Source organism: Paenibacillus sp. 2TAF8 (genome assembly GCF_052114825.1).
Lineage (GTDB): Bacteria > Bacillota > Bacilli > Paenibacillales > Paenibacillaceae > Paenibacillus.
The window spans coordinates 57,672-115,342 of record NZ_JBFRFN010000008.1 but is presented as its reverse complement, the minus strand read 5'-3'; the positions used below and the strand labels follow the sequence as shown (position 1 = coordinate 115,342).

Genomic DNA, 57,671 nt, shown 5'->3' with positions numbered 1-57,671 from the left:
TGTTTTGCGCTCTATTGCACTCTAATGTTTAATTTGTTCTCGATCTCAGATTGTTCTTTTAGGCGCAATCATGATATAGTCGAGCCGTATAATATAACCTTAGTATGCAGGAGGTACATATAACGATGACACAACAGAATACAGCGTTTGAAGAACAATTTGGCGGCATTCCTGCGGTATGGCTGCGCTTTGGTTCATTTGAAGCAGCGGTGATTCCAAGCGTTGGCGCGAACCTGGTGGCATTTCGGGATACGGAAAAAGGATACAGCTACCTGCGCGAGCCGGATCAGGATCAGATGGATGAATTTATGGCGGCTCCAGCCGTATATGGTATTCCGGTTCTATCCCCGCCAAACCGGTATGAGGATGGTCGTTTCCCTTGGAATGGCAAAGTCTATCAACTGCCGATTAATGAACCTGCGACAGGCAACCATTTGCACGGATTTTTGCATGATGTGGCTTGGACGGTGGAAGGTTATGGATCCAATGATCAGGAGAGTTATGTCACGCTCAGCCAAAGTATTGGAGAAGGGCATGCTTTTTACAAATATTTGCCGTTTACATTCAGTGTAACGCTTCGTTACTCCTTGAGCAGTCATGGTCTGCAACAACAGCTGATCGTGAACAATACGGGCACAGAATATATGCCGAACCTGTTTGCTTTCCATACGGCGATCAAAGTTCCTTTTGCACCGGACAGTCAGTCTTCGGATTATACAGCGAAAGTGACCATTGGTCAGCGGCGTGAATTAAACGAACGTTCCCTGCCAACGGGAGAATTTCAACCGCTTACACCGGAAGAAGAGCAGCTCAAACAGGGTGGAGTCAGTCCGTTTTTTGCAGCTATGGATAACCACTATACCGCGGAGCCGCAAAATGGCCGTAACTATATGGAATTAACGGATCACCGCACAGGAGACAAGTTGGTATACGATGTGGGTACATCCTATAAACATTGGATGATCTGGAATAATAATGCCTGCAATGAATTTTTCTGTCCGGAACCACAGATGAATCTGGTCAATGCCCCGAATGTAGAAGGGATTTCTGCGGAAGAGATGGGACTTGTCGGCCTGCAGCCAGGTGAATTGTTTGAACAGACGAGCCGTTTATATCCGATTTCTGCTCATAAATAGACGGTGACCGATTGAACCCAGTCATAGTCAGTTTGTTTTGCACTACGCTTACAATTTTGTCGAAAAGGTGAAAACCTGCTCGTAAATCATGTATAATATGACGAGATACACAAGCTTTGTAGAGACCCAGACCAACATTTTGGAGGAGGACAAGCAAGTGGAATACCGCATTGAGAGAGATACGTTAGGCGAAATGAAAGTACCAGCTGACAGGCTGTGGGGCGCTCAGACACAGCGCAGTAAGGAGAATTTCCCGATTGGACGCGAGCATATGCCCATGGAATTGGTGCGTGCTCTCGCCATTTTGAAGAAAAGTGCTGCAGCCAGTAACCATAAATTAGGAAAATTATCAGCGGCAAAGGCAGATGCGATTGCTTATGCGGCAGACGAGATCATAGCAGGACGTATCGACGATCACTTCCCATTAGTTGTATGGCAAACGGGCAGTGGTACACAATCCAACATGAACGTGAACGAAGTCATTGCCAATCTGGGTAACCAGTTGCTGGAGCAAAAGGGCAAGGAAGAGCGCCTGCATCCGAATGATGACGTAAATATGTCACAAAGCTCCAACGATACGTTCCCAACGGCATTGCACGTCGCAGGTGTTCTTGCTGTGGAAGATCAGTTGTTGCCAGCGATTGCCGTGTTGAAAGCGACTTTTGCGGAAAAAGTGGAAGCGTTTAAAGATATCATCAAAATTGGACGTACTCACCTTCAAGACGCAACACCAATTACGCTTGGGCAAGAGATTAGTGGCTGGGAGGCCATGCTTGGTAAGAGTGAACGCATGATCCGCGAGAGCGTAGAGTATATGAAGGAGCTTGCGATTGGTGGTACGGCTGTAGGAACGGGAATCAACGCACACCCTGACTTTGGTGATCTTACTGCCAAGGAGATCGGTAAACATACAGGCAAAGATTTCGTATCTGCGCCGAACAAATTCCACGCCCTGACCAGCCATGACGAAGTTGTATATGCTCACGGTGCAGTAAAAGCGCTTGCAGCAGATATGATGAAAATTGCCAATGACGTACGCTGGCTCGCAAGCGGTCCACGCAGCGGTCTCGGTGAGATTCGCATCCCTGAGAACGAGCCGGGCAGCTCGATTATGCCAGGTAAAGTGAACCCTACACAGAGCGAAGCGATCACGATGGTTGTGACACAAGTGATGGGTAACGATGCGGCGATTGGGTTCGCGGCGAGCCAAGGTAATTTTGAACTGAACGTATTCAAACCTGTCATCATCTATAACTTCCTGCAGTCTGTACAGTTGCTTGCTGACTCCATCGTAGCATTTAATGACAAATGTGCTGTGGGTATTGAGCCGAACCTGGATCAGATCAAACACAATCTGGATAACTCGCTTATGCTGGTCACTGCACTCAATCCTCATATTGGATATGAGAATGCAGCTAAAATTGCAAAGCTTGCACACAAAGAAGGTTTGTCCCTGAAGGAAGCTGCGTTACAAACCGGACTTCTTACAGAGGAACAATTCGATCAATATGTAGACCCGGCTAAAATGATTGCACCAAAGGCCTAAACCGATTTTAGACTCTTTTGTGTGTTCATAATAATATCTATGAATAAAGTCCCGGAAAAGCGGCCTGCAAAGCAGGTCGTTTTTCTTATGTAATCGCATATTTTGCTTGTCAGATGATATCTATACATATAAAATACTAATGCAACAGATTTCATGCAATGATTCAGCATTCGTCTATATTTGGAGGGTTCCACGTTGTCTAAAACGAGAAGATTTACGATACGCTCCAAAATTGTATTGGGCTATCTTGTGGTTGTGCTCTTATTTGGTGTAGTACTACTAATCCTTTCGGCCCAAATCGATGTGTTGCAAAAGGAAAATGATTTTATTAGTCATCATGATCTGGATGTACATAATCTGACCAACGCGATTGAGAAAAACGTACTGGATATGGAAACAGGACAGCGAGGGTTCATGCTTACTGGAAAGGAAAGTTACCTAGAGCCTTATGATCAAGGTCTTTCCGAATGGAATACAAATTACGATCAGTTATACGCACTGATCAGTGATAATCCGGCACAACAGCAAAGCTTGCAAAATATTAAATCCCATATTAACCGTTGGATTGAAATTGCCGGTGAACGTTCCGTTCAGCTCAAGAAAGAAGGGGATCAGGATAAGGTTCTCGCTTTTTTTCAGTCCGATCCGGGGAAAACGGAAATAGATCTGCTTCGCTCCCAGCTGGCTACCTTCCGCAACACCGAAATTTTGCTAACAGAAGCAAGGGTGACGGACTTGGCTAACCGTAGCTCTACTTTGCTGACAATCATGTATACCCTGTGGAGTCTGATTGCAGCGTTGTCTATTGCCGCAGCTTTTATTGTTTCTGGCAACATCGTGAGAACACTTCAAGAGGTGAAGCAAACGATCAGCGAAATTTCTAAAGGAGGCAACTTGAAGCAACGTATACGTGTACGAACAAGAGATGAAGTGGCTGATCTTGCACATGAAGCCAATCAACTACTGGATGAAGTACAGGAGCAAAACCGGGTGAAGGACCAACTTAAAAGCGTTGCTACTCTTTTTCAAAACCCTAACACTTTAGAAGGTTTGTCACGCTTGTTCCTGAGTGAGCTTGCGACAATGCTAGAGATTCCGTATAGCGTGTTGTATCATTGGAAAGACAATCGGTTATTTCGCTCGGCAGCCTATGCAGGAGATGGGGAGAAGGAAAGCTCGCTTGGGAAAATATCACTTGCACCTGGTGAAGGGTTAGTTGGTCAAAGTGCGATTGAGCAGCGGGTGCTACGGATGAATGATTTACCGCAGAATTACATTCGAATTTCGTCCGGTCTGGGCCATGCTTCAGCGAGTTCGCTTACCGTTGTACCCATCCTGTTTGAAGGAAAGACCGTTGCGGTCGTAGAACTCGCTTCAATGAAGCCATTAACCGACAAGGCCATGGAATTGATCAAGGAATTAACAGTCATTTTCGCTGTTTCGCTTCACTCCACTGTCACTCGGATGGAACTCCAGCATCTTTACGATGAGTCACAGGTACTGAACGAAGAGTTACAAGCACAATCCGAGAAACTACAGCTTCAAACGGAAGAGATGCAATCTCAGACAGAAGAATTGCAGATGCAGACGGAAGAGTTAACCATGTTGAATGAACGATTGGAGAATCAGAAGGGAACGGCGGAGAATGCAGCCCAGGAACTTGCAGAAGCTGCTCATCAGTTGCGAATCAGTTCGGGATACAAATCCGAGTTTCTGGCTAATATGTCGCACGAGCTGCGTACACCTCTGAACAGCATGTTGATTCTCTCCGAGATATTGGCGGAAAACAAACATCATCATTTGAGCAGTGAAGAGCAGAACTATGCAGCTGTCATTCACAGATCGGGTAAAGATTTGCTTAATCTGATTAACGATATTCTTGATCTGTCGAAGGTTGAGGCTGGACAGATGGAAGTGGAATTTGATGATGTCTATCTCGATACGTTACCCGAAGTAATGAATCAGTATTTCTTGAAAACGGCCGAACAGAAAAAAATAGATTTCCGTATTCAGCTGCAAAGTCCACTTCCGGCTACGATCGAAACAGACGAGATGCGGATGCATCAGATTCTTAGAAATCTGCTCTCTAATGCGTTCAAGTTCACCAGCGAAGGCGAAGTGGCGCTGACCATTTCTCAGCTGCGCCTGATTGACCCGGAACACGCCGATCAGGAAACCGAAGTTATTGCTTTTTCCGTTAGTGATACGGGAATTGGAATTGCGGAGGATAAACTGCTCCAGATCTTCGAGGCATTCAAACAGGCTGATGGGGCAACGGCACGTAAATATGGAGGTACGGGACTAGGGCTATCCATCTCTCAATCCCTGGCTTCATTGCTTGGTGGTTCAATCTCGGCAACGAGCCGGTTGGGCCAAGGCAGTGTGTTCACGCTGTTTCTTCCTGTGAGTAGAAAAGACAAAATCATGCAGGAGGGACAAAGCTCCAGACTTTTCATAAATGAAGTAGCAGGAACTGTGTTGCAGGAAGGCGATCACCCTTCATCGCCTCAGTCACAGATGGATATGAAAAATATGGAGATCTTACTTACACCGCTGGAGGAATCTTTATTTAACGGCCGTCACATTCTGGTGGTGGATGATGATATCCGTAACGTTTACGCGCTCGCGAATGCTTTGGAACAGTATGGCATGCATGTGATCTCTGCCCAAAATGGAACGGAATGTCTGGACTTGCTGGAGCATGGAGATCTTAAACCGGATATCATTCTGATGGATATTATGATGCCGGAACTGGATGGTTACGAAACAACTCGTCATGTTCGGGAGCGTCTCGGTCTGACRGAAATCCCCATCATAGCACTCACAGCCAAAGCGATGAAAGAAGATCGAGAGAAATGTATCGCGGCTGGAGCTAACGACTATCTCAGCAAACCGCTGAATATTAAAGATGTATTATCCCGTATGAAATTATGGATGAATCACGTACAGCTGGAGATTTGATATGATCAGCTTGTTCATCTTTATATTTAAAGATAGGATGCATGTGTAAAACTTGTCGAACCTATGCCCGTGGCAGCATGATGATGCTGTTATCGGGGGCATAGGTTTATTTTTTTCTCATGTAAGCTTCTTCTCGAGAAATGATGTTATAATACTTAACAAGTAATTGGATTATTCTACTATTTTAATTTAAATTTTGGGCGTTTGAGGAGAAGAAAGCCGTTATAAACTATTTTTATTACATGAAAAGTCAATGATATGGGAGGTCATGTCCATGCAACTTACCGTTAAAGAAGCTTTGCAGGTATACCCGTTGTCTGAAGCCAAACTGATTGCAGGCCGGGATGGTACGTCACGGATGATGAAGTCTGTCAACGTCATGGACGCTCCTGATATCACAGATTGGATTAAATCTGGAGATATGCTGTTTACGACCGCTTTTATGATAAAAGATAGTGAGACAGATGCGCTTCGATTAATGCAACGTTTGAATGAACGTGGATGTGCAGGACTTGGCATCAAGCTGGGACGATTCTGGGAATCGATTCCCGAAGGTATAGTAGAGGAAGCGGATCGACTTCGGCTACCACTTTTGGAGCTTCCGTTCCAATTCACTTTCTCAGACCAGATGAACGCCTTGTTCAAAGTGGAACATGAACGTAGTCATCGGTTACTTCATGAAGTCGTGCAAAAACAAAAAAAGCTGATGCAGTTTGCATTACAACAGCAGCAACATCACAATGTATTTGCAGAAATGTCCACAACCCTCAACTATTCGATTGCCGTTATTGGTTCGCGCGGACATGTACTTTATGCAAACGATGATGTAATGTCGGACCATGGAGTTATGCAAGGGTGGCCCTGGAAATCAGTCATGCAACGGGTGAAGTGGAACCAAGGGAGCTGTTACCGTGTTCCGATCAAACAAAAGGACGAGGAGTACGGCTTCTTGCTGGTATATACGGATTCAGCTTTGTCTCTGCGAGCAGAGGAAGAACTGTTTCAGCAGGCTGCAGATGTACTCGCCTTTTACATGGATATGACTTACCGTGAGCATATCAACCCAACAGTTCAGGATGAAATGCGAACACTGCTTACCCAGTACATGGATCAGAAATTGACGATGCAAGAGCTCTTGACTTATAGCGAAAATAAAGGAGTGCACCTGTTACAAGGAACTTATCAGTGTGTGCTAACTACGCTGGAGCCCAATGTCTTCGCTGAGGGTAAACTACTCAAACAGATTCATCGTGAATTGCAGTACAATCCGCTAATGCAATTTGCTACTTCCCAGCATTTTCAGATGAATGAGGGTATCCTATCCATTTACAGTTGTCCGACGGGGCGGGATTATGGGGAGGAGTTATCCGCATTTCTCATCCATCGATTTGACGATGTGTTTGCAGCCCAAGAAGCCAAGGGAGCACCTGGGCCTCGTTTCTGGATTAGTAAAATGAAACATGAGCCGATATCACTGCGTGAAGCATATCATGAGTGCCTGGATACTCGTCAGCTGGCTCACAGGTTCGGCATGAAGGATCGAGCATTGCAATTTGAGATGTTGGAATTCGCTTATGTATTTCAGCATGTGCCGGAACAAATTATGGAGAATTACTGCAATAAAGTGCTCGAACCTTTACTTGCCAGAGATGGTGACCCTAATCAGGTACTTATGAGTACCCTGGAGTCTTTTATTGAAAATGACGGATTAATTAATGAAGCAGCCAAACAGCTTTATGTGCATCGTAATACGGTAACCTACCGTATGGAAAAGATCAGCAGTCTGCTACAAATGGACTTCAAGAAGTCAAATGATCTGCTCAAATTAAAGCTGGTCTTCACATTTCGTAAATTCGTGAGGGATGATAAAGATAGAACATCTGTTAGACATCGAATGTAATAACTTTTCCTCATGATGCTCTTAATGTGAGTGATACGCTGGATGATAAATTATACAGCTTTATGTTAAGTAAACAAACCGTACTTCCCTATCGGAAGTACGGTTTGTTTACGTCAGGGACAATTAGTTGAGAAAGATTCCGTGCACGAATAACAATTCACTCGCTATGTGTTATGTTATGTAACAAAATCACGTGAATATTATTGTCACAATAGAGGTTGATGAATAAAATAAGGAACAATAATCAATCAGAGACCGGAGGTTTTAACATGGATGATCTTATACATCACGTTAACAGCTGGTCTGATACACAGTTTGTGCAGACATTTGGCACTTTGTTCGAAGAATCAGCTTGGGTTGCAGAGCGTTCTGCTGTGTTAAGACCTTTTAGTTCATTGGAAGAGATGATGCAGGTTATGACACAACAAGTTCTTGCTTCGAAGTATGAAGAGAAGCTGCAGCTGCTGCGCAAGCACCCGGACTTGGGCGCACGAATCAGCATGAGCAGTAATTCGGTTCAGGAGCAGGCTGGAGCCGGTCTGGATTCTCTCTCGCCCGAACAATACAAGGATCTCAAACAGTTAAACGGAGAATATATAACTCAATTTGGCTTTCCATTCATCTTGGCGGTTAAGGGTCATACAGCCGAATCCATTCTGGAATCCATACGACATCGACGTGGGAGAAGTCCTCAGGAGGAATTCGAGACGGCATTAAATGAAGTGTTCAAGATAGCCGCCATACGATTGCGACAATGGTATGCGCTGGCAAGGGACGGATCTTAAGAATGATGACGAGAGAAGGTAGAAGGTGATGGTGTCTGATGCAACTGAATGCCGGCCGAATTACTACGCATGTTCTGGATACATCCATAGGTGTACCTGCCGCAGGAGTACGAATTGAACTATATACAGTAAAAAGGTTAGGAAACGACGAGGAACGTATAAGCAAGGTGAAGGAATCACTAACAAATCCGGATGGACGTCTGGACGCACCGTTGCTTCCGGAAGGGGAGCTTGAAGAAGGCGAATATGAACTGCGATTCCATGTGGATCAATATTTTGCACAAGCTCAAGCGGAGACGACACATGTTTTGTGGACGGTAGTACCTATTCGTTTTGCCGTAAAAGATACCGGGAGTCATTATCATATCCCTTTATTGATTGCACCAGGGGGATACAGCACATACCGGGGGAGCTGAATACAAGACAGAACGGGATAGGGGAGATTGAGATGGGAACGATTCTTCTCAAAGGCGCACAGCTCGTCACAATGAATGCAGAAGAGGATGTATTTACGGGAGACTTGCTCATTGAAGATAACAAGATCAAAGAAATTGCATTGCACGTCGATGAAACGTTAGCAGATCAAGTCATTGATGCGCGAGGAAAAGTGTTGCTGCCCGGCTTTATTCAGACTCATATTCATCTGTGCCAGACATTGTTTCGCGGACGTGCGGACGACATGGAACTGATGGATTGGCTGCGTAAACGCATCTGGCCGCTGGAGGCGGCACATGATGAAGAATCCGTATATTATTCCGCGATGCTCGGATTAGGTGAATTGATCTCCAGCGGTACAACGACGATTCTGGATATGGAGACCGTGCATCATACGGAATCCGCTTTTCAAGCGATGGCACAGAGTGGCATGCGGGTGATTTCAGGCAAAGTGATGATGGATCATGGGGATGAGGTTCCTGAACCTCTGCGCGAAAATACGGCGGATTCACTGCAACAAAGTGTTGATTTGCTGGAAAAATGGAACGGTTTTGGCGGGGGGCGCATTCAATATGCTTTCTGTCCACGGTTTGTTGTCTCCTGTACGGAGCAATTGCTGGTGGAAGTGCGTGACCTCTCCAATAAATATCATGTCAAGGTGCATACCCATGCTTCCGAGAATCGTGGAGAGATTGAACTGGTAGAACACGAACGGGGCATGCGCAACATCGTCTATCTTGATCACATCGGCCTGGCTACCCCCAGACTGGTTCTTGCACATTGTGTGTGGTTGAGTGAAGAGGAAAAGGAGATTATTCGTAAACGTGGTGTCAAAGTAACTCATTGTCCCGGTTCCAATATGAAACTTTCCTCCGGGATAGCGGACATCCCCGACCTGTTGAACCGACAGATCGCAGTGGGAATCGGGGCAGATGGCGCGCCTTGTAATAATAATCTGGATATGTTCCAGGAAATGCGTATGACCGCTCTGATTCAGAAGGTGCCACATGGGCCTACGGTGATGGATGCCAGAACCGTGCTACATATGGCAACGATGGGAGGTGCGGAAGTGCTGGGCATGTCGAGAGAAATCGGCAGTCTTGAAGTTGGCAAAAAGGCAGATATGATCCTGCTGGATCTCGATGATTTCCACACTTACCCATCCTATGAGACCGATATTTACTCCCGTGTGGTTTATTCCGCAACCCGAAGCTGTGTGGATACGGTTATTATCGATGGCAGCATTGTATTGAGTAATCGCAAGATCCAGACCATTGACCGTAGTATCGTACTGAGAGAGTCAGATAAAAGCATTGCTCGCCTAATGAAACGAATGTAAAGGAATGCAGTAGTACACCGACTATACTGACCATTAATTTATCAATTATGGAGACGTCAAAGGTTGAAGGTCGAAAGGTGGGGCTCAGATGGATATGCATGATCTGTGTGCTATTGCGGTTCGGGGATGTCGGAGCGTGCTTGCTACCGCGATCAAAGTGGAGGGTCATGCTTACCGTAAACAAGGCGTCTCCATGCTGATCACTGAGGATGGCAGGATGTACGGCAGTATCAGCCCGGGCTGTCTGGAGAGTGATTTGCAAGCTCGGGTAAGCCGGGTGCTGGAGACGCAGCAACTGGATCTGGCCACCTACGATATGCGGCCTGAAGATGACTTCTCTTGGGGAGAAACGATCGGTTGTGGTGGCCTGGTTATAGTGTTGCTGGAGCCTGTCTGCGGGGAGTTACAGTACATTATGCAACAGATGAAGCAGTGTTTTGATGCGGGTTCAGCAATTACCCTTATCCGATCATTTGATGAAGGTTACAGTGAGGTTACGTATGAATGGTTTGGAATAGAGGCAGGGCAAGAGCACTTTTCGATACTGAAGGAACAACCTGATTTTTTGGAAAATGAGTTGTCAAATCTTCAGTTTCCCAAGGTTGAGGCGAATCCGTGGGATCTCCCCCCACATATCACATCGCTTTACATGCCCAAACCACGTTTGATTATCGTTGGCGCCGGTAATGATGCCTTGCCTGTTGCCAGATTGTCTAAGTCTGCTGGATTCCATGTGGTCATCACTGACTGGCGAGATACCTTCTGTACACCTGAACGATTTCCTGAAACAGAGCTGGTACAGGGGTTTCCCCAGGAGGTTTTTCCAAACCTAAACATTAAGGAGCAGGATTATCTTATCCTGATGAGCCATCAATTCCCGCGGGAACGCGAAATGTTAGAACTGCTCGTGGGCAGCAAATACGCGTATCTCGGCATTATGGGTTCACGTACCCGAACGTCTCGTTTACTCGACGGTTTGCCGCCACTAGATCATGTGCATAGTCCGGTTGGTTTGTCCATCGATGCAGACGGGCCGGAGGAGATCGCGATCAGCATTGTTGCTGAACTGATTGCATGCAGACGGCAAATGAATACGACTGGGAATTCCACATTGATGGTCGAAAAAGGGAGCGGAGTTTATGCAAACGACCGGTATCGTTCTGGCGGCGGGGAAGAGCAGAAGGCTAGGACGAGATAAACTCTCTGTCATCATGCCGGATGGAAGAGCGCTGGCTGCTTGGACACTGGAAGCCGCCCTGAACTCATGTTTGGATCAGGTTGTCTGTGTAGTCAGGCCAGAGGACGGCCTTGAATGGTTGCCCTTAGAGAGACTTCAGGCATCTGCTTACACGTATAATCCCGAATCCCGATTACGTATTGCATTATGCAGAGATTATGCTGGCGGAATGGCGAACTCTCTTCATTGCGGTATATTAACAGCCATGGAGTATAGGCCGAAAGGCATTCTGATCCTGATGGCAGATCAGCCTCTTATAACAACAGATGAGATCAATCGTATCCCTGCGGTATTGGGTCTTAACCCAATGTGTGATTATGCTGCGGGCACGGACGATGAGGGAGGTAAACCGCCGGTTGCTTTTCGCTCCCATATGTTCGGTCCGTTATTGTCCCTGCATGGAGACGAAGGAGCACGTAAATTGCTTCGTAACCCTAAATATCAAGGTGTACATGTACCTTTACCCCAAGAGAGCTTCTGGGATGCTGACACAGAGCCGCAATTGCAACGGATTTTGGATTATGCAGAAGAGCGGATGTGGAGGGAAGCCTGATATTAACGCCATGAGTCGGTTTGGGAGACAACCCAGAACCCTCGAGGAAAAGAGAAAGAATAAAGGAGGGGGAGCCATGGTTAAGCCGGGGTACGGCTCTGGTGCACAGCCCTCTGTGTGGCAACCAGATAGTCTGCAAGAACTGCAAATCATTCGAGAACAGCTTGAAGGAACTTGGTGTTACGCGGCAGGAGGAACGTTGTTACGAACCCAGTGGGAATCAGAAGTGAAAGTTCCACCTGAACATCTGGTTAGTTTGTCCCGTATTCCCGAGATGAGCGGAATATCTGTTCATGAAGATGAGATTGTGATCGGAGCCATGACCCGTTTAAAGGAATGTGTAACAGATCCTTTGCTTCAGCGGCTTCCTATTTTGCACGAGTCAGTGTTGACTATTGCCGCTCCTTCTGTACGAAACCTGGCGACCATCGGTGGAAATGTCGCATCAGCTGTCGGGGATTCATTACCGGCTCTGCTAGTCTATGATGCGGAGCTACACTGGCTGACCTGCAATGGCATGGAGACTCAAAATGTGAGGTCATGGCTACTAGATGGACGGGATAGAAGGCTGAATGCAGAAGATGTATTGGTCTCCATTCATATTCCGTGCAGACATGCAAAAGGAGACCTGACGTCTTGTGATTCTGAACAAGGCATTTACGAGTCCGATCAACCAATCACGGAACGAAGCCAGCAAATATTCTTTTACCGTAAATTAGGCCGCAGAGAGGCGTTTACTGCCTCGCTTGTTACCGTAGCTTTACTCGGGGAGATTAGCCCGGATGATGGGCAATGGACCCGGATAGCCATTGCTGCGGGTGGTGGCTCCGGTATAGCGGTGAGACTGACTGAGACGGAGCAATGGATTCGAACAGCTAAAGCAGATGCTGCTCAAGCTGCCGGGCTTGCCGCCCATGTTGCTGGCGAATTTGCTTCCTATACGGATGCTTTTGCAACCGAAACTTACAGGAGACAGGCAGCGGGAAATTTACTTGGAGCCGGTCTATGGCAGGCTTTTCAATCCATGGTTATCTAGGATGCCGAGACAAGAGCAGTATCTATGTCGTTATCATCAAGGCATCTAGGGAATCAACGATTCGAGGTTCGGAAAAAGGAGCAATGGAAGGTGGGGAGACATCATGCTGATTAACCGGGAACAGAGCGGAAAACGCTGGCACCTGCGGCCGGATGGCCCTCCAAAGGTAACGGGGCAACTGCAGTATCTGACCGATATGGCCTTGCCTGACATGATCTACGGAAAAGTGTTGCGAAGTGCTTACCCCCATGCGCGGCTACTGTCCGTTGATACATCGGAAGCGGAGGCGATGGAGGGTGTATATGCGGTGTTAACGGCTAAGGATGTCCCTGGGCTTAACCGATTCGGGATTGCGACACCCGATCAACCCGTGTTCTGTGAGGATGTTGTTCGCTATGTTGGTGATGCGATTGCTGCTGTTGCGGCCGTTTCACCCGAACGTGCCTTACTTGCCTTGGGAGCTATCCGGGTGCAGTATGATGAGCTTGAACCGTTGGATAGCACGGATGCTGCACTGGCTCCGGGGGCACCGGAGCTTCATCCGCATGGACCAGGTAATGTGTTGCATCGTACGGAGATCAAACGTGGAGATGCAGAGCAAGCTTTTGAGACATGTGATTATATTGTAACGGAGACCTATTATACCCCGAGACAAATGCATGCATATATGGAGACAGAAGGTGGCCTGTTTGTGCCGGATGAGGAGGGGCGTCTTCATGTCTATGCGGCAACGCAGCATGGGTATAAGGATCGTATGCAACTCGCACGTATTATTGGTTGTCCGGAAGAACATATTCGAGTAGTCTCTTCACCCATTGGTGGGTCGTTTGGCGGGAAGGATGAACTGAACGTACAACCTTACGGTGCGCTGCTTGCGTTGAAATGCGGCCGTCCTGTCAAGATGCACAACTCGCGTAAAGAGTCGGTACGGGCAGGATTAAAACGCCATCCGATGAAGATCGAGATGAAGACTGGCATCAGCCGTGAGGGCATTTTGCAGGCGCATTGGGTTCGTATTACGGCAGATACCGGTGCTTATGCTACTCTTGGGGCACCCGTATTAAACTTCTGTACTGAGCATTGTATGGGGCCGTATTTGATTCCGCATGTGGATGTAGAAGGGGTATCTGTATATACGAATAATGGATTATCAGGCGAGTTTCGCGGTTTTGGAGGGAATCAGGCGATCTTTGCGATGGAGGGTCAGATGGATCGTCTGGCACAGCTGGTGGATATGGACCCTTGGGAGTTACGCAGGCGTAATTTGCGGCAGAAATATGATCCAGGCCCTTTGAACCAGCGCATCCTGCCCACGGATGGACTATCTCAAGTATGGGAGGCGCTGGACCGCTCCGAATTATGGCAAAAGCATCTTCATCCCAAAGCTGACCCAGAACGTCCTCCGTGGATTAAACACGGAGTCGGTGCGGCCATCGCAATGCATGGCGCCGGGCTTGGATACGGCATTCCAGACCCTGCAGGCGGACGCTTGTCTCTGAATGCTGAGGGTAAGATTGAAGTGGCTTTTAGTTACGAGGAATTTGGGCAAGGTCTTGTAGCCACACTGGAGATTATGCTCTGTGATCTGTTCCAGTGCCAACCATCGGATCTGAGCATTGTTATTGGGGATACAGATCGCGTGCCTCATAGCGGCTCCAGTACGGCATCCCGTTCCACCACGATGGCTTGGATGGCCTTGCAGCGCCTGCAGCATGGTTTCCGTTCCAAGCTGCTTGATGTTGCTTCAGAAATTACAGGTATCTCGGCCGCGAAGCTGGTGACAGGGCCAGGGGGAGTATGGATAAAGACAGAGGAATCTGTATCAGCCTCTTCCTGCCCAGTCGTTTCCTATGGTGAGCTTGTGAAGCAGGGAGAAGCGCAGGAGTGGATTTTTGATACCAGCTTTCATTATCCCACCACGCCGGACGATGTTATGGGGGGGCATTACCTCTATACGTATGCCGCGGTGGTTGCAGAGGTAGAGGTCAATACACTGACCGGCGAAACCAAACTGCTGGATACACGGCATATTGTGGCTGCAGGGCCGGTAATCAATCCGATGGGGTATGTAGGTCAAATTGAGGGCGGCAGTGTAATGGCGCTTGGATTTACGTTAACCGAGGATGCCGTCATGCAGCATAGTCGTTATGTTACGACCAATTTGGACACCTATTTGATTCCAACGATTAAGGATATCCATTCGCAGCTGGAGGTGGAGGCGATTGAAGATTTACCTGAAGGAGATGCATTCGGGCCGAGAGGCATTGGCGAGATTGGTTCCGTTGCGCTTGCACCAGCTATTACAGCGGCGATTCATCAGGCAACAGGTGTATGGGTTAACCAGCTTCCCGTGCAGCGTGAGCAGCTTAGCACGGCATTGAATTTTCTTTTGCCAGAAGGAGTGAAGCCATCATGATCAACCAACCCCTCAAACAGGAATGGAGCGCTGTGGTGAATGGACAGTCAACACAACTCATCGTTTCCCCTGGAACCCGACTTGTCGATATTCTGCGGAATCAATTACAGCTAACCGGAACCAAGGTGTCCTGTGAGGTTGGACGCTGCGGTGCATGTATGATCCTTATGAATGGAGAGCCGGTCAATGCCTGTCTCGTTATGGCTTATCAATGTGAGGGCAGTGAGATCACGACAATTGAAGGACTTCATGGTGAGAAAAAGGGAGAGCTTCACCCGATTCAACAAGCCTTCGTGGAAGAAGGAGGATTCCAGTGTGGATACTGCACCCCGGGTATGATCATTTCCACCAAGGCTTTACTGAACGAGTGTGCAAATCCTTCGCAGGAACAGATTGAATCGGGGTTATGCGGCAATCTCTGTCGTTGTACAGGATACGGCGGGATTATACGTGCGGTAAACAGGGCAAGTGAGCGTTGCGGAGCTAAAGTTATGAATGAAATCCCGGTGAAAGAACAAGTTAGCAACGCAGCAGTCAACATTTTTAAAACAGATATGGCGGAAACCTGAATATCCGAAGCAGAAACAAAACTTAGTTTTTTCACTAAATAGTGGTAATATTAAAAATAATAGAGAATTCTCTGCGAGTGGAGATAAAGCTCTGCCCGTAGAAAGTTCTTATTTTTTTGTGGGGTGATTATACGGGATGTACCAAGCAACTATAACATTTGAAATGATTAAGGCAAAAAAAGCAAGTAACGTGAGGGTTATGGTTATTTACCCGAACAATACGATCGAATATCATGACGTTTCTTCATCTGATGCAAATTACCGTTTGAATATAACGAAAAACGTAGAAGAGCTCGCTTTGGACAAAAGCAATGACACTTCACCGGAATTCATGATTACTTGGATGTCAGGAAATAAGAAAAAAATTCAGTATGTTTATTCAAGTGTCAGATGAATAAAGAGGTTAGATACATAAGGATGCATAAAGTGTGAAAAAAACAAATTAATTCAAAAAAATTAAGCGTTTTCGGAATGTTGGTTTGTGAATTTTTCTTGTGACAGAGTGATTATATTCTCTTGATAAACATAGATAAACTTGTTCAAAATAACCATATATTTACAACTTTATCTATTCATGATATGTTTAAGTGTGAAAGCGCCATCAAGATTGGAATTATGCACATTTCGCTCTCACATTTTATATGGAAAGGGAGATGGAAATGAAGTTCGGAATGAAGATGGGAACGAAGAATGGATGGAGGATTAGTGTTCAAAAGATACTCGCCGTGATGTTAGCATGTGTGATGTTGATTGGCGTGCTGACCGTTCCTGCACCTGCGCAAGCGAATGCGAATGCCCCGCTGTTGACCATTGAGGGCGAAGATGCAGAGCTAACCTCAGACTTGCAAGTGGTTAACCAAATTTACGGACAACCTAAACCCGGCTATTCGGGCAGCGGGTTTGTTTGGATGCAGGGCTCAGGTACGATCACCTTAAACGTGACGGTTCCCGAGACAGGAATGTACAGCATTTCCACCCGCTATATGCAGGAGCTTAGCATGGATGGCAGGCTTCAATACCTGGCGGTAAACGGGGTAACCAAAGGTTCTTACATGCTTCCGTACACGACGACATGGTCGGACTATGATTTTGGTTATCACAAATTAAACAAGGGTAGCAACAGTATTCAACTGAAGGCTGGCTGGGGATATGCTTATTTTGATACTTTTACGATCGATTATGCCGATCTTGATCCGCTGAATGTGCAGCCTATACTCACGGATTCTCAGGCTACACCGGAAACACAACGATTAATGAACTATTTAACGGAGGTATATGGACATAACATCATTTCGGGTCAACAGGAGATCTATGGAGGAGGGAATGACGGGAATTCAGAGCTGGAGTTTGAATGGATTCATGATTTGACGGGTAAATATCCGGCTATCCGTGGTTTTGATTTTATGAACTACAACCCGCTGTATGGCTGGGAAGATGGTACAACCGATCGCATGATCGACTGGGTGAATAACCGTGGAGGTATTGCAACTGCCTCTTGGCATATCAATGTACCACGTAATTTTAATACGTATCAGCTTGGTGATTTTGTGGATTGGAAAGAGGCGACCTACAAACCGACCGAAACGAATTTTGATACAGCCAAGGCTGTAATCCCGGGTACGAAGGAATATCAATACGTCATGATGACGATAGAGGATTTGGCGGAGCAGCTGCAGATTTTACAGGAAAACAATGTGCCGGTCATTTTCCGTCCGTACCATGAAGCAGAAGGGAACGGAGGATTGAACGGGGAGGGAGCTTGGTTCTGGTGGGCTTCTGCTGGAGCGGATGTGTATAAAAAGCTATGGGATATGATCTATACCGAGCTGACCGAAACATATGACCTGCATAATCTGATCTGGACGTACAACAGCTATGTATACAGTACTTCTCCATCTTGGTATCCTGGGGATGATCAGGTGGATCTGGTGGGATACGATAAATACAACACAATTTACAACCGTTATGATGGATTGTCGGGTGTGCCGAACGAGGATGCGATTAGCTCTATTTTCTATCAGCTGGTGAATCTGACCAATGGCAAGAAGATGGTAGCGATGACAGAGAACGATACGGTTCCAAGTGTGAAGAATCTTACCGAGGAAAAGGCGGGGTGGCTTTACTTCTGTCCATGGTATGGTGAACATCTGATGAGTGATGCATTCAATTATCCGGCCACATTGAAAGCACTCTATCAGAGCGATTACGTGATCACTCTGGATGAGTTACCGGATCTGAAGGGGAATCAGCCGAATCCAGGTGCGGTCATCTCACCCGCAAGTGCCACTTTTGATAAAGAAGCAAGTCATGCACAGAATATCACGATTTCCCTCACCTTGAACGGGCATCAGCTTACACACATTTCACAAAAAGCGGTGAATCTCGTATCCGGGCAGCATTATACGGTATCGGGATCAACGGTGGTGTTAAACCAGTCTTATCTAACAACGTTACCTATAGGTCAGACGAGTCTGACGTTCCATTTTGACGGAGGTAAAGATGCCGTTCTTAAGTTAAATGTCGTGGATAGTTCGGTAGTTGTTGTGCCACCAGACAGTAACTTGACGATCCAGGCCTATAATGGCAATACAAGCGCTTCGACCAACGGGATTGCTCCCAAATTCAAACTTATCAATTCCGGCGAGACCGCCATTAACCTGAGTGATGTAAAGGTTCGGTATTATTACACGGTTGACGGGGAGGAAGCTCAGACCTTTTGGACGGATTGGGCAAGCATTGGAAGTGCTAACGTCACCAGTACGTTCGTCAAGTTGGCGAATCCTGTGGCGGGAGCTGACTATTATGTTGAGCTGGGGTTCACCAGCAGTGCAGGCACGTTGCATCCGGGCGGAAGTGCAGAGATCCAGGCGCGTTTTTCGAAAAACAACTGGACTAATTACAACCAGGCGGATGACTATTCCTTCATGGCAGCGGGAAATCAATATGTGAGCCATAGCAAGGTTACCGGATACGTAAGTAATCAGTTGGTATGGGGAATGGAACCTTAAACCATAAAATGAAACAAGACTGGATCAGTTGGTTGCTCAACGGGTTCAGTCTTGTTTGGTTCTGCTCGAAGAGGAAAATGGAATAAATCAGGGGAAAACAGTTGCTTTAATAGTCATAATTAATATTATGTAAACTTATATTTTTCGATGTCCTTTATAGATTGTGTCTATGGCATTAAGAAAAGATAAAGTCCTGATTAATATTAAAATCGACCCTCTGGTTGGATCAATTCAAGGATGGAAGAATGACCTCAACTACAGTTCGCAAATTCCATTTTATTAGAGCAGTTTAAACCGGATGAATTTTCACGAAAATCGTTTTCGATTCTGCCGGAAGATGTGCAGCTTCTGTTTCTAACTTTTGCTCAAAACGGCATTCTTACTCAGGTTACAGCTTCAGAAGCAAAGCAAGGTGACATAACTTCTTGAACAAGTGATAGGAAGAAAACTACGTTGAAAATTGGAAAAAGTATTAATTTTAGAACGAGTAAAAAGAGTGATGTTCTTACTCTATGCGTGTCTAAAAATAACTAAAAATCAACGAATTAATAAATGGGAAAATTAGCAAATGAGTCGATAAGAGGTTGCTGCTACGCCGTTTATAGATTGATTTGATATGGATTTGCGATAGATTTTCAGATGACCTTCACGGTATGCTGTGAAAAACCAGAAGGGAAGTGGCAACCATGGAACGCGAACTGGCGTTGGAAATTGTGCGAGTAACAGAATTGGCGGCTTTAGCTTCTGCCCCTTGGATGGGAAGAGGCGACAAAAACAGTGCAGATGAAGCGGCTACTTTAGCCATGCGTGCCATGTTCGATTCCGTGTCCATTCGTGGCACGGTCGTGATTGGGGAAGGTGAGATGGATGAAGCCCCAATGTTGTACATCGGTGAAGAGGTAGGAAATGCAGAAGGGCCGGAGGTCGACGTCGCTGTTGATCCTTTGGAAGGCACAGAGATCGTAGCCAAAGGCTTGAACAATGCGCTGTCGGTCATCGCGGTAGCGGGAAAAGGAAATCTGCTCCATGCTCCGGATATGTATATGGAGAAGTTGGCTGTGGGTCCTGCGCTGGTAGGGAAGGTCAGCATTGAAGATCCGGTTGAGGTGACCTTAGAGAAGGCTGCAGTTGCTCTGAACAAAAACATCTCCGATCTCACCGTGATGATTCTGGATCGTGTGCGGCATGAGAGTACGATCAAGACGCTGCGCAAAGTTGGCGTGAGGATCAAGTTCCTTAGTGACGGTGATGTTGCCGGGGCCATGGCTCCAGCATTTCCGGAAGCGGGAATTGATCTGTATGTTGGTTCAGGCGGAGCACCCGAAGGTGTACTGGCTGCTGCAGCCTTATCTTGCCTGGGAGGCGAGATTCAAGGTCGATTGATGCCTGCCAATGCAGATGAATTCCAACGCTGCTTGCAGATGGGAATTGACAATCCTTACAAGGTGTTAACGATGGAAGACATGATCGGTACCGAGGATGTTATTTTTGCCGCAACGGGAGTAACCCCTGGTGAAATCCTTGGCGGTGTGCGTTACCTTGCAGATGATCGAGCCGAGACGGATTCGATTGTCATGCGCGCCAAAACTAAAACGATTCGGTTTATTCGTTCCCAGCATTTCCTGCCTAATAAGGAGGTACTGCATAAGGTTCGTAAACTTCAGGCATCCTCTGAGCCATCAAATCGTACTCGAAAACTGACTAAAGCGATGGAACAGGCCGAATTTAGTCAGTCGACTAAGGAACCAGTCGTAACAACGAATGGATAAGAGAGTTTCTTCTTAATTAATAGAAATCAACTGTGCGCTAAGTTATTGACAAAAAAGAATGAGGAAAAGGTTAATCCTGAATTCCTCATTCTTTTTGTTGTTTTAGCATTGACAACGGTTACATGGCATGAGAAAATGTACGCGCGTACATAAATGGATATTGAAATGGTTTCTAACTTTGCGCATTCATCTGAAGGAGGTGAAAGACATGGCTTCTCGTAGAGAAGTCGCTGAGCTCGCCGGGGTTTCCGAAGCGACGGTATCCAGGGTTTTAAATGGCGTTGGACCGATCAAGGAAGAGACTCGCCGCAGAGTGCTTGAAGCATCCGAGAGATTAGGCTATGTACCCAGTGCACTTGCCCGCAGCTTTGCCAGAAGCAAGAGCGGCAATTTGGGCGTTGTATTGCCTTATGTACCGAAGGCACATCTGTTCTCGGCCTATTTTTTCTCGGAAATGTTAAGTGGTATCGGAAGCAAAGCGAGAGACAACGGCCTTGATCTGCTGGTCATGTTCCAAACCGCAGGTGAGACCATGAATTATACGGATCTTTTTCGCAGACAGAAGATTGATGCCTGTATCATTCTTGGTGCAAGACATGATCAGGATGAGCTGGCAGCCATGCAGCAACTAGATCGGGAAGGCCATCCGTTCTGTGTGTTGAACCAGCATTTTGCAGGCGAATCGTTTACGGAAGTCGATGCCGATCATGTCGAGGGAAGCAGGCTTGCTATAAGCCATCTTGCAGATCAGGGGTATCGCAGAATCGCCTTTTTGAATGGGCCAGACAGCTATTCGAACAGTCAGGATCGGCTGGAGGGCGTGCGATTGGGTCTGCACGAGGCGGGCATGGAGCTGGATCCAAGCTYGCTGTTTGAAGGAAATTACAGCAGGCGGAGCGGAATTGAGGCGGCAGCTATTGTAGCTGAGCGTTTGCATGAGATTGATGCAGTGTTTGCAGCGAATGACCGGATGGCAATTGGCGTGATGCATGGCTTGCGGGAACGAGGGGTACGGACCCAGGATTTCCCGGCGTTCGTTGGTTATGATGACTCCGATGCGGCCGAGATGGCGGTTCCGGCGTTGAGCAGCATCAGGGTTCCCTTTTTCGAGATGGGAGAGCTTGCTGTGTCAAAGTTGGTGCAAGGTTCTAATGGTGCAACGGATGCCCTGGGAGTAAAAGGATATCATTCTCATGTTACTTATGACTCTCCAAGAACGCTGTTGCCCACTGAATTGATTATTCGTGCTTCTTCCAGCCGACATATTTGAGCTTAGCTATTCTATAAAAGTTTTCTACATTCTATCCAAGGAGGAAATGAACATGTCAAAACGTCTTCGTGTAGGAATGGTTGGATACAAATTTATGGGGAAGGCTCACAGTAATGCATATCGCAGTCTGCCGATGTTTTTCCCATCTGCTCCGTTGCAGCCCGAAATGTCGGTGATTTGTGGTCGGAATCAGGAGGGAGTTCAGGCGGCAGCAGACCAGTTCGGATGGTCGGAGAGTGTTACGGATTGGCGAGAATTGGTCAAACGGGATGACATCGATCTCATTGACATTAATGCTCCAAGTGATGCTCATAAGGAAATTGCGCTGGAGGCGGCACGTCAAGGCAAGCACTTGTTCTGTGAAAAACCCCTCGCGCTTTCGCTGACTGACTCTCGTGAGATGCTTCAGGCTGCAGAAGAGGCTGGTATAACGCATATGGTTGGTTTCAACTATCGTTTCTCTCCAGCAGTACAGCTGGCGAAGGATCTGATCGAGAGCGGACGTTTGGGCAAAATCTATCATTTCCGTGCGTTTTTCCTCCAGGACTGGATTCTGGACCCGAACTTCCCGCTCGTATGGCGTCTGCAAAAAGAAGTCGCAGGCTCCGGTTCACACGGTGACCTCGGCGCACATTTAATTGACCTCGCTCGTTTCCTCGTTGGAGAGTTCCAAGAGGTCATAGGCATGAGTGAAACGTTCATTAAAGAACGTCCGCTCGCTTCCGAGATGACAGGTCTTAGTGCCAAAGGAAGTTCGAGTGCCGATGCACCGAAAGGTGAGGTAACGGTGGATGACGCTACGTTGTTCCTGGCGAGATTCGCAGGCGGAGCACTTGGCAGTTTTGAAGCGACACGTTTTGCAGCCGGACATCGAAGCACAAATTCTTTTGAGATTAACGGCAGCTTGGGCAGTGTGCGTTTTGATTTTGAACGGATGAACGAACTAGAAGTTTATTTTACGAAGGATGACGAGGATGTCCAGGGCTTCCGCCGCGTACTCGCTACAGATCCTGCACATAAATATGCCGAAGCCTGGTGGCCTGCAGGGCATACGATTGGTTTTGAGCATACGTTTACACATGAGATGCTGGAGCTTGTCACCGCCATTTCCGAAGGACGTCAGCCGTCTCCGAACTTCCATGATGGAGTTGCGTGTCAGGCTGTATTGGAAGCGGTGGAGCGTTCGGTAACGGAGCGCCGCTGGGTAACCCTTGAAGAAATGTAACGACGTAATGTAAAAAGGTAATAACGAGATACGGAAATCAAAATCGAATGAATCGAAAGCGAGGATCTAGCAATGAAAAAAGCACTGATTGTATGGGGCGGCTGGGATGGACATGAGCCGGAGCAGGTAGCAGCCATTTTTGAACGCATTTTAAAAGAAGAGCAGTTCGAAGTCGAAGTCTCCGATACATTGGAGTCGTATGCAGATGCAGAGAAGCTACTGGGTCTGGATCTGATCGTGCCTCTATGGACGATGGGACAGATTGAGCAGGAGCTGGTGAGTAACGTTTCAGCTGCTGTGCAGAGCGGCGTAGGCCTTGCAGGTCTGCATGGCGGCATGTGTGACGCGTTCCGTAACAACGTAGACTGGCAGTTTATGACAGGGGGACAATGGGTGGCTCACCCAGGCAACGATGGTGTGGAATATATGGTGAACATGAAGCGTGGCTCTAGTCCGCTTTTTGAACATATTGAAGATTTTCAGGTGAAAAGTGAGCAGTACTACTTGCACGTTGACCCGGCTGTGGAAGTGCTGGCAACAACTCGTTTCCCTATTGTAACGGGTCCTCACGCTGCGAATGGGCCTGTCGATATGCCTGTAGCGTGGACGAAGCGCTGGGGTGCAGGACGTGTGTTTTACAATTCACTCGGACACCATGCAGACATCGTAGATATGAAACCCGTAACCGAAATGATGCGCAGTGGTTTCCTCTGGACAGCCGCAGGCAAAGAACTGGCGAAGAGCCGGACAACGGATGCAACCGAGGTTTACACAGGGATGGCAGACAACCAAACCTAGTGTTTTACATTTACAGTTAAGTATTCTCATCCATTTGTACGTTTGTAATTTCGCACTTACATGACATCCATAAGAGAACTTTAAACAACACATATCAGATCCACGGCGAAGGGAGCAAGGGCATGAAAACAATGAAAGTAGGTATTATCGGCTGTGGTAAAATCAGCGGCATCTATATGGAGAACTGTCACCGTTTCGAGGTGCTTGAGCTGGTTGCGGTCGCCGACCTGGATCGGAGTCGGGCAGAGGAGCAGGCAGCTGCCTACAACGTTCCTAACGTATACACTGTGGACGAAATGTTCGCGAGTCCCGAGATTGAACTGATCATCAATCTGACGATTCCTGCCGTTCATGCAGAAGTATGCATACGTGCGCTGGAATCAGGCAAACACGTCTATGTCGAGAAACCGCTTGCGGTTACCCGTGAAGAAGGGCAGGCTGTACTTGAAGCAGCGAAACGTAAAGGTCTGCTGGTGGGTTGCGCACCTGAAACCTTCTTTGGTTCAGGCATTCAGACGGCATTGCAACTCGTAGAGGATGGGATTATCGGCAAGCCGGTAGCGGCAACAGCTTTCATGATGAGTCGGGGACATGAGTTCTGGCATCCCGATCCGGAGTTCTATTATGCAAGCGGTGGCGGGCCAATGTTTGATATGGGACCTTATTATCTGACTGCACTTGTTCAGTTGCTGGGACCGATTAAGTCCATTGCGGGAATGACGGGTAAAGCGATGACAGAACGAACCATTACGAGTGAGAAAAAGAGAGGCCAGATCATTCCCGTTGACATTCCAACACATGTCACCGGTCTGCTGCAATTTGAACAGGGAGCCATCGGTACGCTGATTACAAGCTTTGATGTATTTGGCGGAAGTTCGTTGCCACCGATTGAGATATACGGTACTCATGGTACACTGCAAGTGCCTGATCCGAATACTTTTGGCGGTCCGGTACGTTATCGTCTGATAGGTGAACACGAATGGACAGAAGCTCCGTTGCTTCCTGGGTATCAGGAAAATACGCGTGGTATCGGCGTGGCGGATATGGCCTATGCTGCACACAGTGGCCGCGCACACCGAGCCAGCGGCGAACTGGCTTATCATGTGCTCGAAGCGATGTGGGCATTCCATGACTCATCGGATGAACAGACCTTTTATAAAATGCAGAGTACATGCCAGCGTCCAGCGGCACTGCCAGTGAATTTGCCACTTTATACGTTGGATCAGTAAATAAGCTTAAATAAACTTACGATCAATAGCACGTTCAACATAATGAAATAACCTCTGTCCAAGAAATAGGGACAGAGGTTATTTTGTATGCCAAGTGTTTCGTATTCGATACTAATTGAGAATACAATTATGGTTTACGAGCTTTTAGCGAAATAGTTATCCGAAAATAGTTTTCCAATCAAGGCTCAAATCCGGCCTGACTAATATAGATTTCATTTTCTGAAAAACTGGCCCTCATACGCTCAACAACCGTTTGGTAGGCATCGGGTTGATACCAGTGCTGCATTCCGATCTCTTGATAAAGATTCTCTACCCCAAGTCTTCGGGTTCGTTTGCCTTCGCTACCGTCACCCATAAAATAATCATCAATACATACTCGCTGAACGAGCGGCCGGAGCGTAGAGGCAAACTGTTCACTACTCGGCAACACAGGGGCTATGGCGACCTGTGTAGGAATACCAGCATCTCTCAGTTGCTTAAGTGCATGCAGGCGGCCTGCAATGGGCGGCGCAAAGGGGGTAAAGTGCTTGCGTACATCATCTTGATCCGTTTCAACCGTCATGCTCACCCGCACACGTTCACCAAGCTGATGCAGGATATCGATATCCCGCGTTACAAGCGGGCTACGGGTCTGCACCAATACAAAATCCGGCGGATACAGCAACATGGTTTCGAGCAAAGAACGTGTAATTTGTTCCTGAGCTTCGACGGGTTGATACGGGTCGGTGCTGGACGACATGAAGATGGTTACTTTGCCTTTCTTACGGGCGCGCTGCATTTCTTTGGCGAGGATGCCGGAGGCTTCTTTTTTCACATCAACCCAGCTTCCCCAGTCTTCCTTACGAAATAAGGAAACAGGCATCTGCCTGACGTAACAGTATGAACATGCAAAGGTACAGCCCGTGTACGGGTTTAAGGTGTGGGTGTAACCACCCAGGAAGCCGCTCCCTTTGTTTAATAACGTTTTGGGGAGTTTATAGGCTAGTTGTATTTTCATGGGTTGTCATGCCTTTCCCTATAATGTGAAGGAGTAACTCCCGTGTGCTTTCGAAAGACGGAAATGAAATAAGCCGAATTGGATATACCGACTTGGCGTGCGATCTCGGTGACGGTTAGATGTGTATGTTGAAGCAGGTTTTGTGCTTCGTTTATCCGCTTGGTCTGAATGTATTGGACGGGAGTTAGACCCGTAATGCGTTTGAAAACCCGATGCAGGTGGTATGGACTCCCGTGGCTTGCAGCAGCAAGTACATCCAGCGTTAACGGTTCGGCGTAATGTTTCCCGATATACTCAGTCACCCCGTGAATCCACTCCTGATCTGGCACACGTTCTCCCGTAGGTTTACAGCGCTTGCAAGGTCTGAACTTGTGAGCCAGGGCTTGCTCCGCATTTTGAAAAATCAGCACATTGTCCGATTTGGGTGCTCTCGATTTACATGAGGGGCGACAGAAAATGCCAGTTGTTTGTACCGCGTAGAAAAAAGTACCATCGTACTTGTCGTCATTTTGCATGATCGCATCCCAGTACTCATGAGGAATCCCTGAAGGCGGGTTATCATGTTGCAGTGTTCGTTTCATAGTCTCACCTCTATTAAAATTATACACCGCATGATCTGGAAATCACGAAGTTTTGATTGAAATCGCAAGATATCAATATAACCGCAATTTATTAAATGAAGTTCTTTTTTTATTATTAGAAGACAAAAGTTTGGTGAGTTCCTTACTCATTGATGTTTTCAATTTTCAAAGCGGTTCTAAGAGGCGGATTGGATTCATATTGGTTAAGGTCAGTAGTGATTCTCACTTTTTGTCCTACTTCAATCGACTCATAATTTTCTTTATCGAGGGAATAAAATGCAGCTTCTTGATCTTGTGCTAGTTGTGCAAATTTCTCGGGATTTCCATTTTCCAAATCTTCCTTACTTATATTTTGGAGCATAAGAAATCTATACTTATCATGCTTAACTTCTTTATAAACGACAGTACCCTCGTAAATTGGATAATTTGTATTTTCTTCTTTGTTAGAGCAACCTGTAAATACAATCATACTACTGATAATAAATAGTATTGCTTTTTTCATGATAGACCTCCTTCAACGTGATATGAAGTTGCTTACTTGTATTCCATTTATAATCTAGCTTAGTAWATAGATTAATCCAGCAACTGCAAACGAACAGATACCTGCGAAAGTAGACCATTTAGCAACTTCCTTCTTTATTTCACGGTCTTCCTTGGATTCTGAATGAAAATTACCTCTTTGTTGGTAACCCGTTGTCCAGGCTCCAATGCAAAGTCCAGAAACAAAAATGAGAATGATCCCTAGATAAATAAAAAAATTCATATTGCATCTCCTTCCCAAAAATCCTAATTGTTATTAAAACGTTTATTAAAGGGAAACGTTGCAAGCGAATTAGCTAAGTTCTATTCACGTTAACCCCCAGAACTAACAAAGATAAGCCTAATGAAGTATAACTTCTACCCAGAACACTGCAATGAACAGATTCCACTGATATTGTGAAAAATACATGAGATTCAATCGCTCTGCACTATGTGAAATTAGCTCTTTCTTCATTCCTGCTGAAATATACGCTACAATATAAAGGACAGGTCATCTATATAGCATTGATCATTCTGATCGCCTGACCCAATAACAATTTACAGATATTAGGACGTGTCTTGAAACCTACTGAAGTGCATCTTTTACCGCCTTTTCGCCCCATGCTGCGTTAGTTTCCCTTGACGTGCCCCGGCACGCCTGCAGAAAACTTCCTTGCTTGGAACGAAAATTCAACAAAATCTGCTTGCTTCAGCGTTTTCAGACACGACCTAGTCATAGACGAAAGAGGTAGATAGAGATGGTTCGATTCGGTGTAGTAGGTACCAACTGGATTACAGAAAGACTGCTGGAATCTGCTGTTCAAGTTGAGGGTTTTCAGCTTACGGCGGTATTTTCACGTACAGAAGATAAGGCTAATGCGTTTGCAGACCGTTATGATGCAGCCTATCGCTTCACGGATCTGGAGGAGATGGCCGCCAGCGACACGCTGGATGCGGTATACATTGCCACGCCAAATACACTGCATGCGCAGCAGGCAGAGCTATTCCTGAGAAACGGCAAGCATGTATTGTGTGAAAAACCTTTGGCGGCTAATGCCGCAGAAGTAAACAGCATGATCGAGACAGCGCGGCAGCATAATGTTCTGCTGATGGAAGCGATGAAGTCCACTCTTGTTCCCGTGTTTAAAAGTGTAGAGCAGCATTTGCCTAAAATCGGCCCTGTTCGCAAGTACATAGCGGGTTATTCGCAGTATTCATCGCGTTACGATAAGTACAAGGAAGGCATCGTGTTGAACGCATTCAAGCCTGAGCTCGCTAATGGGGCACTAATGGACCTGGGTGTGTATTGTTTATATCCGCTCATCACGTTATTTGGAGCGCCGAAGCAGGTTCAAGCCCAAGCGATGATGCTGGAGTCCGGTGTGGACGGGCAAGGCAGTGTGCTTCTGAATTATGACGGAATGGATGCTGTCGTAACGTACTCCAAAATTGCCAATTCGCATGTGCCTAGTGAAATAATGGGTGAGCGCGGCAGCATCATCATTGACAAGATCGGTTCGCCTGAACATGCCGAGATCCGTTACAATGATGGAACCGTAGAGGTACTAACAGTGGAACAGGAACATTCTGCGATGTATTATGAGGTAGAGGAGTTCGTAAATCTAGTTCAGCAGGGGAAAATAGAATCCGATATGAACACATATGAACGTTCTTATCAAACGATGCAGGTGATGGATCAGATCAGACAGCAGATTGGTCTTGTTTTCCCCAACGATTAAACGAAACAGTATACGAGGAAGGAAGCGAAAGAGATGAGCCGAGAAGAGCAGAGGATCGTGAATGGTCAGGAGAACAGAGAAGAACGAGAACGTTCAGAAGACAGCATAAAAATGAAGATGAAGCACATCAAACAGTCGCAACAGTATGAAGAGAGCGGCCTGGAGCTATCACAGATTGTTTTTATAGGAAGAACATTTGAGGAATATATGCGCATGTTTGATCTGACTGCGGATGAGCTTGTTGGCCAGACGATCCTGGACTGTCCCGGAGGAGCATGTTCTTTCAGCAGCCAGGCGCGGAAACATAGGGCTCATTCTGTGGTAGCAGATATCGTTTACCAGTATGGAATAGATGAGCTTGAAACGAAGGGATTTCATGACATTGAACATACGATGCAACAGATGCACACCGTTCAAGAAAAGTATGTATGGGATCAATTCGGATCAATTGCAGGATTGAAGCAGGAACGATTGCGTGCCATTACAGATTGTGTGGAGGATATGAGACATCATCCGGAATGTTATGTGCCCACCGTATTACCTGAGTTGCCTTTTGGCGATGATCAGTTTGATCTGACCTTATCCGCACATTTTTTGTTCACCTACGCAGATCGGTTAAGTTTTGATTTTCATGTTCAGACGTTGCTGGAGATGTTACGTGTGACAAGAAATGAGATTCGTATCTTTCCAACAGTGGATTTGTCAGGCAAGCGTTATAAGCATATGGATGAACTGATGTCATTTTTGGAAAAAAGGGGATATATTCTATCTGAGGTCAGAACATCTTATGAATTTCAACGCAATGCTCATACCATGCTTCGGATAATCAAGCCGTCATTATAGATTAAGATTGGAGAGGACAACATGAAAAAAGTTCTTATCCTCGGAGGTACGCGTTTCTTCGGTAAACGTCTGGTGGATCATTTGTTATGGGAAGGTAAATCAGAGATTACGGTGGCTACACGCGGACAAGCGGAGGTGGATTTTGGAGCGGAAGTGAAACGGTTCCGGATGGATCGGGAAGATCCTCAGTCTGTAGCCGAAGCCGCACAGTTGGATGAATGGGATGTCGTTTACGATAATATCTGTTACTCTCCCAACGAAGCGAGAGCTGCTTGTGAAGCGTTTGCCGGACGTACCAAAAGATATGTGTTAACCTCCACACTTTCAGTTTATGGGGAACCGAGAGAAGGTTTTAAGGAGACGGATTTTGATCCGTATACTTATCCATTACAGTATGGCAATAAGGAAGACTTTGACTATGGTGAAGGCAAACGGCTTGCAGAAGCAGTCTTTTTTCAAACAGCCACCTTCCCGGTAGCGTCGATGCGCATCCCCATTGTGCTTGGAATGGATGATTATACGAGAAGGCTCCATTTCCATATCAAACATGTGCAACAGGGAAAACCGATTGGTATGCCGAATCCCGAAGCGGAGATTGGATTTATTCATTCGACCGAAGCTGCAAGATTTCTCGCTTGGCTTGGACATGCTTCGTTGACTGGTCCTGTGAACGCGGCGTCCAAGGGTTCGATTACACTGACAGCAATGATGCATCTGATTGAAACGGTGACAGGGATGCAGTCTCAGATTCTGAAGCAAACGGTTGATGAGGACATGTCGCCTTTCGGAGTGCAGCAGTCATGGACGATGGATACATCTAAAGCGGAGCAGGCCGGATATACGTTTGAAGCCCTTATGGACTGGTTGCCAGGTCTTGTGCGTGAGATTGCACTCGCTTTGCAGTCAGAACGATAAACGAGCCAAGAGGTGCTAATGAAAACAGGATGAACCAGAGAAGTGATCTCCGGAACGTCCTGTTTTTTGTGTTTTTTTTAAGAAGATATCAGGTGGTAGGCGGCGCCGAAGCAGAAGTGCGTATTCGCAGCTCGGACGGCAAAATGATCGTTTCATTGTCAGAAGACAGTTTCCCTTCAATTCGATTCATTAACATCTGCATTCCCTGATATCCGAATTCGTACGCAGGCTGTGCAATAACGGTCAGGAATGGGTCAAAGGCAGAAGCCAGATCAAGGTCATCAAAGCAAACGACAGAAATGTCCTCGGGGACCCTAAGTCCTCGTTTACGCAGCAACCGGATAACCCCGATCGCCAGCATGTTGTTTGCCGCAAAAATAGCAGTAGGCTGCCGTGGCCGAGAGAGTAGATGTTCCAACCCCTCATCATCACTGAAATCCCGATAGCCAGTACGAAGCACCAGCGAGGGATCAGGAACAATTCCGGCTTCCCGAAGTCCTTCGATATAGCCTTCTTCCCGCAGTCTGGCAGTTGAAACTTCTGAAGAACCGTTGACAAGAGCAATATGTTCATGCCCCAGATTAATGAGGTAACGCATGAGTTCTAATGCGCCTTCAAGGCTGTCTCCAGCAATTACGTCGGAAGTGATACCCGGTACGGTGCGATCCAAAAACACAAATGGGATGTTTCGAGCTTGAAGGTGCTGAAGATGGGTGAGGGAACGGTCTCCGGCAGGTGCAAAGAGCACACCATCCACCCGAGTTGACAGAACGGCCTCTACATACTCTTTTTCTTTTCGATAATCCTCGTCACTGTTGCCAAATAAAACGCGGTAACCCCGAAGATGTGCGGCATCTTCAGCACCTCGGGCAAGCGTTGTATAGAAAGGGTTGGTAATGTCGGTAATCAAAAGAGATAACATATGTGTACGTTGTAATACCAGACTTCGTGCATTGGAGTTCGGAATGTAACCCAGTTCATCAATGACCTCTTGCACACGCTCGCGTGTCGCAGCACTGATTCGACCTGTGTGATTAATGACTTTGGAGACCGTCATGGCGGAGACATTCGCTTTTTTGGCTATATCATAGATTGTAATCAATGGAATCGAACCTTTCACAACATAGTCTTTTCATTCTATAGGATAAAGGTGATTGACAGCAAGATAGGTGAATGTTATGTTAGGGTTACCGATAACCCTGTATAATTTTTCAACAATTCGATTTCAAATTACATGATCATTTCGGTTGAATCAAATACTTTTATAGATTATTTCTAGAAGATATACCCACAGGATCGTTTATACACTCGATACACAGCCGTTCTCGTTGTTTTTCATGGTTGATCATTGTCCACCAAAGGTGCAGTGAATGACATTTTATGATGATAAATGAGAGCGGTTTATTTTTTAAATAAATGTAAACGCATTCATTATTTTTAACAAGTATGGTTATCGGCAGATGTTCACCCGCTAGTCTGATTTGATTCCTTTTCTATTGTCGCTCATCGTTCAGTCAGAATATTCTCAATATCATAGGCATGTCTTGATATGCACTAAAAGGAGGACGTTCTCGCATGACTCATCAGGATTATCGTTATCATCAGGCATTTCCCAAGATTGGTATCCGCCCCACAATAGATGGCAGACGCAAAGGTGTGCGTGAGTCATTGGAAGAACAAACGATGCGCATGGCAACGTCGGTAGCTGAGTTGATCTCATCCGAACTTCGTTATGCCGATGGTTCGCCCGTCGAATGCGTAGTTGCCGAGACCTGTATCGGTGGCGTTGCCGAAGCAGCAGCCGCTGCGGCGCTGTTCAGCAGGTCCAATGTGGGTGTTACGATTACGGTAACGCCTTGCTGGTGTTATGGTACGGAAACGATGGATATGTCACCGTCTATTCCAACGGCCATCTGGGGTTTTAACGGCACGGAGCGGCCAGGAGCAGTATATTTGGCTGCCGTGCTCTCTGCCCATGCACAGAAGGGCATTCCGGCGTTTGGCATCTATGGTGAAGATGTTCAGGACGGCGGTGACACTACGATTCCAGATGATGTGCGTCACAAGTTGCTCCGGTTCAGTCGAGCTGGGCTTGCGGCAGCCACGATGAAAGGGCAGGCGTATCTGTCCATTGGCTCCGTGTCGATGGGAATTGCCGGTTCCATCGTGAATGATTCTTTTTTCCAGGAATATCTGGGCATGCGAAACGAATATGTGGATATGAGCGAATTGACACGGCGTATAGAAGAAGAAATCTATGATCCAGAGGAATACAAGCTGGCTCTGGCGTGGGTAAAGGAGAACTGTAGTGAAGGTCCGGATAACAATCCGGAGCATCTTCAGTCTGATCGAAAACGTAAAGATGATGAATGGGAAACCGTTGTTAAAATGACCCAAATCGTACGTGATCTGATGGCTGGTAATCCGAAGCTTGCTGCACTTGGATATGAAGAAGAGGCCATGGGACATCATGCCATTGTATCTGGTTTCCAAGGCCAGCGGCAATGGACAGATCATGCACCTAATGGAGATTTTCTGGAGTCCATACTGAACTCCACGTTTGATTGGAACGGCAAGCGCGCGCCCTATCTAGTGGCTACGGAGAATGACAGTCTAAACGGTGTATCCATGTTGTTTGGGTCACTACTTACTCATACGGCTCAAATTTTTGCAGATGTAAGGACGTATTGGAGTCCTGATTCAGTGAAACGAGTGACTGGACATCAACTGGAGGGGCACGCTGCAGCGGGCATTTTACATTTGATCAACTCCGGTTCTGCTGCCCTCGATGGAACGGGGGAGCAATCGAAAGATGGCAAGCCTGTTCTCAAACCTTTTTGGGATATCACGGATGAAGAAGTGCAGCATTGCCTGAAAGCAACCTCATGGAGACCCGCTTCCGTTGAATATTTCCGCGGAGGAGGATACTCGGCTGACTTTCTGACCAAGGGCGGTATGCCTGTGACTATGACCCGTTTGAATTTAGTTAAAGGATTGGGACCGGTGCTGCAGATTGCTCAAGGTTATACGGTGGATTTGCCAGAGAATGTTCATGACACGCTGGACCAGCGAACCGATCCAACATGGCCTTCGACCTGGTTTGCACCAATTCTCACGGGCTCAGGAGCGTTTACTTCGGTGTATGAGGTGATGAATCAATGGGGAGCTAACCATGGTTCAATCTCGTATGGACATATCGGTGCTGATTTGATTACGTTGGCATCAATGCTGCGTATACCCGTTAATATGCACAATGTACCTGAGACAGATATTTTCCGTCCGCGGGCATGGGGACTGTTTGGCACAAGTGAGCCGGAGAGTGCCGATTATCGTGCTTGCAGCGTATTTGGACCGTTGTATCGTTGAGACGCTAAGTGAAGGAGGCTATCACATGGGGAATCAGGCTGCACATGTACTTGCTGCTGATTTCGGTGCCGGTAGCGGTCGAGTTGTTCGGGGGTCGCTAGACGGGAACAGACTGATGCTGCATGAGGTTTATCGCTTTCCCAATGATCCGGTTCAGCTTCGGGATGAATTGCACTGGGATTTCCTTCGTTTATACCACGAGCTAAAACAAGGGATACGCAAAGGTACTGAAGGCGTATCAGCACAGGTGAGTTCCATTGCTGTGGATACCTGGGGCGTCGATTACGGGCTGATCGATGGTGCGGGAAAATTACGTAGAAATCCGCGTCATTATCGGGATGCACGTCATGCGAAATCCATGAACGATGTGCTTTCGAAGGTCAGTGAACAAGAGTTGTATTCGATGTCGGGGGTGCTTCCTCAACAAATCAATACGATATTTCAGTTGTTTGGTCACCTTCAGGACAGTGTAGCGGCTGCAGATGCTGACACACGTCTATTATTCATGCCGGATCTGTTTCACTATTATCTGTCCGGTGAACAAGCATGTGAGTATACGATAGCAAGTACAAGTGGTTTGCTTCATAGCGGGGAATCCAGATGGAATGAATCGTTAATAACTCGTCTGGGGTTACCTGCATCGTTATTTCCACGGTTAGTTCAACCAGGTACTGTGCTTGGTCATTTGACAGATGACCTGGTTCGAGAATTGCATACTGGTCCTATGAAAGTCGTATCCGTTGGTTCACATGATACAGCTTCAGCACTGGCGGCGATTCCGGCGACTGGAACGGACTTTGCTTTTATCAGTTGCGGAACATGGTCCCTTATGGGGATGGAGCGCGAAACTCCTATATTAAGTGATCTGAGCCGTGAGCTTGGTTTTACGAATGAAGGAACCGTGAGTGGTAAGGTAAGAACATTGAAAAATCGCTCAGGCTTGTGGTTGCTTCAGGAGTGTAAACGTCAGTGGGAACGGGAAAATCGATTCTATTCCCATGAAGAGTTAATCCAGTTTGCCGCTTCAGCACGTCCGCATCAATCTATGATATCGCCGGGAGACGAGGTTTTCATGGGCCCTGGGAATATGCCCGAACGAATTCGGCTATATTGCGAGCACACCAGCCAGACTGCTCCTGAAAGTACAGGAGCCATCGTTCGCTGTATATTGGAAAGTCTGGCAATGGAGTTCCGGCAGACGCTCGATGAACTTGAACAGATTACGGGCATAAGACCTCCTAGCATTCATATGGTTGGCGGTGGTGTGCACAATCGCCTGCTCTGTCAGTTTACTGCAAACGCTACAGGTCTTCCGGTTATTGCAGGACCCGTTGAGGCATCTTCGGCTGGCAACTGCCTGCTTCAGTACGTAGCTCTTGGTGAAGTAGGCGGTTTGTCCGAGATTCGTGACATTGTTTCGGCTTCATTTAAACCGGAGATGTATACACCTCAAGAGTCAGATAGGTGGCAGGAAGCTTACGGTAAGTACCGACAACTAAATCGATTGAAACAACAGCAGCAGTAAAGAAAGCGGGAGAAAACATGTCTGAACAGCAGATTAGAGAAGAACTAACTAAATATGCGCGTAAGGCGGTAGCTCAAGGGCTTGTTGTTGGGCCAGGAGGCAATATTAGCGCACGCTCGGGTGGTACGATGCTTTTATCTCCAAGCGGCTTCGCTCTGGAGGAACTGGAACCGGATGAATGGATTGCTATAGATATTGAGACAGGAGAGACGCAAACAGGAGCCAATCGTCCTTCGTCTGAAGTGCTGATGCATCTGTTTAGCTATCGCACGAAGTCAGATATTCAGGCTATTGTGCATACGCACCCGGCGTATACGATAGCCCTCAGTCTTGTTTTTAACCATCTTCCGCATCTCTTCCCGGATCAGTCTGCTTTGGTTGGAGATATCGGATTTGTGCCTTACGTGCTACCAACGACGAAGCTTCTTGCCGATGCGGTGGCTGCCAAGGTGAGCGAACATTCTGCGCTTATTCTGGTCAATCATGGACTGGTAACGACAGGTAAAAATCTGCGTGAAGCCTATTACCGGACACAAGTGGTAGAGGAAAGTGCGAAGGTATACATGATTGCCAAGGCTGCAGGCGAACCTAAAATATTGACTGATGCAGAATATAAAGAAATTCAATCCCTTGAGAGCGAAGCTTATCGAGTTCAGCTATTACAACAACTCAAATCCTGATCTAACATGGAGATCAAAGAAGGATAATCAATGCAGATGTAAGGGAGGCACTAAAGGATATGAGCGTCGTCAAAATGTGACAGGAGTCAGGCAGATGTTTACCTTTTTCTCGACAACTATTGCATTACCAGAAATACCGAGTATAATACTGGGTAAATAGAACGAAAAGGGGATGCAATAAACGATGAAAACATATGCTGAATTGAACTCTCTACTTGTTGACGATTATCTGGATCTCCTGAACATTGCAAAACAACTTGGTGATGAGGAATGGAAAGACGCTATTCTGCAAGCATTGAAAGAAGAAGTCGATGCCAATCATCACATGGATTCGACCGAAGTGCGTCAGGATCTCTGGAATCAGTTTGAAGACATTAACGAGCAGATGCACGAACTGCTGTTGCAATTGAAACAAGCCGATCACTCGGAAGAGAAAGAACAGATTATCGAGATGATTTGGGGATTGAAAATTGACCGTCATGCGATTACTCGCAAGCTTGAAACGATGAGCCGTGCCAGTGCTGGAACGCACAAGGGCTGAGAATAAATATACGTTTTACAATGCTGTTATACAGTACCGATTCACATGAAAAACCCGCACCAGCACTGGAATTGTACTCCAAGGGCTGGGTTGCGGGTTTTATTTATTGCTTAACAGTCGATTAACAAATTGAGTTCCTTATAAGACAGTTAGGCAGTTTGGATTGAAGCACCTTAGAATTGTTTGGCAAAACGCTGTGCTTCTTCAATGCCTTTTTGTTTAATCTCCTCGGCGCGATCTTTGAATTGGTTATGCCCTTCGACAAAGATACCATCCAGCTTCGGCACGCCCAGGAATGACATGATAATGCCCAAATAACGATGTCCCGATTCCATCTGAGCCGCAGGTCCTTCCGAGTAGATACCGCCGCGCGCTTGAATATGCAGTGCCTTTTTATCCGTCAGAAGTCCTACAGGGCCCTGCTCCGTATATCGGAACGTTTTGCCAGCTACACAGATGGAGTCGATATAAGCTTTTAGTACAGGAGGGAAGGAGAAGTTCCACAGTGGTGAAACAAATACATATTTATCCGCACTCGCGAACTGGTCAGATAGTTCATTTAGGCGTTGCACTTTGGACTGTTCTTCAGGACTCAGGTCGCTTCCAGCTTGCAGCTTGCCCCATCCACTGAATACATCCGCATCGATATGTGGAATATCGGAACGGTACAGATCCAGATGAATGACTTCGTCAGAGGCATGACTYTCTTTGTATGCATCAATAAACGCTTTGCCGGCAGCCATACTGAACGAGGTTTGATGATCATGGGGATGGGCAGTAATATACAATAAAGTAGTCATAACTTATGTCCTCACTTTCGATGTGGTTAGAATTTTGAGTTTATTTTCTCGAAACAGTTCCAGTGACTGGAGTAGTATGACGTGCATTACTTTTTTTTATTCGTAATTTCGGGTAAAAGAGGGGGAAGTTAGTCATTGAGACAGTGAAGGAGTATGTATTCTGACTTTTGGCAAAATATAGTGGTGGAAACTTTAATATATGTATAATATATAAGGACAAGTATTCTAGCGGAATGAGCCTTGTGCGTACAAGTTCAGCCAGCTATGTACCAGAAATTAAGATTAAACGTTATATTTGATTTTCCAACGATAATAAGATGAGTGAGATGAATGCACATGGGAATGGACTTGGAGAAACAGCGTTTAAGCATTGAAGCGGCGAAATTGTATTATCAGTCCGATTACAGCCAGCAGGATATTGCCTCAAGACTGGGCGTATCTCGTCCTACCGTATCGAGGCTTCTTCAGTATGCCAAAGACCGAGGGTACGTGCGTATTGAAATCATGGATCCRCTGGAGGATATTGATATCATCGGCGGGGAACTGAGAGCCAAATACAACCTGGAGACGGCACTCGTATGTTTTGCACCTTTGAAGAGTGATGAGGAAATTCAGAAGCATATAAGCAAGAGAGCTGCGGACTATTTGCAGGACACTGTGCAGGATGCTGATATTATAGGTGTGACATGGGGAACAACAATGCATGCGGTCGCACGTCAACTTAGGCCAAAGCAGGTGAAAGGTGTAGAAGTGGTACAGCTAAAAGGGGGCGTAAGCCACTCCCATGTGAACACATATGCAGCGGATATTGTACATTTGTTTGCAGAGGCTTTTCACACAGTTCCAAGGTATTTGCCGCTTCCGGTGATCTTCGATAATATTGAAGTGAAAAAAATGGTCGAGGCCGACCGTCATATCGGACGCATTGTAGAGCTGGGAAGACAGGCAAACATCGCGATATTTACGGTTGGAACCGTGAAAGAGGATGCACTTCTGTTCAAACTGGGATATTTTAATGAACAAGAGCAGGAGCTTCTCATGAAGTCTGGAGCGGGGGACATTTGTTCACGTTTTTTTGATGAGGAAGGGCACTTGATCAGTGAGGAAATTAACAGCAGGACGGTCGGGATTGATTTGGCTGAATTAAGAAATAAGGAGAAATCTATTCTCGTTGCTGGTGGTGCTCGCAAAATCGAAGCGATCCATGCGGCTCTGAAAGGCCAATATGCCAACATTCTAGTTACGGATCAATACACAGCGCAGGCATTGCTTCGTCTATAGGTAAGCGTAAAGAGGAGTTACACATGTGGCTGCTATCCTTGTCACTTGCCCAACTTCATATTAAGTTCAACAGTGACAACATCTGCCATGACATCGGGGCGGATGTTTTACTATGTAAGGCGGAAAATAAACATGAAAGAAGCCATATTTCCTCTGGCGTAACAGAAAGTTCACCTTTCGATCCACAAATGACGAATGAACGAATGTTCAAGTTGATTTTTACATATGTTCATGATAGTGTAAGGATATAAGTTCACCAGTTCAGTTAAGGGAGAGATTTCAATTGACTACACAACAATTAGCCAAAATGATCGACCACACGTTGCTTCGTGCAGACGCAACTCGTAACGAGCTTACCAAGCTGAYGGAAGAAGCGAAGCAGTACAAATTTGCATCTGTATGTGTGAATCCAGGCTGGGTATCTTACGCTGCAGAGCAACTTCAAGGCACTGGCGTAGATATCTGTACAGTAATTGGTTTCCCTCTGGGTGCATCAACTTCCGAAACAAAAGCATTTGAAACGAAAGATGCCATTGCTAAAGGTGCGACGGAAGTGGATATGGTCATCAATATTGGCGCCCTGAAAGACGGAAAAGATGATGTTGTAGAGCAGGACATTCGTGCTGTTGTTGAAGCAGCAGCAGGCACATTGGTGAAAGTAATTATCGAAACTTGTCTGTTGACAGATGATGAAAAAGTACGCGCTTGTCAAGCGGCTGTCAGAGCAGGGGCAGATTTTGTGAAAACATCAACTGGTTTCTCTACAGGTGGAGCTACGCCTGAAGATATCGCACTGATGCGCCGTACTGTTGGTCCAGACGTGGGTGTCAAAGCTTCTGGCGGCGTACGCAGTCTGGAAGATATGCAGAAAATGATTGAAGCGGGTGCGACACGGATCGGAGCAAGCTCTGGCGTGAAAATTATGCAAGGCGGCGAGTCCACTTCTTCTTACTAAAATAAGTTATTCTCCTGAACCTTGTTGAAAGGATGACAGGGTTCAGGTATTTTTTACACGTACTATAAGCTGCTATTTGTTGTATTATTTATTTTTAAATCTGATTTGTAAGCGCTTTAAAAATGTTTCTGAAAATTACATGATCCCAAACGTTTAAATGTAAGATTCAATGCCCTTTGAGCTGTTTATACAACGGGATTAACGACCTTCAAAGGAGAGATCACATGAAATACCTTATTGCCATTCTTGGGTTACTTGTTGTTTTTGGACTGGCTTATATCGCCAGTAACGGCAAGAAACAGATTCGATATCGGCCGCTTGCGGTAATGATTGTTTTACAGATAGTCCTGGCCTACGCTTTGCTGAATACAGGAATTGGAACCTGGTTGATTGGCGGATTTGCTACCATATTTAAAAGCTTGCTTGAGTACGCGAATGAAGGGATTGCCTTTGTCTTTGGTGGATTAACTTTAGTTGAGGATGCCAATAAAGGAGTTCCTTTCTTCCTCAACGTACTCATGCCGATTGTGGTCATCTCTGCCTTGATTGGGATATTGCAGTATATCCGAATCTTACCTTTTGTTATAAAATATATTGGTCTGGTATTAAGCAAAGTCAACGGAATGGGCAAACTGGAATCATATAACGCGGTTGCTTCGGCCATTTTGGGGCAATCTGAAGTGTTCATATCTGTGAAAAAACAAATTGGTTTATTGCCGAAACATCGGCTTTACACCTTGTGTGCCTCAGCCATGTCCACGGTATCGATGTCCATTGTCGGTGCCTATATGTCGATGATTGATCCGAAATATGTGGTGACAGCGCTGGTGCTTAACCTTTTTGGTGGCTTTATCATTGCTTCCATTGTGAATCCGTATCGGGTTACAGATGAAGAAGATATATTGGAAGTGCAGGAAGAAGAGAAACAATCGTTCTTCGAAATGCTGGGTGAGTACATTCTGGATGGTTTCAAGGTCGCTATTATTGTAGCAGCGATGCTGATTGGTTTTGTTGCCCTGATCGCCTTGATTAACGGAATATTCAGCTCAGTGATCGGTATTTCGTTCCAGGAACTGCTTGGTTATGTGTTTGCACCTTTTGCCTTTATTATGGGTGTCCCTTGGAAAGAAGCGATTCAGGCGGGAAGTATCATGGCTACCAAAATGGTGTCCAACGAATTCGTAGCGATGCTGGATCTGAGCAAACAGACCGCATTGTCTGCCAGAACAACGGGTATTGTATCCGTCTTCCTCGTATCCTTCGCCAACTTCTCCTCCATCGGTATTATTGCCGGTGCAGTGAAGGGACTTCATGAGAAACAGGGCAATGTGGTGGCCCGCTTCGGTCTGAAGCTGCTTTACGGTGCATCGCTGGTCAGCGTGCTGTCCGCGATCATCACTGGACTGTTTTTGTAAGTCGGATTATTGGAAGCTGGAAGGAGTGCTTAAGTTATGTCAACATTTAAAAGAGTACATCTGATCGTTATGGATTCTGTAGGGATCGGTGAAGCGCCGGATTCAGCAGAATTTGATGACTTTGACGTAGATACGTTGGGTCATATTGCACGTGAACGTGGAGGTCTGAACATGCCTAATATGGCAAGTCTAGGACTGTCCAACATTGAACAAATCCAGGGTATCCCTGTTGCGGATAAACCTAAAGCATACTACACCAAGATGCAGGAAGCTTCCCGTGGTAAAGACACGATGACAGGTCACTGGGAGATCATGGGCCTTTACATTGATACACCTTTCCGTGTGTTCGAGAACGGCTTCCCGGATGAGCTGATTCAGCGCATCGAAGAGAAGACAGGGCGTAAGGTGATCGGTAACAAACCAGCCAGCGGCACAGAAATTTTGGATGAACTGGGTGCGGAGCATGTGAAAACAGGCGCGCTGATCGTTTACACGTCGGCTGACTCTGTCCTGCAAATTGCAGCACATGAGGAAGTTGTTCCTTTGAAAGAACTGTATGAGATCTGTGAATTCTGCCGTGAAATCACGCTCGAAGATCCGTATATGCTGGGACGCATTATTGCCCGTCCGTTCGTAGGTGAAGCAGGTAACTGGAAACGTACTGCGAACCGTCACGACTATGCGCTCAAGCCATTTGGCCGCACCGTAATGAATGAGTTGAAAGATGGCGGTTTGGATGTGATTGCGTTAGGTAAAATCGCGGATATTTACGATGGTGAGGGGGTAACGAAGTCTGTTCGTACGGTTTCCAATATGGATGGCATGGACAAGTTGTCTGAAACACTGGACGAAGAGTTTACTGGACTCAGCTTCCTGAACCTGGTTGATTTTGATGCATTATACGGTCACCGCCGTGATCCGCAAGGTTATGCGCAAGCTCTTGAAGATTATGATGCGCGTTTGCCAGAGATTTTTGCAAAAATGACAAACGATGATCTGCTGTTGATTACAGCCGACCATGGTAACGATCCAACCTACCGCGGCACAGATCATACGCGTGAATATGTACCACTGCTCGCATACTCCCCGCGTTTCAGCGAGGGTAAAAAGCTTGAATTGCGTAGCACGTTTGCCGATCTTGGTGCTACGGTAGCTGATAACTTTGGCGTGAAACTGCCAGAGTACGGCAAAAGCTTCTTGAATGAGTTGAAGTAAACCGCTTTTAGCTGCGGATTTAATAAACAAGCATTTTAAATAGTATCTTGGGCAGAGAGGGTATCTTAGATGGCTGCATTGATCCTGAACGTGCCAGCTCTGCCAAGATACGAAGCACTGTGCCATGATGCTGAACTTGAAGTAATGGCCTGGGACATCTGAGTGACATAAGCTGCTCTAACATGACTTGAATGAACAAAAACTGACATCAACAAGACTCGACATCAAGAACTCAAGGTCATTTAAACGTATTAAATATGATCAATATCGGAGGAGATTACACATGAGTACACATATCGGAGCAAAACCAGGAGATATCGCAGAAACGATCCTATTGCCAGGAGATCCACTTCGCGCGAAATATATTGCTGACACGTATCTGGAAGACGTTGTATGTTACAACGAAGTTCGTGGTATGCTCGGTTTCACAGGTACATATCAAGGTCACCGGATTTCGGTGCAAGGTTCGGGTATGGGGATTCCATCCTTTGCAATCTATGCAAATGAGCTGATCAGCGAATATGGCGTGAAAAACCTGATTCGTGTGGGTACTTGCGGAGGAATGCAGGAGCATGTACGTGTGCGTGATGTGATTCTTGCACAAGCAGCTTGTACGGACTCCAGTATGAACAAACATGTTTTCGGTGGATATGATTTCTCACCAATCGCAACCTTCTCATTGTTGAAGGAAGCTTACGACCGTGCTACAGCAAAAGGCATGAAGATTCATGTCGGTAACGTGTTCAGCTCTGATTCTTTCTATCGTGATGACCGTTCGGTGACAGAAAAATTGATGAAACACGGCGTGCTTGGCGTAGAGATGGAAACAACAGCACTGTACACCATTGCTGCGAAGTTCGGTGTGAACGCTTTGACAATCCTGACCGTAAGTGACCACTTGCTGACTGGTGAAGAAACGTCAGCTGAAGAGCGCCAAAAAACATTTAACGACATGATGGTTGTGGCATTGGATACAGCAATTACACTGTAAACCTATCGAAACTGGTGTTGAAGCATGGAGTGAAGGAACCGGAATCGATTCTGAAGAAGCGAAGGGTGCGCCTTTGTCTCCGAATTGTAACCATGGATATGGTGATTCTGAAAAATTTGGAGACAACAGCGCTCGAAAGAACGATCCGGGTCCGGAACGCCTCCGCTCAACACGTGTGCTGTACAATCAATTCATTTTACACAAGGAGAGATTATCATGAGAATGGTCGACATAATTGCCAAAAAACGTGACGGAAAAGAATTGACAACAGCGGAGATTGATTTCGTGGTTCAAGGATATACACAAGGGGAAATTCCGGATTATCAAGTTAGCGCATGGGCGATGGCTGTCTTTTTCAAGGATATGACGGATAAGGAACGTGCAGATCTGACCATGTCGATGGTAAACTCTGGCGAAACGATCGACCTGTCTGCCATTGAAGGAATCAAAGTAGATAAACACTCCACCGGCGGTGTGGGTGACACAACTACCTTGGTACTTGCGCCACTCGTAGCTGCACTCGATGTACCTGTAGCGAAGATGTCCGGACGTGGTTTGGGACACACTGGCGGTACGACGGACAAGCTGGAATCTGTTGCAGGGTTCCACGTTGAGTTGGAAAAAGAAGAGTTTATCCGTCTTGTAAACGAGCACAAGGTAGCGGTTATCGGCCAAAGCGGCAACCTCACGCCTGCGGACAAAAAGCTGTATGCGCTGCGTGACGTAACGGCAACGGTAAACTCAATCCCATTGATCGCAAGCTCCATCATGAGCAAAAAGATCGCAGCAGGCGCAGATGCGATCGTCCTGGACGTAAAAACAGGCGCAGGCGCGTTTATGAAAACAACAGAAGATGCTAAAGAGTTGGCACACGCCATGGTTAGCATTGGTAACAATGTAGGACGTAAAACCATGGCGGTTATCTCCGACATGTCCCAACCACTAGGACTCGCCATCGGTAACGCTCTGGAAGTCAAAGAAGCGATTCTTACGCTGCAAGGTAAAGGTCCGAAAGATCTGGAAGAACTATGCCTGGCACTGGGACGTCAAATGGTGTTCCTCGCAGGTAAAGCAGATTCACTGGAGCAAGCGGAAGAAAAACTCAGAGAAGTGATCCAGAACGGTAAAGCGCTGGAGAAATTCAAACATTTCTTGGCGAACCAAGGCGGAGATGCTTCCGTGGTGGATCACCCAGAGCGCTTGCCACAAGCGCAATATCTGATCGAGGTACCAGCAGATCGCGACGGCTATGTAGCTGGAATTGTTGCAGATGAGATCGGAACAGCGGCGATGCTGCTTGGTGCTGGTCGTGCTACGAAAGAGTCCGAGATCGATCTGGCGGTTGGTTTGATGCTCAACAAAAAAGTAGGCGACCCGGTGAAAGCTGGCGAATCTTTAGTAACCATCCATGCGAATCGTGAAGACGTTGATGCAGTAATTGCGATAATCAAGGAAAACATTACGATTGCGGATCATGCCGATGCACCTGTTTTGGTTCATGATATCGTAACGGAGTAACAGAAATATAAGATAAATAAGGTAAATAAGCGGGATAGAAATGCAGGTTGACGGTGCACTTGTGACTTTCCTGCTGCCTGTAGTCCGCTAGACTACTACAAAACTGCCGTAACACCCTTGCGGACATACAGTTGTAAATATTCAATTGTAAACAACAGGTGAACATAAGATAACAAAGAAGACGGAGCAGATATAATCTGCCCGTCTTTTTTTGTGAATTTAAAGCTTTTTCACTTCACCACTGAAATAAGCAGTGTCTACATTTGATTCACTTGAGTGAGTTAGTTACTAAGTTATTATTAAACAACAATATTAAACAACTATATTACGCAACTATTTTCCTAGCAGAGAGTGCCGCTCCGAGGAGGTCTGGAAATTCTAACGATCACCAGAAACGCTATTTTGGTTAAATCGGGCCACTTTATTTTCTAACGATCACAGGAAACCTTATTTCAGAAATTTAAGGTGAAGTAGTGCATTTTTCTAGTGTTTTCAACAAAATAAGCTCATCTGAGATCGTTGCTATGAACGTTTTAGTCAAGCTCAACACAAAAATGCTGTGATTTTGCCTAAGCTCTAAGCGCGGGGGTCCATATGCGAGCGACGGTTGGCACGCTGCTATCCGTGGGTTGGTTACCACATGTTATCCTTCGTCAAGGAGAGCTTCTACAAGCTAGAAACGCACGTCCAGCCGCTAACGGGCCTGGTGCAAACGATCTTCGTGGATTCTCTCCCGAACCTTTCCATGAACCCCCGGGCTTAAAGCTCCGGATTGTACCCTTTCCCCTTGCGACGAGCGTCTCGAGCGAGTGCTAAACCACCAACTTGGCGTTCGGCTGTTCCACGGTTTGCGCAACCGCCCAGATAAAACCGGTCAGTTCTCGTGCTACGGCGGCAATCGCCACATTGGGTTGCTTGTGTTTTTTATAAATCAAACGCCGAAATTTGTTGTGTAACCTGACCTGTGCTCTCCATGAAATGTCCTGCACATCGGCGGGCAGACCTTCCAGACGGCAGGCGAGGTCCCCTTTCACCACAGGTCGGTGACGGTAACTCCAGGACGATTCAATCAGCGTTCGACGCAGGCGTCCATTCCCCGCTTTGGTCAGAGAGCCCCGTTTGGTGCTGGCTCCAGACGAATGCTCACGGGGAACGAGGCCCAAGTAGGCCATGAGCTTCGCTGGGGAAGAAAACCGCGCAAACGAACCGATTTCCGAAACCAGTGAAACGGCCGTCAGAAAGCCAATGCCGCGAAGAGACTGTAAAATCCGAATCATTTCTGCTTTGGGATGGGTCGCCGCTTCTTCAATAAGCGCTTTTTCCAATCGACCGATCCGCTGCTCGATCTCATTCAAGGTATGAAGGTACTCGGTGAATGCCGTTTGCATGGAAGCTTGCGAAAAAAAGAGTGTGCCCAGCCATGCCCGATATTTCTTCGTCCAACGACGTTTGATGTGTTCCGGCGGATGGATCTGGTGGCGAAGTAAAACTTGAGCACACGCTGACGAGCCCGGTGGACATCTCCTCTCGCCGTTTCGCGTGCACGAACTAATTCGCGCAGCGCCTCATCCTCGGGGGCGGGAATGTAAATCGACGTGAGCTCGCCAGCACGGAACAAACGTGCGAGTTGCTCTGCGTCGCGTCGGTCTGTTTTCACCCGGTCTCCTGCACGTTTGGGGATGAGGGAAGGAGCGATGACCACACAATGTGCACCCATAGATTCAATCCAGCGGTGGGTTTCATAGCCTGTCGGCCCGGCCTCATAGCAGAAGGACAAGGTATTTGCAGGTCCAAGCTCTTTAATGAGTTTACGTAAAGCGGCAGGCGAATGCGCAATGGAACCGTAATACCGAGGCTTGGCCTGTCCTTCATCTGCGATGGCAACTGAAATTTTTTCTTTAGACACATCTAAACCGATGAATTTTGTGGTAGACTGCATAGTGATAGCTCTCCTTTGCTGTGTAGCTCTGAAATGGTGGTCTTGACACTTTCCATTTTAACCTACGATGCTCAGCAATATGTGGGGGCTATCCTTGTTTACGTTCATCATAGCTAGAAATAAGAAGGGAGTGTTGGCGACCCTTTTCGTGAATTTTTCAACTCGATGATATTCTACTTCTTCTATCTCACTCACTACTACATACTCGCCTACCTACCTACTTACTTACGATCTTATCATATGCCTTAACGGAATCAGCACTCGTGTAAATGTATGGAGAAGCTGGCTGATTGATTGGAGTTACGGACGTTGCCTGAATTTCCATCATATCTTTACCGTCGATTTGAGCAGAGCCAATGGTACCACGAATTTGTACCCAACTGTCCTTCTCAAATTTGTTGGCATCTGGAATATGAATCATCACGCCGAAAGGAGCCGCATCTGCTGGACAGCACATCACAAGGAAACGTCCTAATGCAAAATGAGATGAATGCTGCATGTCATCATCCCGGTAAACAAATCCGGTCAACATAATCTCTTTGCCTGTGAATTGGCGCTGGAACATATCAATGGCGCCTAGGGTTTCCGAGAATATCTCGGGATACACCTGAATGACAGGTTCTACGTATAATTTTTCTGCCAGCTCCGCGAATTCGCGGCTGTATTCATCCGGCGGCACAAACTGCACACTGGCAGATACTTCGGATAACTTGTCATTTTTCTGTTTTGTACCTTGCGTGACTGTATAATCTTGTACACTCAGCTTAGCAGCCGCATCTGGTAACGGTTCTTTACGCCTTATTTCAGGCGGAGCATAAGTTAGGGACATGCCTTTCTGACTGGCCATCGAACTGCCCAAAGCTTGATCTGGGAGCAAAAAGCCAAGTAATAATGGCAAAGCAATCAAACCATAGACCATTGAGCTGCGGAAAATCCCCGAAGAAGGAGGAGGATGCTCACAACCGCAGTCGAATTCATTTCGACCAAAAAGAGCATGCCAAACCATAATTACAGCTATAAACAGGAGTGGAACTGCACAACCGAGAAGCATCTTTTTCATCGTGGGAGCCAGATAATAATGGAGGGAGTTGCTCGATTCAAGGTGCATAATATATACAGCCAAAGAGCCGATCCAGCCTGCACGAATGAGGGGATGCCACTGAATGGAGGTTCGTTTTGCCAAAAAACTCTTGTCTATGGCATGATTTATGTCCTTCACTCCTTTCTCATGTAAATCATTCAACATTCATGAAACCTCTGCCGGAAAAATAGTTAACACCATTAATCATTAATAGCATTAATCAGTAACGGAATTAATTGAATGCACTTTTCATTATCATCGATCTTTCCAATACTCATTAGTTTGATATAGAAGTTGAACATTGATTTGCTCAATAACGGAAAGTCCGAAACAAATGAAGAAGCGGAGCGTTTGCCTTTACCATCTTCACCCTAAGATGTTGACCAGCCACGATCCTGCAAAGACAAGAACAATAATCGCCAGACTTAAACCAATGACAAAGCGGGTGCGGAAGGTGGAGAGCAACATCAGCGTGCTTTTGAAATCCAGCATCGGACCGAGAACAAGGAATGAAATTAGTGGGCCTAGAGCAAACGTATGTGAAAAAGCCGAAGCAACAAAAGCATCCGAAGTAGAACACAAGGACAAGACATAAGCAAACCCCATCATAAATACATACGACGCAACCGGCCCGTTACCGAGCGCAATCAGATCACTCCGGCTGACAAACGTTTGAATGCACGCTGTAATCAACGCACCAATTACTAAATATTTGCTCATATCCACGAACTCGTCACCAGCATGGATGAAAAAGCTACGCCAGTCCTTCTTATGAGAGTGATGATGGTCAAGGGTGCCACCATGCGAGTGAGCGTGAACATCTGAATGTGTATGTGTCGATTTATGGGAATGAGGTGAGGAAGCCATTTTGAATCCAGGGTGTGTTTTTACTTCGCTCACGACCGCTTTGGGTATGCGCAGAGGGTTACATTTCACAAAAACATATACAAGCCCGCCAACGGCAGCCGCCACAGCAAAAGCCAACACCATACGAGCGATGGTGATCTCTGGATGACTAGGAAATGCCAGTAGAGTTGCGGTAAATACAATCGGATTGACGACAGGGCCGCTTAAAATAAACGTCACCGCAATGTATGCAGGCATGCCTTTATGCATAAGCCGCCGTACAACCGGAATCATTCCGCATTCGCAGATAGGAAAAATAATGCCGAGCAGACCCGCCACAAGCACGCCGCCAACCGGATGTTTGGGGGTCAGTCTTCGCACCATCTCTTCCGATACGAACCATTGCATCAGAGAGGACAGGAAAACACCCATAAGCAGGAAGGGGGCGGCTTCCAGAAAAATGCTGACAAATACCGTTTTTATATTTTGCAACGCTTCGCTATTCCAGACCTTGTTCAGATCCGGTACAAAAGCAATAATAACCGGAACCAGAAAGGCACAAGGTACCAAGAAAGTGAGAAGTTTTAAACTAGCTGCGATTCTCATGAAGAGACCTCCGTTACTAGAACTTTGCTAGATTATATGCTTGTACTTGCTGCAACATACATCGATTCATTCAGCTAATCAGTGAAATTACGATTAATTTGTTCATTACCAAGTGTGCAGTTGACAAGCTAAGGAGCAGTAAGGTATAGTTCTCAATGTGTTTAATAGTAATAATTACGATTAAATGCATCACCCATATAACTAAATCAACAGAAGTACATCAGCCATCATCTCTATTTTTCATCTAAATATCCCGAAAACTCTGATGGATCACTTAACTTAACGATAAGAAGTGGAGGAAGTAACAAATGTCAGTAACAGATGAACAACAACAAAATCAAAATCGAGTGCCAGTTACGGTTCTTAGCGGTTATCTCGGAGCAGGTAAGACGACATTGCTAAACCATGTGCTTCATAATCGGGAGGGCATGCGTGTGGCCGTCATCGTAAACGATCTGAGTGAAGTCAATATTGATGCAGGATTGATACGGGACGGAGGCGGTTTATCGCGGATTGATGAGAAGCTGGTTGAGATGTCAAACGGGTGCATCTGCTGCACACTTCGTGAGGATTTGTTAAAAGAGGTGGAGCGACTTGCGCTGGATGGTTCGTTCGACTATATATTGATTGAATCCACGGGCATTGGCGAACCGGTTCCTGTAGCACAGACCTTTACGTACATTGATGAGGAACTCGGCATTGATCTGACCCAATTCACTCGTTTGGACACGATGGTAACGGTGGTGGATGCTGCTCAGTTTTGGCGAGACTTTTATTCGAAAGAGACACTTAAGGATCGCGGACAGGAAGCTGGAGAAGATGACGTACGGGGCATTGTGCATTTGTTGACCGACCAGGTTGAATTTTGTGACGTTCTTGTGCTGAACAAATGTGATCTAATGTCCGAAGAAGAACTGTCGAAGCTGGAAAAGGCACTGCACGCGATGCAGCCTGAAGCCAAGCTGGTTCGCACGACGCACGGACAGATTGATCCAAGAGAAATTTTGAATGCCGGACGTTTTGATTTTGAAAAAGCAAGCCAGTCCGCGGGCTGGATCCGCGAATTAATGAAAGAGGAACATACGCCTGAGACCGAGGAATACGGTATTCATTCGTTTGTATACCACCGCAAGCGTCCTTTCCATCCCGAGCGCCTGCTGCGCTGGATTGCAAAGTGGCCGGAAAGTATCGTTCGCTCCAAAGGGTTGATGTGGATGGCTACACGTAACCATATGGCTATTTCGTTTAGCCATGCGGGTACTTCCAAACAGCTTGCACCCGCAGGAATATGGGTAGGGGCGATGAGTGAGGAGGAGCGACATCTTCATTTTGGCGACACACTTCCAGCTATTCCAGATTGGGATGAAGAGTGGGGTGACCGGGTAACCAAGCTGGTGTTTATCGGGATCGATATGGATCGTGGAGCCATTGAACGAACATTGGACGAGACATTGCTTACGGATGAAGAGATGCAGATGAACTGGCGGGAGCTGAAAGATCCTTTTCCACAGTGGAGCTAAGAGAAGAAGTTGACAAAAGAAAAGGCATAGGCTACTATCATTAAATAGTAATAATTACGAATAGATAAAGGGAGGCAACATCATGAGAGTCATTGTAACTTTAGCCTGCACGGAGTGCGGAGATCGCAACTATACAACAACGAAGAACAAGCGTAACCATCCAGAACGTCTGGAAATGAAGAAATATTCACCTCGTTTGAAAAAGATGACGATTCACCGGGAAACACGTTAAAAAATTTTGATTTTTTTAAATCGTAATATTTACGAAAATGGAAAGAGGTTAACCCATGATTTTATCTTCCATGCGTGATGTCGTATTTGGATATGGTAAAGAGCCTGTCATTGATCAGCTGTCGCTGGATATTCATGTGGGCGAATTTGTAGGCATTACGGGGCCGAATGGCTCTGCGAAGACAACCATGCTGAAACTGCTTCTGGGGCTCTTGAAGCCCTGGAGCGGTTCGGTACATATGAATACAGAGCAACTCCGAGGCAAAAAGCTGGAGATTGGTTACGTACCTCAGCAAGTAGCCTCGTTTAATAGTGGTTTTCCCAGCACGGTACTCGAATTGGTACGATCCGGTTGTTATCACAAGCTAGGTCTTTTTCGGAGATTTACTCTGGACAAAGAAGCGATTGTTGAACGAAGCCTGCGTGAGGTCGGCATGTGGGAATATCGCCATGCACGCGTAGGAGAGCTTTCGGGTGGACAGAAGCAGCGAATCTGTATCGCACGAGCCCTGGCTGGACAGCCTGAAGTTCTTGTGCTCGATGAACCCACCACCGGTATGGATCGCCGCAGCAGAGAAGGCTTTTATGACTTGATGCGTCACTATGCGGATGTTCATGGACTCACCATCATCATGGTTACACACGGTCTCGAAGAAGTGGGTAACCGGCTGGATCGAACGATCACCTTGGAGAGACAAGAAAGTGAGGAATGGCAGTGTTTGAGTACGAATTCATGCAACGTGCTTTCTGGGCTGGAGGACTAATCGGATTCATAGCACCCATTCTGGGTGTATATCTGATGCTCAGACGGCAGGTACTGATGGCTGATACACTTTCTCACGTTTCACTCGCAGGAGTCGCCTTAGGTTCCATTATGAACCTGAATCCGGTTCTAAGCGGCTTCGCTGTTGCAATCATTGGTGCTCTGCTGGTCGAACAGCTACGGCGAAGCTATCGGACGTACAGTGAGGTGCCGGTTGCAATCATTATGACTTCTGGTCTAGCTTTGGCTGTTGTATTAATGAGTCTAAAAATGAATCTTTCCAAAACCTTCAGTTCTTATCTGTTTGGTTCCATTGTCGCGGTTAGTAATATCCAGCTGTGGATGATGGCAGGAGTCTGTTTGATTGGATTGACCTTTTTTTTCGTTTTGCGAAGACCGTTGTATAATTTGGCATTTGATGAAGAGACGGCCTCCATTGGAGGCGTACAGGTGAAAGGTTTATCATTTGCTTTTGCGATACTAACCGGAATGACAGTGGCCTCTGCGATGCCGATTGTCGGTGTGCTACTCGTATCTGCACTTATTGTATTGCCGGCAGCATTAGCTTTGAGGGTTGCACGAAATTTTGCCGCAGCCATTGTTATTGCTATCATTACAGGATTGACGGGCATTTTTAGCGGGCTCACCGCTTCGTATCAATGGAATACACCTCCGGGAGGAACCATTGCACTCATCCTGTTACTGTTCCTGTTGACTGGAATATCGGCTAAAAAGCTGATTTCACTATACAACCGTAAACGTCATCGCGCAGTAAAACAACAGCAGACAGCAACGTTATATATTCATTCAAAAAGTAACACATAAAGATGAAATGGGGAAATTATACGATGAAATTTGGCAAAACTTCCGCGCTGGGACTTATTTTTAGTTTGGCACTCGTTGCAACAGGCTGCGGTCAAAAGACAACGGCGTCCAATTCAGATCAGGCCGCAGCTGCATCAACTCCGGCGACTTCAGAACAAAAATTGAATGTAGAGGTCAGCTTTTACCCGATGTATGAATTCACCAAAAACGTAGCAGGTGATCTGGCCAATGTACATACGCTTATTCCGCCAGCCATGGAGCCGCATGATTGGGAACCAACGCCTCAGGACATCGCGAGCATTGAAAAAGCAGATGTTCTCGTCTACAACGGGGCAGGCATGGAGTCTTGGATGGATCAGGTCAAAGATAGCCTAAGCAATAGTAAACTTGTACAGGTGGAAGCGAGTCAAGGGATTAGCATTCGTGAAGGTGGAGAAGAAGAACATCATCACGATCATGCGGACAAAGCAACAACCACTGAAGAACATGATCACGCAGATGACGCCTCTGCGAAGGAAGGTCACGAGCATGACCATGACGCCGCAGCAGGTGAAGAGCATGACCACGACCATGGCGGACTTGATCCTCACGTGTGGCTGTCACCAGCGCTCGCTATAAAGGAAGTACGTAACATTGAAGCCGGACTTGCCAAAGCGGCACCTCAGCATACAGATCAGTTCAAGCAAAACGCCGATGCATATATCGCCAAGCTGGAAGCACTGGATCAGGACTTCAAGGCGGCTGTGAAGGACAGCAAACGTAAGGACTTTATTACACAGCACGCGGCTTTTGCATATCTGGCAGCGGAATATGGATTGCAGCAGGTTCCCATTGCCGGGTTGTCTCCTGAACAGGAACCATCCGCGGCACAGATGGTATCTGTCATTGATTTTGCCAAGGAACACAAAGTAAAAACGATCTTTTTCGAAACACTCGTTTCATCTAAAGTATCGGAGACCATTGCTCAGGAGATTGGAGCCAAGACAGCCGTGTTAAATCCTATCGAAGGTCTAACCGAAGATGAAGTTAAGGCAGGCAAAGACTACATCAGTGTGATGAGAGAGAATCTGGAAGCGCTGAAGCTAGCATTGAACGAATAGGACCTTTCATGAGCATTTGATGCTTTTCACCGAAAAAGGTACAATATAACAACATGCTGAGGAATGAACGTGACTTATTCCTTTGCCTTTTGCGAAGCAGAGAGCACAGTGATGTGCTCTCTTTCGTTTGAGACGATCGGATATGCAGATCAGGAGGAACATGATGAACGTACATGAAGAATTTGAGGAACAGGAAGTGCTGTTAAGTGAGCAGCCTGTCCATCTGTGGAGAAGACGGAAACAGGAACTGCTGCACTGGACTGAACGGGACAAACGAACCGTGTTACCCAAACGGACGGTGATTTGGAACGGGGTAGAGGTCGATACAGAGCTGGTTCGGACATTGAGCCTGCTCCAGGAAGCGGGGGTACAGACCGAGTTTTCGTGTGCCGGGGTTAGTCCGCTGGATGAACCTGTCGATCATTCACTATATGCGTATGTAACGCTTATTCACAGCAAAGCCGCCGAACAGTTCGTGAACGATGCCATTGTGCGGATGCGAAATCGACTTCTGGTTACTTTTGAGAAAGGGCGGGGGCGATATGACCTATCTTCTTTTTTCATTGGGCACAATCGCAGCTTCTGCTGGTGGATGGAGCGGTGCGCGCTTGATTTCAAAAGACGAAACGAAGCAGGGAAGCCCGACGTACTATAATGGATAGGCTCGCTAGTTGAAGGCAAGGAGGTCTGAACAGATTGAACAAGTGGCTCAAAACGATCCTTTTTCTAATGGCCTCTGTATTTCTAACCCGATTCATCCCGTTCTCGTCCTTGTTCCGTAATCTCGATACAATGATTCATGAATTCGCTCATGCGCTGATGACACTGGTTTTGTCCGGTAAAGTGCTGCGCATTGAATTATACGCGGATCATAGCGGTGTCACGTATTCGTCTATGCTGACATCGGGGAGAGCGATATTTGTTTCGCTGGCAGGGTACATTGGTGCTTCACTTTTTGCATGGCTGCTGTTTTACTTGTACCGGAAAGGCAGACATATGTGGGGACTGGGATTGATGACAGCTGTGGCTCTTGTGTCACTGTTGTTATATGTCAGAGGCGAATTCGGTATGTTGTGGTTAACAGGATTTATCGCGTTGAATGTAGTTATTATGATTTTCGGTGTGAAAATCGCGAGGTACTACTATCTGCTACTAGCCTTTATTACGCTCGAAGAGTCCGTAGTGGGCGCGATGTATATCGGATGGACATCCTGGACCCGTCCATCTCAGGCTGGAGATGCGGCCAATCTGGCACAGCAAACGTTCATGCCAGCGTTATTCTGGGGTACTTTGTTTGCATTGTTTGCGCTATGGTGTGCTAAGGGAGCACTTGGACTCTTTTTCCGTAAAGAAGGTACGGCTAGTCCCTCGAAGTCGAAATCCCGAGGATTACACAGAGCATAGAACGTAATGTAGACATGGAGACGGTCCGAAGGATGAAAAAAGAACACTTCCTTTTTCTGAAAAGGAGGTGTTTTTATATTGTTTTTTGTACCAGTCAGGATGATTTGTGAGTTAGTTGCAACCCTCATTGGATAGCGCGTAATGTTAGTCCCCAAGGTTATCCCACAATGCATAAAAATAATAAATTTCCTCCATGATCGCTTGATCATCCTGCGCCGCGATACCACCCTGGATACGTGCAAGTGCGCCCAGAATATCATAGATACTTTCACGCTCCACACTGAATTGAATGCGGTTGACGATTCGATGCCAAGCTTGCATGGCGTACTCCACTTGAGCTTTGGCTTGTGTCCACTGTTGATTCTGAACCTGCTTCTCCAGAAGCTGGATAGATTCCAGTAACCGATCTTGCGTGCCAAAAGGTTTTTTGAGCCAAGGGCCACTAACCATGATTGCGATGAACAGCAAAAGCATGACAATGGGGAGGGTATAAAGCAGCCATTTATGCTTTTTCATTTCCGAACCTCCTGGGACAAGTCTGGTTAGATTGTTTTGCTGAGTCCAGATCAATTCAGATTCATTCAGACCAGTTACGATTGTTTTTTCCCATCAGTGCTGGTCTTGTCTGATAATCGATCCTTATACAAATCGATATATAACTTGTCATTTGGTAAGATGGCAGCAAAGGCGATGTCCTGAATCGTCAGATTTTGATTTTTCAATTGCTCGGTTAACCAGCGGCTGTCCTTATTCCGTTCTGCCAGTTTTTCTTTTATTAATACACCGTCGATAATAAGCTCGGTCATCAGTTTTTGAGGTGTTGGATGCATGTGCATATCCTTTGCGGTTACGGGCTGATTCTCAGGTTTCAATGCAATAGATAAGGTGCCATCCGGTTCTAAAATACCATAATCAACCGTGGTCAGGTCAAAGACATCCTTTTGCCGCAGCATCATGGTGAGTTCGTCGAACTTCACGCGCATTTGATTCAGATTTTGCTCCAGAATTTTGCCATTTTGAATGACCAGCGTGGGATCGGAGTCCATAATTTGAGAGAAGGCTCGGCTTTTCAGCGTAATGTATTGAAAGATGATGGTGATCAAGGTGAAGATGGTTAACGCCACAAAATGAATCCACGCTTTGGAGGACAAGTCCGTGGCAAACGTCCCTGCAATGGAGCCAATCGTAATACCGTTTATATAATCAAAATAGGTCAGGTTGCCCATCTGTTGTTTCCCTAGCATCCTCGTATAGACAATTAGGGTTAGAAAAGCGATAATCGCTCGGACGGCAACAACTGTAGTTTCCTCCATCATATACGTCTCACCATCCTTTACACCCACAATCTTTGCCCACAACGTTCCAACTTATTCCTTACTGGCTAAACCTTAAATTAACGCCAAAAAAACCGAAGCTCGTGAGCATATCACGAAGTTCGGTTTGATGGTGAATCTGTTCCAGGGAATCGATGTATCCAAAAAGAAGACTACACCCCGGAATAAGCCATGAATCCGCCGTCTACAGGGACAACAATACCCGTTACAAAGCCGGACTGATGTTCATCTGCCAGCCACATTAACGTACCGAGCAGATCCTCCGGTTTACCAAAACGTCGCATTGGGGTATGCGCAATAATTTTGCTGGAACGCTCCGTAGGTGAGCCGTCTGGCTGCAAGAGCAAGTTGCGGTTCTGCTCGGTCAGGAAGAAGCCTGGAGCAATCGCATTGACTCGAATCCCCGACTCTGCCAGATGCACAGCGAGCCATTGTGTAAAATTGTTAATAGCCGCCTTGGCAGCACTATACGCAGGCACTTTGGTCATGGGAGATGGGGCGCTCATGGACGATATATTGATGACCGTAGCGGGTACATCGCGCTCAATCATGTGTTTGGCAAAAATTTGAGTGGGGATGAGGGAGCCAACAAAGTTCAGATCCATGACCTGCCGAAACCCCTCTACACTTACATCAAAAAAGGTGGTCACATCAGGATTACCCAAATCCTCCGGTTTAAAAATTTCATTGGTTGTATTGGCACTGGCGTTATTACCACCAGCACCATTAATCAGGATATCACAAGGGCCGAGTTGCTCGCGAACAATATCTGCCGCCGCCTGTACACTTTCGGCCTGGGTGACATCACATGCAACGGCAATGGCACGGCCACCTGCTTTTTCAATTGCTGATGCGACTTCCTCACCTTTGGCTACCGTTCGGTTAAGGATGGCAACCTTGGCACCGTGTCTTGCAAGTTCTTCAGCCAT

General features: G+C 46.5%; 51 protein-coding genes (1 of these 51 only partly in view). 38 read left to right on the top strand and 13 right to left on the bottom strand.

The features are described 5' to 3' along the window. Positions 1-125: 125 nt before the first annotated feature. From AB4Z30_RS14055 to AB4Z30_RS13970, 18 genes are all read left to right on the top strand, one after another. Positions 126-1,136, top strand: coding sequence for an aldose 1-epimerase (locus tag AB4Z30_RS14055; protein ID WP_441927324.1), 1,011 nt, complete (start codon positions 126-128; stop codon positions 1,134-1,136). 157 nt (positions 1,137-1,293) lie between these two features. Further along, positions 1,294-2,682, top strand: a complete 1,389-nt coding sequence (gene fumC, locus AB4Z30_RS14050) for a class II fumarate hydratase (RefSeq protein ID WP_090924818.1) — start codon at positions 1,294-1,296, stop codon at positions 2,680-2,682. 195 nt (positions 2,683-2,877) lie between these two features. Next, positions 2,878-5,643, top strand: a complete 2,766-nt coding sequence (locus tag AB4Z30_RS14045) for a CHASE3 domain-containing protein (RefSeq protein WP_441927321.1) — start codon at positions 2,878-2,880, stop codon at positions 5,641-5,643. Between the two features lie 274 nt (positions 5,644-5,917). Next, the gene (locus tag AB4Z30_RS14040; RefSeq protein ID WP_441927319.1) at positions 5,918-7,543 is read left to right on the top strand and encodes a PucR family transcriptional regulator; all 1,626 of its coding nucleotides are present in this window, start codon (positions 5,918-5,920) and stop codon (positions 7,541-7,543) included. 269 nt (positions 7,544-7,812) lie between these two features. Then, positions 7,813-8,328 carry a 2-oxo-4-hydroxy-4-carboxy-5-ureidoimidazoline decarboxylase gene (uraD, locus tag AB4Z30_RS14035; protein ID WP_441927317.1) on the top strand — a complete coding sequence of 172 codons (516 nt, stop codon included), beginning with the start codon at positions 7,813-7,815 and terminating at the stop codon, positions 8,326-8,328. A 38-nt stretch (positions 8,329-8,366) separates the two neighbouring features. Continuing rightward, positions 8,367-8,744 carry a hydroxyisourate hydrolase gene (uraH, locus tag AB4Z30_RS14030; RefSeq protein WP_441927315.1) on the top strand — a complete coding sequence of 126 codons (378 nt, stop codon included), beginning with the start codon at positions 8,367-8,369 and terminating at the stop codon, positions 8,742-8,744. A 32-nt stretch (positions 8,745-8,776) separates the two neighbouring features. After that, positions 8,777-10,102: a 5'-deoxyadenosine deaminase gene (locus AB4Z30_RS14025; protein ID WP_441927313.1), complete on the top strand. Its 1,326-nt coding sequence runs from the start codon at positions 8,777-8,779 to the stop codon at positions 10,100-10,102. Positions 10,103-10,190: 88 nt separating this feature from the next. Beyond that, entirely contained in the window at positions 10,191-11,300 is a 1,110-nt protein-coding gene (locus AB4Z30_RS14020; protein ID WP_441927311.1) for an XdhC family protein, read from the top strand. Continuing rightward, positions 11,242-11,892, top strand: a complete 651-nt coding sequence (locus tag AB4Z30_RS14015) for a nucleotidyltransferase family protein (RefSeq protein WP_441927309.1) — start codon at positions 11,242-11,244, stop codon at positions 11,890-11,892. The genes AB4Z30_RS14020 and AB4Z30_RS14015 overlap by 59 nt, the downstream gene beginning before the upstream one ends. A gap of 76 nt (positions 11,893-11,968) precedes the next feature. Further along, a complete protein-coding gene (locus AB4Z30_RS14010; protein ID WP_441927307.1) occupies positions 11,969-12,928 on the top strand; it encodes an FAD binding domain-containing protein in 960 nt (319 codons plus the stop codon). 103 nt (positions 12,929-13,031) lie between these two features. Further along, complete coding sequence (pucD, locus tag AB4Z30_RS14005; protein ID WP_441927305.1) at positions 13,032-15,344, top strand: xanthine dehydrogenase subunit D; 2,313 nt, start codon at positions 13,032-13,034, stop codon at positions 15,342-15,344. Further along, the gene (locus AB4Z30_RS14000; protein ID WP_441927303.1) at positions 15,341-15,913 is read left to right on the top strand and encodes a (2Fe-2S)-binding protein; all 573 of its coding nucleotides are present in this window, start codon (positions 15,341-15,343) and stop codon (positions 15,911-15,913) included. Before pucD ends, AB4Z30_RS14000 begins: the two co-directional genes overlap by 4 nt. 659 nt (positions 15,914-16,572) lie before the next feature. Then, positions 16,573-18,921 carry a glycosyl hydrolase gene (locus tag AB4Z30_RS13995; protein WP_441927301.1) on the top strand — a complete coding sequence of 783 codons (2,349 nt, stop codon included), beginning with the start codon at positions 16,573-16,575 and terminating at the stop codon, positions 18,919-18,921. 686 nt (positions 18,922-19,607) lie between these two features. Continuing rightward, positions 19,608-20,690 (top strand): class II fructose-bisphosphatase, encoded by a 1,083-nt coding sequence (gene glpX, locus AB4Z30_RS13990; RefSeq protein WP_441927299.1) that lies wholly within the window; start codon positions 19,608-19,610, stop codon positions 20,688-20,690. A 208-nt stretch (positions 20,691-20,898) separates the two neighbouring features. Beyond that, a complete protein-coding gene (locus tag AB4Z30_RS13985) occupies positions 20,899-21,960 on the top strand; it encodes a LacI family DNA-binding transcriptional regulator (RefSeq protein ID WP_441927297.1) in 1,062 nt (353 codons plus the stop codon). Between the two features lie 52 nt (positions 21,961-22,012). Further along, on the top strand, positions 22,013-23,185 hold the full coding sequence (locus AB4Z30_RS13980) for a Gfo/Idh/MocA family protein (RefSeq protein WP_441927295.1): 1,173 nt from the start codon (positions 22,013-22,015) through the stop codon (positions 23,183-23,185). Between the two features lie 72 nt (positions 23,186-23,257). Further along, a complete protein-coding gene (locus AB4Z30_RS13975) occupies positions 23,258-23,983 on the top strand; it encodes a ThuA domain-containing protein (protein WP_441927293.1) in 726 nt (241 codons plus the stop codon). Positions 23,984-24,105: 122 nt separating this feature from the next. Beyond that, the gene (locus tag AB4Z30_RS13970; RefSeq protein ID WP_441927291.1) at positions 24,106-25,212 is read left to right on the top strand and encodes a Gfo/Idh/MocA family protein; all 1,107 of its coding nucleotides are present in this window, start codon (positions 24,106-24,108) and stop codon (positions 25,210-25,212) included. Between the two features lie 178 nt (positions 25,213-25,390). Here AB4Z30_RS13970 and AB4Z30_RS13965 read toward each other — a convergent pair whose 3' ends face one another. The 4 genes from AB4Z30_RS13965 to AB4Z30_RS13950 all read right to left on the bottom strand — a co-directional run bounded on the left by AB4Z30_RS13965 (position 25,391) and on the right by AB4Z30_RS13950 (position 27,553). Further along, positions 25,391-26,209: an SPL family radical SAM protein gene (locus AB4Z30_RS13965; protein ID WP_441927288.1), complete on the bottom strand. Its 819-nt coding sequence runs from the start codon at positions 26,207-26,209 to the stop codon at positions 25,391-25,393. After that, positions 26,206-26,790 (bottom strand): bifunctional transcriptional activator/DNA repair enzyme AdaA, encoded by a 585-nt coding sequence (locus AB4Z30_RS13960; RefSeq protein WP_441927286.1) that lies wholly within the window; start codon positions 26,788-26,790, stop codon positions 26,206-26,208. The genes AB4Z30_RS13965 and AB4Z30_RS13960 overlap by 4 nt, the downstream gene beginning before the upstream one ends. A 142-nt stretch (positions 26,791-26,932) precedes the next feature. After that, positions 26,933-27,292: a DUF3221 domain-containing protein gene (locus AB4Z30_RS13955; protein WP_441927284.1), complete on the bottom strand. Its 360-nt coding sequence runs from the start codon at positions 27,290-27,292 to the stop codon at positions 26,933-26,935. 54 nt (positions 27,293-27,346) lie between these two features. Further along, the gene (locus tag AB4Z30_RS13950; protein ID WP_441927282.1) at positions 27,347-27,553 is read right to left on the bottom strand and encodes a DUF5316 family protein; all 207 of its coding nucleotides are present in this window, start codon (positions 27,551-27,553) and stop codon (positions 27,347-27,349) included. Positions 27,554-28,067: 514 nt separating this feature from the next. Between AB4Z30_RS13950 and AB4Z30_RS13945 the strand changes: the two genes are divergently transcribed. The 3 genes from AB4Z30_RS13945 to AB4Z30_RS13935 are packed head-to-tail and all read left to right on the top strand — an operon-like array spanning position 28,068 to position 30,806. Then, on the top strand, positions 28,068-29,048 hold the full coding sequence (locus AB4Z30_RS13945) for a Gfo/Idh/MocA family protein (RefSeq protein ID WP_441927280.1): 981 nt from the start codon (positions 28,068-28,070) through the stop codon (positions 29,046-29,048). Between the two features lie 33 nt (positions 29,049-29,081). Further along, complete coding sequence (locus tag AB4Z30_RS13940; protein WP_441927278.1) at positions 29,082-29,891, top strand: SAM-dependent methyltransferase; 810 nt, start codon at positions 29,082-29,084, stop codon at positions 29,889-29,891. Positions 29,892-29,912: 21 nt separating this feature from the next. After that, positions 29,913-30,806 carry an NAD-dependent epimerase/dehydratase family protein gene (locus tag AB4Z30_RS13935; protein ID WP_441927276.1) on the top strand — a complete coding sequence of 298 codons (894 nt, stop codon included), beginning with the start codon at positions 29,913-29,915 and terminating at the stop codon, positions 30,804-30,806. Between the two features lie 88 nt (positions 30,807-30,894). On the opposite strand, the gene AB4Z30_RS13930 is transcribed toward AB4Z30_RS13935, so the two are convergent. Beyond that, a complete protein-coding gene (locus tag AB4Z30_RS13930; RefSeq protein WP_441927575.1) occupies positions 30,895-31,908 on the bottom strand; it encodes a LacI family DNA-binding transcriptional regulator in 1,014 nt (337 codons plus the stop codon). A gap of 473 nt (positions 31,909-32,381) precedes the next feature. Here AB4Z30_RS13930 and AB4Z30_RS13925 point away from each other — a divergent pair, with 473 nt between their 5' ends. From AB4Z30_RS13925 to AB4Z30_RS13910, 4 genes are all read left to right on the top strand, one after another. Then, positions 32,382-34,172 carry an L-fucose isomerase gene (locus tag AB4Z30_RS13925; RefSeq protein WP_441927274.1) on the top strand — a complete coding sequence of 597 codons (1,791 nt, stop codon included), beginning with the start codon at positions 32,382-32,384 and terminating at the stop codon, positions 34,170-34,172. Between the two features lie 25 nt (positions 34,173-34,197). Next, the gene (locus tag AB4Z30_RS13920) at positions 34,198-35,697 is read left to right on the top strand and encodes a rhamnulokinase (protein ID WP_441927272.1); all 1,500 of its coding nucleotides are present in this window, start codon (positions 34,198-34,200) and stop codon (positions 35,695-35,697) included. A gap of 17 nt (positions 35,698-35,714) precedes the next feature. Continuing rightward, positions 35,715-36,377, top strand: a complete 663-nt coding sequence (locus AB4Z30_RS13915) for a class II aldolase/adducin family protein (RefSeq protein ID WP_441927270.1) — start codon at positions 35,715-35,717, stop codon at positions 36,375-36,377. A 184-nt stretch (positions 36,378-36,561) separates the two neighbouring features. Then, entirely contained in the window at positions 36,562-36,918 is a 357-nt protein-coding gene (locus tag AB4Z30_RS13910; protein WP_441927268.1) for a hypothetical protein, read from the top strand. 173 nt (positions 36,919-37,091) lie between these two features. Here the strand turns inward: AB4Z30_RS13910 and AB4Z30_RS13905 are convergent, their stop codons facing one another. Beyond that, positions 37,092-37,718 carry an FMN-dependent NADH-azoreductase gene (locus AB4Z30_RS13905; protein WP_441927266.1) on the bottom strand — a complete coding sequence of 209 codons (627 nt, stop codon included), beginning with the start codon at positions 37,716-37,718 and terminating at the stop codon, positions 37,092-37,094. Positions 37,719-38,060: 342 nt separating this feature from the next. Here AB4Z30_RS13905 and AB4Z30_RS13900 point away from each other — a divergent pair, with 342 nt between their 5' ends. The 6 genes from AB4Z30_RS13900 to AB4Z30_RS13875 all read left to right on the top strand — a co-directional run bounded on the left by AB4Z30_RS13900 (position 38,061) and on the right by AB4Z30_RS13875 (position 45,093). Then, positions 38,061-38,999, top strand: a complete 939-nt coding sequence (locus AB4Z30_RS13900; protein ID WP_441927573.1) for a sugar-binding transcriptional regulator — start codon at positions 38,061-38,063, stop codon at positions 38,997-38,999. A 307-nt stretch (positions 39,000-39,306) separates the two neighbouring features. After that, entirely contained in the window at positions 39,307-39,954 is a 648-nt protein-coding gene (deoC, locus tag AB4Z30_RS13895; protein WP_441927571.1) for a deoxyribose-phosphate aldolase, read from the top strand. Between the two features lie 224 nt (positions 39,955-40,178). Beyond that, positions 40,179-41,369 carry a NupC/NupG family nucleoside CNT transporter gene (locus tag AB4Z30_RS13890; protein WP_441927264.1) on the top strand — a complete coding sequence of 397 codons (1,191 nt, stop codon included), beginning with the start codon at positions 40,179-40,181 and terminating at the stop codon, positions 41,367-41,369. A 36-nt stretch (positions 41,370-41,405) separates the two neighbouring features. Next, positions 41,406-42,584, top strand: coding sequence for a phosphopentomutase (deoB, locus tag AB4Z30_RS13885; protein WP_441927262.1), 1,179 nt, complete (start codon positions 41,406-41,408; stop codon positions 42,582-42,584). A 283-nt stretch (positions 42,585-42,867) separates the two neighbouring features. Continuing rightward, positions 42,868-43,575 carry a purine-nucleoside phosphorylase gene (deoD, locus tag AB4Z30_RS13880; RefSeq protein ID WP_056691414.1) on the top strand — a complete coding sequence of 236 codons (708 nt, stop codon included), beginning with the start codon at positions 42,868-42,870 and terminating at the stop codon, positions 43,573-43,575. Positions 43,576-43,791: 216 nt separating this feature from the next. Beyond that, positions 43,792-45,093 (top strand): pyrimidine-nucleoside phosphorylase, encoded by a 1,302-nt coding sequence (locus tag AB4Z30_RS13875; RefSeq protein WP_441927259.1) that lies wholly within the window; start codon positions 43,792-43,794, stop codon positions 45,091-45,093. An 812-nt stretch (positions 45,094-45,905) separates the two neighbouring features. Here the strand turns inward: AB4Z30_RS13875 and AB4Z30_RS13870 are convergent. The 4 genes from AB4Z30_RS13870 to AB4Z30_RS13855 all read right to left on the bottom strand — a co-directional run bounded on the left by AB4Z30_RS13870 (position 45,906) and on the right by AB4Z30_RS13855 (position 49,565). Then, positions 45,906-46,547, bottom strand: a complete 642-nt coding sequence (locus AB4Z30_RS13870; protein WP_441927569.1) for a transposase — start codon at positions 46,545-46,547, stop codon at positions 45,906-45,908. Beyond that, complete coding sequence (locus AB4Z30_RS13865; RefSeq protein WP_441927257.1) at positions 46,445-47,032, bottom strand: IS110 family transposase; 588 nt, start codon at positions 47,030-47,032, stop codon at positions 46,445-46,447. The genes AB4Z30_RS13870 and AB4Z30_RS13865 overlap by 103 nt, the downstream gene beginning before the upstream one ends. A 217-nt stretch (positions 47,033-47,249) precedes the next feature. Beyond that, positions 47,250-48,278, bottom strand: coding sequence for a TIGR03943 family putative permease subunit (locus AB4Z30_RS13860; protein WP_441927255.1), 1,029 nt, complete (start codon positions 48,276-48,278; stop codon positions 47,250-47,252). A 201-nt stretch (positions 48,279-48,479) separates the two neighbouring features. Beyond that, positions 48,480-49,565, bottom strand: coding sequence for a permease (locus AB4Z30_RS13855; protein ID WP_441927253.1), 1,086 nt, complete (start codon positions 49,563-49,565; stop codon positions 48,480-48,482). Between the two features lie 308 nt (positions 49,566-49,873). Between AB4Z30_RS13855 and AB4Z30_RS13850 the strand changes: the two genes are divergently transcribed. The 7 genes from AB4Z30_RS13850 to AB4Z30_RS13820 all read left to right on the top strand — a co-directional run bounded on the left by AB4Z30_RS13850 (position 49,874) and on the right by AB4Z30_RS13820 (position 55,408). Continuing rightward, entirely contained in the window at positions 49,874-51,085 is a 1,212-nt protein-coding gene (locus AB4Z30_RS13850; protein ID WP_441927251.1) for a GTP-binding protein, read from the top strand. An 82-nt stretch (positions 51,086-51,167) separates the two neighbouring features. Further along, on the top strand, positions 51,168-51,317 hold the full coding sequence (gene rpmG, locus AB4Z30_RS13845) for a 50S ribosomal protein L33 (protein ID WP_036613813.1): 150 nt from the start codon (positions 51,168-51,170) through the stop codon (positions 51,315-51,317). 55 nt (positions 51,318-51,372) lie between these two features. Then, positions 51,373-52,080: a metal ABC transporter ATP-binding protein gene (locus tag AB4Z30_RS13840; RefSeq protein WP_441927248.1), complete on the top strand. Its 708-nt coding sequence runs from the start codon at positions 51,373-51,375 to the stop codon at positions 52,078-52,080. Then, positions 52,026-52,904: a metal ABC transporter permease gene (locus AB4Z30_RS13835; RefSeq protein WP_441927246.1), complete on the top strand. Its 879-nt coding sequence runs from the start codon at positions 52,026-52,028 to the stop codon at positions 52,902-52,904. Before AB4Z30_RS13840 ends, AB4Z30_RS13835 begins: the two co-directional genes overlap by 55 nt. Positions 52,905-52,927: 23 nt before the next feature. After that, positions 52,928-54,004 (top strand): metal ABC transporter substrate-binding protein, encoded by a 1,077-nt coding sequence (locus tag AB4Z30_RS13830; protein WP_441927244.1) that lies wholly within the window; start codon positions 52,928-52,930, stop codon positions 54,002-54,004. Between the two features lie 160 nt (positions 54,005-54,164). After that, positions 54,165-54,659: a hypothetical protein gene (locus tag AB4Z30_RS13825; protein ID WP_441927242.1), complete on the top strand. Its 495-nt coding sequence runs from the start codon at positions 54,165-54,167 to the stop codon at positions 54,657-54,659. A 41-nt stretch (positions 54,660-54,700) separates the two neighbouring features. Continuing rightward, positions 54,701-55,408 (top strand): M50 family metallopeptidase, encoded by a 708-nt coding sequence (locus AB4Z30_RS13820; protein WP_441927240.1) that lies wholly within the window; start codon positions 54,701-54,703, stop codon positions 55,406-55,408. A 144-nt stretch (positions 55,409-55,552) separates the two neighbouring features. On the opposite strand, the gene AB4Z30_RS13815 is transcribed toward AB4Z30_RS13820, so the two are convergent. The 3 genes from AB4Z30_RS13815 to AB4Z30_RS13805 form a co-directional block, all read right to left on the bottom strand. Further along, positions 55,553-55,924, bottom strand: a complete 372-nt coding sequence (locus AB4Z30_RS13815) for a DUF4363 family protein (protein ID WP_441927238.1) — start codon at positions 55,922-55,924, stop codon at positions 55,553-55,555. Between the two features lie 74 nt (positions 55,925-55,998). Continuing rightward, entirely contained in the window at positions 55,999-56,766 is a 768-nt protein-coding gene (locus AB4Z30_RS13810) for a DUF421 domain-containing protein (RefSeq protein WP_441927236.1), read from the bottom strand. 128 nt (positions 56,767-56,894) lie between these two features. Beyond that, positions 56,895-57,671: the 3' portion of an SDR family oxidoreductase gene (locus tag AB4Z30_RS13805; RefSeq protein WP_441927234.1), read on the bottom strand. 99 nt of this gene lie beyond the right edge of the window; only the last 777 of its 876 coding nucleotides appear in the window; the start codon falls outside the window, past its right edge; the stop codon is at positions 56,895-56,897.

Coding starts and splice junctions, on each gene's coding strand:
- AB4Z30_RS14055 (WP_441927324.1), top strand. CDS start 126: ATGACACAACAGAATACAGCGTTTGAAGAACAATTTGGCGGCATTCCT.
- AB4Z30_RS14040 (WP_441927319.1), top strand. CDS start 5,918: ATGCAACTTACCGTTAAAGAAGCTTTGCAGGTATACCCGTTGTCTGAA.
- uraD (WP_441927317.1), top strand. CDS start 7,813: ATGGATGATCTTATACATCACGTTAACAGCTGGTCTGATACACAGTTT.
- uraH (WP_441927315.1), top strand. CDS start 8,367: ATGCAACTGAATGCCGGCCGAATTACTACGCATGTTCTGGATACATCC.
- AB4Z30_RS14025 (WP_441927313.1), top strand. CDS start 8,777: ATGGGAACGATTCTTCTCAAAGGCGCACAGCTCGTCACAATGAATGCA.
- AB4Z30_RS14020 (WP_441927311.1), top strand. CDS start 10,191: ATGGATATGCATGATCTGTGTGCTATTGCGGTTCGGGGATGTCGGAGC.
- AB4Z30_RS14015 (WP_441927309.1), top strand. CDS start 11,242: ATGCAAACGACCGGTATCGTTCTGGCGGCGGGGAAGAGCAGAAGGCTA.
- AB4Z30_RS14010 (WP_441927307.1), top strand. CDS start 11,969: ATGGTTAAGCCGGGGTACGGCTCTGGTGCACAGCCCTCTGTGTGGCAA.
- pucD (WP_441927305.1), top strand. CDS start 13,032: ATGCTGATTAACCGGGAACAGAGCGGAAAACGCTGGCACCTGCGGCCG.
- AB4Z30_RS14000 (WP_441927303.1), top strand. CDS start 15,341: ATGATCAACCAACCCCTCAAACAGGAATGGAGCGCTGTGGTGAATGGA.
- AB4Z30_RS13995 (WP_441927301.1), top strand. CDS start 16,573: ATGAAGTTCGGAATGAAGATGGGAACGAAGAATGGATGGAGGATTAGT.
- glpX (WP_441927299.1), top strand. CDS start 19,608: ATGGAACGCGAACTGGCGTTGGAAATTGTGCGAGTAACAGAATTGGCG.
- AB4Z30_RS13980 (WP_441927295.1), top strand. CDS start 22,013: ATGTCAAAACGTCTTCGTGTAGGAATGGTTGGATACAAATTTATGGGG.
- AB4Z30_RS13975 (WP_441927293.1), top strand. CDS start 23,258: ATGAAAAAAGCACTGATTGTATGGGGCGGCTGGGATGGACATGAGCCG.
- AB4Z30_RS13970 (WP_441927291.1), top strand. CDS start 24,106: ATGAAAACAATGAAAGTAGGTATTATCGGCTGTGGTAAAATCAGCGGC.
- AB4Z30_RS13965 (WP_441927288.1), bottom strand. CDS start 26,209: ATGAAAATACAACTAGCCTATAAACTCCCCAAAACGTTATTAAACAAA.
- AB4Z30_RS13960 (WP_441927286.1), bottom strand. CDS start 26,790: ATGAAACGAACACTGCAACATGATAACCCGCCTTCAGGGATTCCTCAT.
- AB4Z30_RS13955 (WP_441927284.1), bottom strand. CDS start 27,292: ATGAAAAAAGCAATACTATTTATTATCAGTAGTATGATTGTATTTACA.
- AB4Z30_RS13945 (WP_441927280.1), top strand. CDS start 28,068: ATGGTTCGATTCGGTGTAGTAGGTACCAACTGGATTACAGAAAGACTG.
- AB4Z30_RS13940 (WP_441927278.1), top strand. CDS start 29,082: ATGAGCCGAGAAGAGCAGAGGATCGTGAATGGTCAGGAGAACAGAGAA.
- AB4Z30_RS13935 (WP_441927276.1), top strand. CDS start 29,913: ATGAAAAAAGTTCTTATCCTCGGAGGTACGCGTTTCTTCGGTAAACGT.
- AB4Z30_RS13925 (WP_441927274.1), top strand. CDS start 32,382: ATGACTCATCAGGATTATCGTTATCATCAGGCATTTCCCAAGATTGGT.
- AB4Z30_RS13920 (WP_441927272.1), top strand. CDS start 34,198: ATGGGGAATCAGGCTGCACATGTACTTGCTGCTGATTTCGGTGCCGGT.
- AB4Z30_RS13915 (WP_441927270.1), top strand. CDS start 35,715: ATGTCTGAACAGCAGATTAGAGAAGAACTAACTAAATATGCGCGTAAG.
- AB4Z30_RS13910 (WP_441927268.1), top strand. CDS start 36,562: ATGAAAACATATGCTGAATTGAACTCTCTACTTGTTGACGATTATCTG.
- AB4Z30_RS13890 (WP_441927264.1), top strand. CDS start 40,179: ATGAAATACCTTATTGCCATTCTTGGGTTACTTGTTGTTTTTGGACTG.
- deoB (WP_441927262.1), top strand. CDS start 41,406: ATGTCAACATTTAAAAGAGTACATCTGATCGTTATGGATTCTGTAGGG.
- deoD (WP_056691414.1), top strand. CDS start 42,868: ATGAGTACACATATCGGAGCAAAACCAGGAGATATCGCAGAAACGATC.
- AB4Z30_RS13875 (WP_441927259.1), top strand. CDS start 43,792: ATGAGAATGGTCGACATAATTGCCAAAAAACGTGACGGAAAAGAATTG.
- AB4Z30_RS13865 (WP_441927257.1), bottom strand. CDS start 47,032: ATGCAGTCTACCACAAAATTCATCGGTTTAGATGTGTCTAAAGAAAAA.
- AB4Z30_RS13860 (WP_441927255.1), bottom strand. CDS start 48,278: ATGTTGAATGATTTACATGAGAAAGGAGTGAAGGACATAAATCATGCC.
- AB4Z30_RS13855 (WP_441927253.1), bottom strand. CDS start 49,565: ATGAGAATCGCAGCTAGTTTAAAACTTCTCACTTTCTTGGTACCTTGT.
- AB4Z30_RS13850 (WP_441927251.1), top strand. CDS start 49,874: ATGTCAGTAACAGATGAACAACAACAAAATCAAAATCGAGTGCCAGTT.
- rpmG (WP_036613813.1), top strand. CDS start 51,168: ATGAGAGTCATTGTAACTTTAGCCTGCACGGAGTGCGGAGATCGCAAC.
- AB4Z30_RS13840 (WP_441927248.1), top strand. CDS start 51,373: ATGATTTTATCTTCCATGCGTGATGTCGTATTTGGATATGGTAAAGAG.
- AB4Z30_RS13835 (WP_441927246.1), top strand. CDS start 52,026: ATGGCAGTGTTTGAGTACGAATTCATGCAACGTGCTTTCTGGGCTGGA.
- AB4Z30_RS13830 (WP_441927244.1), top strand. CDS start 52,928: ATGAAATTTGGCAAAACTTCCGCGCTGGGACTTATTTTTAGTTTGGCA.
- AB4Z30_RS13825 (WP_441927242.1), top strand. CDS start 54,165: ATGATGAACGTACATGAAGAATTTGAGGAACAGGAAGTGCTGTTAAGT.
- AB4Z30_RS13815 (WP_441927238.1), bottom strand. CDS start 55,924: ATGAAAAAGCATAAATGGCTGCTTTATACCCTCCCCATTGTCATGCTT.